The sequence below is a fragment of the Methylomonas sp. HYX-M1 genome (assembly GCF_040741385.1).
GTDB classification, from domain to species: domain Bacteria; phylum Pseudomonadota; class Gammaproteobacteria; order Methylococcales; family Methylomonadaceae; genus Methylomonas; species Methylomonas rhizoryzae.
On the sequence record NZ_CP160405.1, the window covers coordinates 57,188 to 114,858 of the forward strand.

At 52.9% G+C, this 57,671-nt stretch carries 48 protein-coding genes, 3 tRNA genes, 3 rRNA genes and 3 pseudogenes (2 of these 57 running past the window's edge); 25 read left to right on the plus strand and 32 right to left on the minus strand.

The window, feature by feature from the left end; genetic code table 11:
- Positions 1–168, plus strand: partial view of a hypothetical protein gene (locus tag AB0A83_RS00265; RefSeq protein ID WP_367155085.1) — the end only. It extends 2,442 nt beyond the left edge of the window; only the last 168 of its 2,610 coding nucleotides appear in the window; the start codon falls outside the window, past its left edge; the stop codon is at positions 166–168.
- Between the two features lie 19 nt (positions 169–187).
- On the opposite strand, the gene tadA is transcribed toward AB0A83_RS00265, so the two are convergent.
- The 4 genes from tadA to AB0A83_RS00285 form a co-directional block, all read right to left on the minus strand.
- Entirely contained in the window at positions 188–670 is a 483-nt protein-coding gene (gene tadA / locus AB0A83_RS00270; RefSeq protein WP_269473516.1) for a tRNA adenosine(34) deaminase TadA, read from the minus strand.
- 32 nt (positions 671–702) lie between these two features.
- Entirely contained in the window at positions 703–1,683 is a 981-nt protein-coding gene (locus AB0A83_RS00275; protein WP_367155087.1) for an L-threonylcarbamoyladenylate synthase, read from the minus strand.
- A gap of 64 nt (positions 1,684–1,747) precedes the next feature.
- Entirely contained in the window at positions 1,748–2,875 is a 1,128-nt protein-coding gene (locus AB0A83_RS00280) for an anhydro-N-acetylmuramic acid kinase (protein WP_232056725.1), read from the minus strand.
- A complete protein-coding gene (locus tag AB0A83_RS00285) occupies positions 2,862–4,109 on the minus strand; it encodes a peptidoglycan DD-metalloendopeptidase family protein (protein WP_232056726.1) in 1,248 nt (415 codons plus the stop codon). The genes AB0A83_RS00280 and AB0A83_RS00285 overlap by 14 nt, the downstream gene beginning before the upstream one ends.
- Before the next feature lie 187 nt (positions 4,110–4,296).
- On the opposite strand from AB0A83_RS00285, the gene tyrS reads away from it, so the two are divergent.
- From tyrS to AB0A83_RS00305, 4 genes are all read left to right on the plus strand, one after another.
- Positions 4,297–5,496, plus strand: coding sequence for a tyrosine--tRNA ligase (tyrS, locus tag AB0A83_RS00290; protein WP_232056727.1), 1,200 nt, complete (start codon positions 4,297–4,299; stop codon positions 5,494–5,496).
- Positions 5,497–5,555: 59 nt separating this feature from the next.
- A complete protein-coding gene (gene ileS, locus AB0A83_RS00295; RefSeq protein ID WP_367155088.1) occupies positions 5,556–8,387 on the plus strand; it encodes an isoleucine--tRNA ligase in 2,832 nt (943 codons plus the stop codon).
- Entirely contained in the window at positions 8,380–8,871 is a 492-nt protein-coding gene (gene lspA, locus AB0A83_RS00300) for a signal peptidase II (protein WP_367155090.1), read from the plus strand. The genes ileS and lspA overlap by 8 nt, the downstream gene beginning before the upstream one ends.
- Positions 8,872–9,236: 365 nt before the next feature.
- Positions 9,237–10,538, plus strand: a complete 1,302-nt coding sequence (locus AB0A83_RS00305; protein ID WP_367155091.1) for a lipopolysaccharide biosynthesis protein — start codon at positions 9,237–9,239, stop codon at positions 10,536–10,538.
- Here the strand turns inward: AB0A83_RS00305 and AB0A83_RS00310 are convergent.
- On the minus strand, positions 10,525–12,003 hold the full coding sequence (locus AB0A83_RS00310; protein ID WP_150046020.1) for a hypothetical protein: 1,479 nt from the start codon (positions 12,001–12,003) through the stop codon (positions 10,525–10,527). The genes AB0A83_RS00305 and AB0A83_RS00310 overlap by 14 nt on opposite strands.
- Before the next feature lie 171 nt (positions 12,004–12,174).
- Positions 12,175–13,650, minus strand: a complete 1,476-nt coding sequence (locus AB0A83_RS00315) for an OprO/OprP family phosphate-selective porin (protein ID WP_367155093.1) — start codon at positions 13,648–13,650, stop codon at positions 12,175–12,177.
- A gap of 593 nt (positions 13,651–14,243) precedes the next feature.
- Here AB0A83_RS00315 and AB0A83_RS00320 point away from each other — a divergent pair.
- Positions 14,244–14,759 (plus strand): hypothetical protein, encoded by a 516-nt coding sequence (locus tag AB0A83_RS00320; protein WP_367155094.1) that lies wholly within the window; start codon positions 14,244–14,246, stop codon positions 14,757–14,759.
- A 329-nt stretch (positions 14,760–15,088) separates the two neighbouring features.
- Here the strand turns inward: AB0A83_RS00320 and AB0A83_RS00325 are convergent.
- The 15 genes and pseudogenes from AB0A83_RS00325 to nhaD all read right to left on the minus strand — a co-directional run.
- Positions 15,089–15,226 (minus strand): annotated as a pseudogene (locus tag AB0A83_RS00325) (IS3 family transposase); the annotation flags it as partial.
- 34 nt (positions 15,227–15,260) lie between these two features.
- Positions 15,261–15,413 (minus strand): annotated as a pseudogene (locus tag AB0A83_RS00330) (integrase arm-type DNA-binding domain-containing protein); the annotation flags it as partial.
- Positions 15,414–15,586: 173 nt separating this feature from the next.
- Positions 15,587–15,673 (minus strand) — tRNA-Leu (locus AB0A83_RS00335).
- A 162-nt stretch (positions 15,674–15,835) separates the two neighbouring features.
- Positions 15,836–15,951 (minus strand): 5S ribosomal RNA (rrf, locus tag AB0A83_RS00340).
- A gap of 244 nt (positions 15,952–16,195) precedes the next feature.
- Positions 16,196–19,090 (minus strand): 23S ribosomal RNA (locus AB0A83_RS00345).
- Positions 19,091–19,400: 310 nt separating this feature from the next.
- Positions 19,401–19,476, minus strand: a tRNA-Ala gene (locus AB0A83_RS00350).
- A 43-nt stretch (positions 19,477–19,519) separates the two neighbouring features.
- Positions 19,520–19,596 (minus strand) — tRNA-Ile (locus AB0A83_RS00355).
- A gap of 61 nt (positions 19,597–19,657) precedes the next feature.
- Positions 19,658–21,192, minus strand: a 16S ribosomal RNA gene (locus AB0A83_RS00360).
- Together the 16S, 23S and 5S rRNA genes with 3 tRNA genes alongside form the textbook arrangement of a ribosomal RNA operon.
- Positions 21,193–21,735: 543 nt before the next feature.
- A complete protein-coding gene (gene motB, locus AB0A83_RS00365) occupies positions 21,736–22,641 on the minus strand; it encodes a flagellar motor protein MotB (RefSeq protein ID WP_150046024.1) in 906 nt (301 codons plus the stop codon).
- A gap of 11 nt (positions 22,642–22,652) precedes the next feature.
- The gene (motA, locus tag AB0A83_RS00370; RefSeq protein ID WP_150046025.1) at positions 22,653–23,498 is read right to left on the minus strand and encodes a flagellar motor stator protein MotA; all 846 of its coding nucleotides are present in this window, start codon (positions 23,496–23,498) and stop codon (positions 22,653–22,655) included.
- Positions 23,499–23,522: 24 nt separating this feature from the next.
- Entirely contained in the window at positions 23,523–24,449 is a 927-nt protein-coding gene (gene secF, locus AB0A83_RS00375; protein WP_150046026.1) for a protein translocase subunit SecF, read from the minus strand.
- Positions 24,450–24,503: 54 nt separating this feature from the next.
- Positions 24,504–25,961 carry a TrkH family potassium uptake protein gene (locus tag AB0A83_RS00380; protein ID WP_150046027.1) on the minus strand — a complete coding sequence of 486 codons (1,458 nt, stop codon included), beginning with the start codon at positions 25,959–25,961 and terminating at the stop codon, positions 24,504–24,506.
- Positions 25,962–26,000: 39 nt separating this feature from the next.
- On the minus strand, positions 26,001–26,561 hold the full coding sequence (locus tag AB0A83_RS00385) for a DedA family protein (RefSeq protein WP_150046028.1): 561 nt from the start codon (positions 26,559–26,561) through the stop codon (positions 26,001–26,003).
- A 17-nt stretch (positions 26,562–26,578) separates the two neighbouring features.
- Positions 26,579–26,761 carry a Sec-independent protein translocase subunit TatA gene (locus AB0A83_RS00390; protein ID WP_150046029.1) on the minus strand — a complete coding sequence of 61 codons (183 nt, stop codon included), beginning with the start codon at positions 26,759–26,761 and terminating at the stop codon, positions 26,579–26,581.
- Between the two features lie 23 nt (positions 26,762–26,784).
- Positions 26,785–28,227, minus strand: coding sequence for a sodium:proton antiporter NhaD (gene nhaD, locus AB0A83_RS00395; protein WP_150046030.1), 1,443 nt, complete (start codon positions 28,225–28,227; stop codon positions 26,785–26,787).
- Between the two features lie 659 nt (positions 28,228–28,886).
- Here nhaD and pgaB point away from each other — a divergent pair.
- The 16 genes from pgaB to AB0A83_RS00475 all read left to right on the plus strand — a co-directional run bounded on the left by pgaB (position 28,887) and on the right by AB0A83_RS00475 (position 44,289).
- Positions 28,887–30,794 (plus strand): poly-beta-1,6-N-acetyl-D-glucosamine N-deacetylase PgaB, encoded by a 1,908-nt coding sequence (gene pgaB / locus AB0A83_RS00400; RefSeq protein ID WP_150046031.1) that lies wholly within the window; start codon positions 28,887–28,889, stop codon positions 30,792–30,794.
- A 5-nt stretch (positions 30,795–30,799) separates the two neighbouring features.
- Positions 30,800–32,149 carry a poly-beta-1,6-N-acetyl-D-glucosamine synthase gene (gene pgaC, locus AB0A83_RS00405; protein ID WP_367155095.1) on the plus strand — a complete coding sequence of 450 codons (1,350 nt, stop codon included), beginning with the start codon at positions 30,800–30,802 and terminating at the stop codon, positions 32,147–32,149.
- The gene (gene pgaD / locus AB0A83_RS00410; protein WP_150046033.1) at positions 32,146–32,613 is read left to right on the plus strand and encodes a poly-beta-1,6-N-acetyl-D-glucosamine biosynthesis protein PgaD; all 468 of its coding nucleotides are present in this window, start codon (positions 32,146–32,148) and stop codon (positions 32,611–32,613) included. The genes pgaC and pgaD overlap by 4 nt, the downstream gene beginning before the upstream one ends.
- 347 nt (positions 32,614–32,960) lie before the next feature.
- Entirely contained in the window at positions 32,961–34,412 is a 1,452-nt protein-coding gene (locus tag AB0A83_RS00415; RefSeq protein ID WP_150046034.1) for an ATP-binding protein, read from the plus strand.
- Positions 34,409–35,110 carry a response regulator gene (locus AB0A83_RS00420; protein ID WP_367155098.1) on the plus strand — a complete coding sequence of 234 codons (702 nt, stop codon included), beginning with the start codon at positions 34,409–34,411 and terminating at the stop codon, positions 35,108–35,110. Before AB0A83_RS00415 ends, AB0A83_RS00420 begins: the two co-directional genes overlap by 4 nt.
- A gap of 121 nt (positions 35,111–35,231) precedes the next feature.
- Positions 35,232–35,582, plus strand: coding sequence for a Spy/CpxP family protein refolding chaperone (locus AB0A83_RS00425; RefSeq protein WP_367155099.1), 351 nt, complete (start codon positions 35,232–35,234; stop codon positions 35,580–35,582).
- A 298-nt stretch (positions 35,583–35,880) separates the two neighbouring features.
- On the plus strand, positions 35,881–36,018 hold the full coding sequence (locus AB0A83_RS00430) for a hypothetical protein (RefSeq protein WP_190303210.1): 138 nt from the start codon (positions 35,881–35,883) through the stop codon (positions 36,016–36,018).
- Positions 36,019–36,196: 178 nt separating this feature from the next.
- Complete coding sequence (locus tag AB0A83_RS00435) at positions 36,197–36,856, plus strand: response regulator transcription factor (RefSeq protein ID WP_150046037.1); 660 nt, start codon at positions 36,197–36,199, stop codon at positions 36,854–36,856.
- Between the two features lie 9 nt (positions 36,857–36,865).
- Entirely contained in the window at positions 36,866–38,260 is a 1,395-nt protein-coding gene (locus AB0A83_RS00440; RefSeq protein ID WP_150046038.1) for an ATP-binding protein, read from the plus strand.
- Positions 38,261–38,358: 98 nt separating this feature from the next.
- The gene (locus AB0A83_RS00445) at positions 38,359–39,573 is read left to right on the plus strand and encodes a sialidase family protein (protein WP_190303211.1); all 1,215 of its coding nucleotides are present in this window, start codon (positions 38,359–38,361) and stop codon (positions 39,571–39,573) included.
- A gap of 24 nt (positions 39,574–39,597) precedes the next feature.
- Positions 39,598–39,969 carry a copper resistance CopC family protein gene (locus tag AB0A83_RS00450; RefSeq protein WP_150046040.1) on the plus strand — a complete coding sequence of 124 codons (372 nt, stop codon included), beginning with the start codon at positions 39,598–39,600 and terminating at the stop codon, positions 39,967–39,969.
- A gap of 24 nt (positions 39,970–39,993) precedes the next feature.
- Positions 39,994–40,653, plus strand: a complete 660-nt coding sequence (locus tag AB0A83_RS00455) for a hypothetical protein (RefSeq protein WP_367155100.1) — start codon at positions 39,994–39,996, stop codon at positions 40,651–40,653.
- Positions 40,650–41,753, plus strand: coding sequence for a HupE/UreJ family protein (locus AB0A83_RS00460; protein ID WP_367155101.1), 1,104 nt, complete (start codon positions 40,650–40,652; stop codon positions 41,751–41,753). Before AB0A83_RS00455 ends, AB0A83_RS00460 begins: the two co-directional genes overlap by 4 nt.
- 113 nt (positions 41,754–41,866) lie before the next feature.
- Positions 41,867–42,601, plus strand: coding sequence for a ribonuclease PH (rph, locus tag AB0A83_RS00465; protein ID WP_150046042.1), 735 nt, complete (start codon positions 41,867–41,869; stop codon positions 42,599–42,601).
- A gap of 12 nt (positions 42,602–42,613) precedes the next feature.
- Complete coding sequence (gene rdgB / locus AB0A83_RS00470; RefSeq protein WP_367155103.1) at positions 42,614–43,201, plus strand: RdgB/HAM1 family non-canonical purine NTP pyrophosphatase; 588 nt, start codon at positions 42,614–42,616, stop codon at positions 43,199–43,201.
- Positions 43,198–44,289 carry a phosphotransferase enzyme family protein gene (locus AB0A83_RS00475; RefSeq protein ID WP_367155104.1) on the plus strand — a complete coding sequence of 364 codons (1,092 nt, stop codon included), beginning with the start codon at positions 43,198–43,200 and terminating at the stop codon, positions 44,287–44,289. The genes rdgB and AB0A83_RS00475 overlap by 4 nt, the downstream gene beginning before the upstream one ends.
- A 254-nt stretch (positions 44,290–44,543) precedes the next feature.
- Here the strand turns inward: AB0A83_RS00475 and AB0A83_RS00480 are convergent, their stop codons facing one another.
- On the minus strand, positions 44,544–45,806 hold the full coding sequence (locus AB0A83_RS00480) for a type II toxin-antitoxin system HipA family toxin (RefSeq protein WP_367155105.1): 1,263 nt from the start codon (positions 45,804–45,806) through the stop codon (positions 44,544–44,546).
- On the minus strand, positions 45,803–46,042 hold the full coding sequence (locus AB0A83_RS00485) for a helix-turn-helix transcriptional regulator (protein ID WP_150046046.1): 240 nt from the start codon (positions 46,040–46,042) through the stop codon (positions 45,803–45,805). The genes AB0A83_RS00480 and AB0A83_RS00485 overlap by 4 nt, the downstream gene beginning before the upstream one ends.
- A 245-nt stretch (positions 46,043–46,287) precedes the next feature.
- Between AB0A83_RS00485 and AB0A83_RS00490 the strand changes: the two genes are divergently transcribed.
- Positions 46,288–46,551, plus strand: coding sequence for a hypothetical protein (locus AB0A83_RS00490; protein WP_367155106.1), 264 nt, complete (start codon positions 46,288–46,290; stop codon positions 46,549–46,551).
- A 192-nt stretch (positions 46,552–46,743) separates the two neighbouring features.
- Here AB0A83_RS00490 and AB0A83_RS00495 read toward each other — a convergent pair whose 3' ends face one another.
- Entirely contained in the window at positions 46,744–47,148 is a 405-nt protein-coding gene (locus AB0A83_RS00495) for a helix-turn-helix domain-containing protein (RefSeq protein WP_367155107.1), read from the minus strand.
- 464 nt (positions 47,149–47,612) lie between these two features.
- On the opposite strand from AB0A83_RS00495, the gene AB0A83_RS00500 reads away from it, so the two are divergent.
- The gene (locus tag AB0A83_RS00500; RefSeq protein WP_367155108.1) at positions 47,613–47,762 is read left to right on the plus strand and encodes a hypothetical protein; all 150 of its coding nucleotides are present in this window, start codon (positions 47,613–47,615) and stop codon (positions 47,760–47,762) included.
- 69 nt (positions 47,763–47,831) lie between these two features.
- Here the strand turns inward: AB0A83_RS00500 and AB0A83_RS00505 are convergent, their stop codons facing one another.
- The 5 genes from AB0A83_RS00505 to AB0A83_RS00525 all read right to left on the minus strand — a co-directional run bounded on the left by AB0A83_RS00505 (position 47,832) and on the right by AB0A83_RS00525 (position 52,803).
- Positions 47,832–48,542: a M48 family metallopeptidase gene (locus tag AB0A83_RS00505; RefSeq protein WP_367155109.1), complete on the minus strand. Its 711-nt coding sequence runs from the start codon at positions 48,540–48,542 to the stop codon at positions 47,832–47,834.
- Position 48,543: 1 nt separating this feature from the next.
- Positions 48,544–49,878, minus strand: coding sequence for a hypothetical protein (locus AB0A83_RS00510; protein ID WP_367155110.1), 1,335 nt, complete (start codon positions 49,876–49,878; stop codon positions 48,544–48,546).
- Positions 49,782–51,866 (minus strand): type I restriction endonuclease subunit R, encoded by a 2,085-nt coding sequence (locus tag AB0A83_RS00515; RefSeq protein ID WP_367155111.1) that lies wholly within the window; start codon positions 51,864–51,866, stop codon positions 49,782–49,784. The genes AB0A83_RS00510 and AB0A83_RS00515 overlap by 97 nt, the downstream gene beginning before the upstream one ends.
- Positions 51,867–52,235: 369 nt before the next feature.
- Positions 52,236–52,493: a type II toxin-antitoxin system MqsA family antitoxin gene (locus AB0A83_RS00520; protein ID WP_256603437.1), complete on the minus strand. Its 258-nt coding sequence runs from the start codon at positions 52,491–52,493 to the stop codon at positions 52,236–52,238.
- Between the two features lie 4 nt (positions 52,494–52,497).
- Positions 52,498–52,803 carry a DUF4258 domain-containing protein gene (locus tag AB0A83_RS00525; protein ID WP_367155112.1) on the minus strand — a complete coding sequence of 102 codons (306 nt, stop codon included), beginning with the start codon at positions 52,801–52,803 and terminating at the stop codon, positions 52,498–52,500.
- A 657-nt stretch (positions 52,804–53,460) separates the two neighbouring features.
- Here AB0A83_RS00525 and AB0A83_RS00530 point away from each other — a divergent pair.
- A pseudogene (locus tag AB0A83_RS00530) lies at positions 53,461–54,548 on the plus strand (IS5 family transposase).
- 65 nt (positions 54,549–54,613) lie between these two features.
- On the opposite strand, the gene AB0A83_RS00535 reads toward AB0A83_RS00530, so the two are convergent.
- The 3 genes from AB0A83_RS00535 to AB0A83_RS00545 all read right to left on the minus strand — a co-directional run.
- The gene (locus tag AB0A83_RS00535) at positions 54,614–55,921 is read right to left on the minus strand and encodes a restriction endonuclease subunit S (protein ID WP_367155113.1); all 1,308 of its coding nucleotides are present in this window, start codon (positions 55,919–55,921) and stop codon (positions 54,614–54,616) included.
- 288 nt (positions 55,922–56,209) lie between these two features.
- Positions 56,210–56,503, minus strand: a complete 294-nt coding sequence (locus AB0A83_RS00540) for a GIY-YIG nuclease family protein (RefSeq protein WP_256603444.1) — start codon at positions 56,501–56,503, stop codon at positions 56,210–56,212.
- Between the two features lie 97 nt (positions 56,504–56,600).
- Positions 56,601–57,671 carry the 3' portion of an N-6 DNA methylase gene (locus tag AB0A83_RS00545; RefSeq protein WP_367155114.1) on the minus strand. Its footprint extends 1,290 nt past the window's final position, so 1,071 of the gene's 2,361 nt are visible here — the last part of the coding sequence; its start codon lies off the right edge, out of view; it ends in the stop codon at positions 56,601–56,603.

Below are 57,671 nucleotides of genomic sequence, written 5' to 3' on the forward strand. Positions count from 1 at the left end.
ATGGCCAAGGACATGCAGAGAATTTACGCTTATTGCATCAATGCCGCAGCTCAGCAATCCGCAGCGGCCGAGCCTACCGCTACTCCACAAGCCGGATCGGCGAAATCGGTTGGGACCGGACCGAAAAAGCCGGCGAAATCCGCCCCGGTGTTACGGCGGACCCGATAGGTTCGATAAATCTTTGCGGTTAGCGGCGGGCTTTGAAAAACTCGATCAACAGCTCGCCGCAGCCAGCCGCTAACACTCCGCCTGTCCAATTTAACTGATGATTTAAAAACGGCGCGTCACTCAGTTGCAGCGGCCCACAAACTGCACCGCGTTTGGGATCGAACGCGCCGAACACCAAACGTCTAACCCTGGCGTGCATGATGGCGCCCATGCACATCACGCAGGGTTCCAAGGTGACGTATAGAGTACTATCGACTAGGCGGTAATTGTCCAAACGTTGCCCGGCTTGTCGCAAGGCCATAATCTCGGCGTGCGCGGTCGGGTCGCAGGTTTGAATCGGCTGGTTCCAGCCCTCCGCTACGCACTGGTTTGCCAAAACCAGCACGGCACCGACCGGAACCTCGCCGCGTTGTTCGGCCCGTTGTGCCAAACGGATGGCATGGCGCATCCAAGCTTCATCGTCGCTATTCGGGTCCGGTGACGCTGTGAGCGATTGAACTATTTTTGGTCCGGCGCAACGTGTTAAATCGGCCGTCATACCGGGGAAACCGCCGTGGCTTTGCTCAAGCGGTCCAACACCGCGTGCCAGGTTTCGTCGTCCGGCGGGCTTTCGATCAAAATGAGGTCGCAAGCTGAATTGTCCAACTCGCGCAATGCGCCGTATAAAGCCTGCTCGTAGCGATCGGACACTTTAGGCAGGCGCAGAATTTGTGCGTCGCAGGCTTGGTAGGGATTGTTTTCGAACAATAGTAGGGCCAATTTATTGCCGGCCTTGCTCAGTGCTTGCGCGCTGGCCGGCAATTGTTCCGTGGCGCACAGATAAGCCAGGGTATTGGGGGCGTAATGCACGGCCAACATGCCCGGAGCTCTGACCGCATGCTGGGATTTTAGCGTTACCGGTTGTTGCAGCACGGTTTCGAGTTCGCTGCGAGTAATGCGTCCCGGCCGCAACAAAACCGGTTGGGAAGCACTTAAGTCGATGATGGTGGATTCCACCCCAACGCTGCAAGGGCCGCCGTCCAAGATGCAATCGACCGCGTCGCCGAGTTCTTCGGCCACGTGAGCGGCAGTAGTAGGGCTAACCCGGCCGAAACGGTTAGCCGAAGGCGCGGCGATGCCGCCGCCGAATACGCGCAGCAACCAAGCGGCAACCGGGCTGCCCGGTACTCGCAACGCTACCGTGTCCTGGCCGCCGGTTACCTCCATGGGAACCGAGGCTTTTCCGGGCAAGATCATGGTTAAAGGTCCGGGCCAGAATTCGGCAGCCAAACGCCGGGCGCTATCCGGAATTTCCCGCGCCCAGTCCTGCATTTGCGTGGCGTAGGCGATGTGCACTATCAAGGGGTGGTTGGCCGGTCGGCCTTTTACCTCGAATATTTTGGCGACTGCGGCAGGATTGGCTGCGTCCGCCCCCAGACCGTAAACGGTTTCGGTCGGCACTGCGACTAATTTTCCCTGGCGCAAGAGTTCTGCGGCGGCTTGGATTGAGTTGGAATCAACAGGAATCGGTTTCAAAGCGGTACGGTTTCTAGCTAAAACCTTATTTTAAAACGATAACGCGAAATCGCCGTACAGAAATCTACGATGCTGGAAAGGCCGGGTAAATTCCGCCCAAAACGGTCGGCGCGGCGGCACCGGTCACGCTGCACAGATTGCCCGGCAAGCCGTGCAGGGTTTGTCTGGCTAACCAGGCGAACGTCATGGCTTCGACATAATCCGGGTCTACCCCGAACTCGGCGGTCGATACAACCGGCATCGCTAATTGTTCGGTCAACATAGAGACCAACAACGGGTTATGCACGCCGCCACCGCATAGCAGAATATAAGCGCTGGCCGGTGCGTACTCGACAATCGCCCGGCTTATGCTGGCGGCGGTCAATTTGCACAACGTGGCTTGAACGTGTTCCGGCTTAAGGTTGGAGAATGCGGCGATTTTGGTTTGCAGCCAATCGCCGGAAAAATACTCGGGCCCGGTGCTTTTGGGCGGGGCCAGGTCGAAGTAAGGATCGTCGAGCAAATGTTGCAATAACCGGCTATCGACGCCACCCTGCGCGCCCCATTGGCCGCCGGCGTCGAATGCTTGTCCTTGATGCTTGCGACACCAGTAGTCCATCAGGGTATTGCCGGGGCCGGTATCGAAGCCGATCACGCCGTCGGGCCGCAAGATGCTGAGGTTGGCAATGCCGCCGATGTTCAGCACTGTGATGGTTTGGTCCGGTTTGGCAAACATGGCACTATGAAAAGCAGGCACCAAAGGTGCGCCTTGTCCGCCGGCGGCAATGTCCCTGCGCCTGAAGTCGGCGACCGTGGTGATACCGGTTATTTGCGCTACACGGTTGGGGTCGCCGATTTGCAGGGTAAACCCGTATTCGCCGTCAGGGGCATGATAAATGGTTTGCCCGTGGCTGCCGATCGCGGCAACCGCGCCGGCCGCAACATCGGCTTTGTCCAGCAAGGCCAATGCGGCTTGCCCGAACAATTCGCCCAATTGCGCATCCAGCGTGCCGTATTCTTGCAACGACACGCTACCATTAGGTTGGCAAAACCGGTGTAATTGCTGTTGTAACTGTACGGTAAAAGGTTGATAGAAGCTGGCCAGCAAGCGCGGGATGCCGCTGCTAAAGTCGACCAGACCGGCATCGACACCGTCGATGCTGGTCCCGGAAATCAAGCCGATATACAGTTCGGAACGCTTAGTTGCGGGCAAGCTGAGCTTCGCCTTTAGCTGCTTGCAATTGCGCCAATAATGGTTGGGCCTGCGATTTGAATTTAGCCAGCAAGCTGCTATCCATCGGTAGGTTTCTCGGCAATTTGGCGGTGACCGGATTAACATGCTGGCCGCCGATCCGAAATTCGTAATGTAAATGCGGGCCGGTCGCCAACCCGGTTTTGCCGACGTAACCTATGACCTCGCCTTGGCTGACCTTACCGCCCAATTTTTGTCCGGAATGAAAGCGGGACAGATGAGCGTACAAGGTCGAATAGTTTTGCCCGTGCTGAATTTCCACCACGTTGCCGTAACCGTTTCTAACCCCGCGAAACACGATCTTGCCGTCGCCCGTGGTTTTGACCGGTGTGCCCACCGCCGCAGAATAATCCACGCCTTTGTGCGCCCGTATCGTGTTCAGAATGGGATGTTTGCGGTGCAGATTGAAATGCGAGCTGATTTTGGCAAAGTCCATGGGATTTTGCAGAAACGCCTTGCGCAAACTGTTGCCCTCCGGCGTGTAATACCCGGTGTGGCCGTGGTTGTCGGTAAAGCGCAACGCGGTATAGGTTTTGCCTTGATTGGTAAACTCGGCGGCCAAAATGTCGCCGGTATCAAATTCCTGACCGTCTACGTACAGTTTTTCGTAAACCACGCTGAAGCGGTCGCCGTCTTGCAAATTCAGAGCGAAGTCAATGTCCCAGGCAAAAATATCGGCCAGTTTCAGGATGATTTTTTCGGAAAGCCCTGCGCCTAAACCGTCTTCGAATAACGAAGAATGGACTTCGGCGGCCGCGCTGCTGATTTGATGATCGACTTTCTTGCTGAACAGCTTTACGTCGAAGCCGTCTTCCATGCGGGTGGCGACCAGGGTTTCGAACGGGTTCTTCGCGTAGGTCAATTGCTCCAGCTGACCGTCGGCGTCGACCGTGGCGACGACGTCTTGTCCGGGTAGCACATCGGCAAATTGTTTGCCGGCCGCGTTGCTGTGGACGATTTTATGCAAATCTTCCGAACTTAAATTCAATGTGGAAAAAATCGTGGAAAGATTTTCCCCCGCTCTGACCGTATGCTCCATGTCTTGAGAAAATTCGGCCGCCTGACCGGGTGCCGGCGGACTGACGATATTGGCGTATTGGTTGACCTTGGCCGAGATCAGTCGCTCTTGTTCGAGCGCTTTAGAGTTATCGAAAGACTTGTAAGGGATGAGTCCGTAACTTGCACTCGCGGCCACAACAGTGCAAGTGCTCAATAGCACTGTTTTGAGAATTCTGTTCTGCACAGCAATCACACTTCAATGTTAGTTCGATTCCATTGTAGGCAATTTTGTCGCGCATGGCGAATGCGGCGGGGAAATTTGTGCTAAATCGGTAAACTGTTACTTTATAATGCAGACAAGAAATTTGTTTGGGGAGAAGACCTTGTCACAAGAAATCTTGGCGCAGCTGCGTTACGGCGCTGACGAGCTGTTGCTGGAAGCCGAATTGATCAAGAAACTGGAAGAAAATCGGCCTTTGATCGTCAAAGCGGGGTTCGATCCTACCGCGCCGGATTTGCATTTCGGCCACACCGTGCTGATCAACAAGCTCAAACAATTCCAAGACGCCGGCCACAAGGTGCAGTTTCTGATCGGCGATTTCACCGCGATGATAGGCGATCCGACCGGTAAAAACGTCACCCGCAAACCCTTGAGCCGGGACGAAGTGGCGGAAAACGCCAAGACCTACCAGGAACAGGTATTCAAAATCCTGGACCCGGATAAAACCGAAATCCGCTTCAATTCGGAATGGATGGGCAAACTATCCAGTGCCGAGATGATACAACTGGCGGCCAAACATACCGTCGCGCGCATGCTGGAGCGCGACGACTTTCACAAACGCTACAAAAGCGGTCAGCCTATCGCGATCCACGAATTTTTGTACCCTTTGATACAAGGCTACGATTCCGTGGTAATGAAAGCGGACGTAGAACTCGGTGGTACCGATCAAAAATTCAACTTGTTGATGGGCCGCCACTTACAGGAATCGGAGGGGCAAAGACCGCAAGTAGTGTTGACCATGCCGATTCTGGAAGGTCTGGACGGCGTGCAAAAAATGTCCAAGTCCTTGAACAATTACATCGGCATTTCCGATCCGCCTGACGATATGTTCGGCAAAATCATGTCGATATCCGACGAATTGATGTGGCGTTATTACCAGTTGCTCAGTTTCGAAGCGATGGCGGACATCGAATCTTGGCGTAAGGCTTGCGATGGCGGCGAAAATCCGCGCAATTTTAAAGTCAGATTGGGCCAGGAATTGGTGGCTCGTTTTCATGGCCACGCCGCCGCGCAAAAGGCCTTGGAACATTTCGAGGCGCGGTTTCAGCGCGGGGCTATTCCGGACGAGATGCCGCATATAGAGCTACAGACCGGCGAAACCGGCATGGCAATCGCCAACTTGCTCAAAGAAGCCGGCTTAGTAGCCAGCACGTCGGAAGCCATTCGCTTAATCAAGCAAAATGCGGTGAAAATCGACGGCGAAAAGGTGGAAGACGGCAAATTGGCAATCTCGACGGCAACCACCCACGTTTACCAAGTCGGTAAACGTAAATTTGCCCGGATTGCGCTGATCGGAAATTAGTTTTCGAATGCTTTTCTCATCCTGCTTCAGGCCGTAAAAGGCGGCATAGAAAGAACACAATGACCATGGATTACAAACAGACTTTGCATCTCCCCAAAACCGAGTTCGCGATGAAGGCCAATCTGGCCCAGCGCGAACCGGACATGCTCAAGCAATGGACGGAAAAACAGCTTTACCAAAAAATTCGAGAGATTTGTGCCGGCCGGCCTAAATTCGTCTTGCACGACGGCCCTCCTTACGCCAACGGCGCGATCCACATCGGCCATGCGGTCAACAAAGTGCTGAAGGACATCATCGTCAAATCCAAAACCTTGGCCGGTTTCGACGCACCCTACGTACCGGGCTGGGATTGCCACGGCTTGCCTATCGAGTTGCAAGTGGAAAAAACCGTCGGCAAGGCCGGGGTTAAGGTATCGGCCGCCGAGTTTCGCAAACATTGCCGCAGCTACGCGGCCAAGCAAGTCGGCATACAGAAAGAAGAATTCATCCGCCTCGGCGTATTGGGCGATTGGGATAATCCGTATCTGACGATGGATTTCGTGTTCGAGGCCGACATCGTTCGCGCCTTGGGTCGCATCGCCGCCAAAGGCCACTTGAGCAAGGGCTTCAAGCCGGTGCATTGGTGTACCGATTGCGGATCGGCGTTGGCCGAGGCCGAAGTCGAATACGAAGACAAGCACTCGCCCGCCATCGACGTGCGGTTTGCCGTACTCGACGAGCATGCTTTGATGGCCCGCTGTCACCACGCCGGCGACCGCGAAGGCCACGGGCCGCTATCGGTGGTGATTTGGACCACCACGCCTTGGACCCTGCCCGCCAACCAAGCGGTCGCGCTGAATCCGGAATTGGAATACGCGGTGGTGCAATGCGAAATAGACGGTCAAGCCGAGCGCTTGCTGATAGCCGAAGCCTTGTTAAAAGACGCGGCCGTGCGCTACGGTATTGCTGAGCATCACGTAGTCGGCTATTGCAAGGGTAGCGCACTGGAAGGCTTGCTGCTGCAACATCCGTTTTATGACCGCCAGGTGCCTATCATCCTGGGCGAACACGTCACCACCGACGCCGGCACCGGCGCGGTGCACACTGCGCCGGGCCACGGCCAGGAAGACTACGTGGTTGGCATGAAATACGGTTTGCCGGTCGACAATCCGGTCGGCAGCAACGGCGTGTTCCTGCCCAATACCGAATTGTTCGCCGGACTGCACGTGTTTACTGCCAACGATAAAGTGCTGGAGGTACTGCGCGAGCGCGGCAAACTGTTGCACCATCACGCCCTGTTGCACAGTTATCCGCATTGCTGGCGCCACAAAACCCCGATCATTTTCCGCGCCACGCCGCAATGGTTCATCGCGATGGATCAAAACGGTCTGCGCGACACCGCGCTGGACGAAGTCAAGCGGGTCGATTGGGTGCCGGATTGGGGGCAGGCGCGCATTGAAGCAATGATTTCCAATCGTCCGGACTGGTGCATCTCGCGCCAACGCACCTGGGGCGTGCCGATTGCGTTGTTCGTCCACAAAGAGAGCGGCGAACTGCATCCGCGTAGCGCCGAACTGATCGAACAGGTAGCGCAACGCATCGAAGGGCAAGGCATAGAAGCCTGGTTCGAGCTGGATTCCGCCGAACTGTTGGGCGCGGAAGCCGAGCAGTACGAAAAGGTGAACGACACGCTGGACGTTTGGTTCGATTCCGGCGTCACCCATGCCGCCGTGCTGGAACGGCGCGAGCAATTGCGCTTCCCGGCCGATTTGTATCTGGAAGGCTCGGACCAGCACCGCGGCTGGTTTCAGTCGTCGTTGATGGCCTCGGTCGCGATGAGCGAGGTCGCGCCGTACAAACAAGTGTTGACCCACGGCTTCACCGTCGATGCCGAAGGCAAGAAGATGTCCAAGTCCAAGGGCAACGTGGTATTGCCGCAGACGGTGATGAAGTCCTTGGGCGCCGACGTGTTGCGCTTGTGGGTAGCCGGCACCGACTACCGCTACGAAATGTCGGTGTCCGACGAAATCCTGAAACGCACCTCGGACGCCTACCGGCGCTTGCGCAACACCGCGCGCTTCTTACTGGCGAATCTGGACGGCTTCGATCCTGCGCACCATTCGGTCGGCAAGGACGATTTGCTGGCGCTGGATCGTTGGGTGGTCGATAAAGCCTGGCAACTGCAGGAAGAGGTCAAGGCTGCTTACGATAGTTATCAATTTCAGGTGATTTATCAGAAAGTTTTGAACTTCTGCAGCATCGACCTGGGCGGTTTCTATCTGGACATCGTCAAGGACCGCCAATATACCGCCAAGGCGGATTGTCTGGCGCGCCGCTCCGGCCAGACCGCAATGTACCACGTCATCGAAGCGCTGGTGCGCTGGCTGGCGCCGATTACCAGTTACACCGCTGACGAAATCTGGCACTTCATTCCCGGCCAACGCAGCGAGTCGGTATTTTTGGAAACCTGGTACCAAGGCCTGTTCCCGCTGACAGCTAACGCAGAAATCAGCCGCGACACGTGGGACAAAGTCATGACGGTGCGGGCGGTAGTGGCAAAAGAACTGGAAGCGCTGCGTAAAGACGGCAAAATCGGCGCCTCGCTGAATGCGGAAGTCGAGTTATATTGCGACGAAAGTTATGCCGATGAACTGAACAAATTGGGCAAGGAACTGCATTTTGTGTTCATCACGTCCAATGCCGGGGTGTCGGCGATGCAGTTTTGCCCGGACGATGCGGTGTCAACCGATATTGAGGGTATCAAACTCAAAGTCAGCGTGTCCGAACACCCCAAATGTGTACGCTGCTGGCACCAGCGCTACGACGTCGGCGAACACGCCGAACATCCCGAGCTGTGCGGACGCTGCGTCGAAAACGTGGCCGGTGCCGGCGAGGCGCGCCATTATGCTTAAATGGTTATGGTTGTCGGCGCTGATCGTGCTGCTGGATCAAGCCAGCAAATTGGCGATCGATGCCAACATGCAGCTTTACCAATCCATACCGCTGCTGCCCTATTTCAACTTGACTTATGCCCGCAATACCGGCGCGGCCTTTAGTTTGCTGGCTCATGCCGGCGGCTGGCAGCGTTGGCTGTTCGCCGGTTTGGCGCTAGGCATCAGCTCGGTGATTGCGGTCTGGCTGAAACGCTTGCAACGGCACGAAACCCTGATGGCCGTCTCGTTATCCCTGATTCTGGGCGGGGCAATCGGCAACCTGATAGACCGGGTGGCTTACGGTTACGTCATCGATTTTCTGCACGTGTATTACCAGGATTGGCATTGGCCGGCGTTCAACGTAGCCGATTCGGCGATTTGTATCGGGGTGGGATTGATGTTGCTGGAAAATCTTACCAGCAAAACCGCCACACATTCCAAGACGGATCGTATTGAGTCGTAACGGATCGAGCGCCGCATTCAAATTGATTTGTCAGCAACCGCGTTGAATATTGCGCAGCCCCCCATCTCTGAATTACGCTCGTATTGCTGCTATTTTCTTGTCTAATTGCAACTGTATCTATCACTAGAAGTTAAACGCAACCGAATGGCCGCATTAGCCGGTTTGCGTTTTGGACTGAATCGCGCCTATCACGCGCAACTTTTTCCCGTTTAAACAATCCGTATAGCTGGTACAAACCGCGAAAGCATACACAAGGCTGCTCAAGCATGGCGGCTATCCAGCTTGCACTTTTTATAGCCCGGCTCCCCTACCCGATCACGATTCGGGGAGAATCCTTAAAACGCCAATTAACAGGGTAGGATAAATTGAACCAGGATTTTTCCATTCAACCGCAAAATTACGATTCTGCGGTGTTGTTTGGGTTGAGTCTGAGTAATTTCGGCTTGATGTATTTCGCCCACATTTACCTAGCCACTCATCTGACTCTTGATGCGTTCGAAGATTACAGCGTGGCCATTTCCCTAGTGAATATTCTTTCTACCCTTGCCACACTGGGTTTGGAAAAGAGCGCTTTACGCTTGGTTGCTTTATATATCGAACGAGAGAACTGGCCGCGCTTACGTGGCTATTGGTTATTTTCGTTGCGAGCGATTTTCTTGTTCAGCATTGTATTAATGGGGTTTGTCAGCGCAGGCTTGACTACCTGGCTGACCTGGCTGGCTATCGACTTCCATATTGGCCTGATTATCTATACCGGATTCTTACCGATTATTGCCTTGTGTCTGTTTGCGTTAGAAGTCGCGACCGTTTACGGCAGACAGGTTTGGGCATTATTTCTCTATCGCTTTTTGCTACCGGCCAGTTATTTACTAATGCTATTTGCGGTCGGCAATTCACCGTTAACTTTAAACGACAATACGGCTCTGATTTGTTTAGGCTCAGCATGGAGCTTGACCCTTTGTTTGTTAGGCGCAACTATCCGTTCGGCTCGTCCGGTTGCGGCTTGGCCGGCCAAGGCCGACACAGCCAGACGATTTGGATGGTTAAAGCGATCTTTGCCGTTATTGCTCAGCAGTTTGCTAATGACCGTGTTAGTGAGTGCCGGCACGCTGATTTTAAAAATTTTACATCCCTCGGAAGCCATGGTGGGCACTTATGCCGTAGCCATTCAAACCAGTAGCTTAATCGGGTTAATCGGTACATCCACCAACCGCTATTACTTGCCGATGTTGGTGGTGTTGATGGAGAGGCAACGATATGCCGAAGCGCTTGCCTTGTTAGGTAAGCGCATGCGTTTGATAGCCTGCCTTAGCGTCATCTTTTTTGGCATTGTGGTCCTTTACGGACCATCGATATTGCATTTGTTCGGCGCCAAATTCGATTTCGGATACCCTACCCTGTTAGTCTGTGCGGCCGGTGCGGTTTTTCATTCGCTGTTTTCGGATGCGCCCTACTACTTACAGTTTATGGGAATGAACCGGTTGGTTCTCAGTTTGATGGGGACTGGAGTAATAATGCTGATAGTATTGGCTAGTTGGCTGGGAAGCCGTTACGGCATGTTAGGCGTTGCGGTAAGCTACGCCGGTTCTACCGTGTTGGTATTCGTCGGATTGAAAGTGGTTGCCTCTCGGCACTTACGCAGTTTGGTTAGCCTTAATGCTCGATAGGCGTAACGCTGTGCACCACTTCGAAACAAGCCACGGTACCATTCATCTCGTTTGCCGCCAGCAAATAATGCGCGCCTTCGATTTGGAAGTGAGCAAGCCCCTCAGGCGAACTAATTTCATCGCCCGGAATTTTTCCTAAGGCAACGACTCGCGGCTGTTTGGGATTTTGCAAAGCAATCAATGCTAGGGAATCCGCCCGTTCCAAACCCACCACGGCCCAAGCTTTGCCGTTCATCTCGAATGCCACCAAACCTTCCGGTTCCGCGCCCTTTTTCTGGCTGCGCCTGTCCGGATATACTTGATGGGTGAAAGTGATTTCGTCGATTTGATTACCGGTATCGGCAACAAAATCCCCGGTGGCAGCATCGAACACACTCACGGTGCGTCCGCCGCTTTGCAGAGGTTCTTCGCCATCTTGGGCCTCGATATCCGTATCGCCTTCGTCGGCAGTCACGAAATATCGCCCGTCGGGAGTTAGCGCAATACCGTCCGGCTCTCTTAATGCCATCACCGATTGGTTAAACTCGATCCAGCCGTCCGATTTGCGGTCAGCCTCGTGTTCGGCAATGCCCATATTGAAATAACCCAGTACTTTACTGTTTTCCACGTCGACTTCCGCTACCTCGTTGGTTTCTTGCAAAGTCACGTAAGCCCGCTTACCGTCAGGTGCAACTGCGATATATTCAGGCTCCAGCAAGGTTTTCGAATTGGCGGTGATCGGAATCAGAATTTTAGCTTCACCCTTCTTTTCATTGCCGTAGACGTCGGCACCGTCGAACTGCCCCAACTTGACGTGTTTACTGTCGAATTTACCGTCTCCGTCGAAATCGACTTTCTTAGCGATTTTGCCGTCCCGATTCCAATCGATTTCGCGTTCTAAATAATGGCCTTTTTCAGCGATGACGAAGCCTTCCCGATGGGCGACATCGGCAAGCTCGATATTGGCATTGGCTTTGATTCGCCCTTTATCGTCCAGACGCACGATCGAAATACTGCCTTCGGCAGAAAAAAATTCTTGCGTATGCGGATCGAAGGAAAACTCTTCGCCCTCGTTGGCCACTAAAATCACTTTGCCGTCGTTTGAAAATATCACTGAGTCGGAGCCGTAACCAGTTTCGACGTGGTCCAATAAAGCCCCGGTTAGGGCGGAACGAATTTCCAGTCGGCCGCGCCATTCTCCCGCGTCGATCACGGCGGCGAAAACATCCAAACTCGGATGAAACGCTACGGAGGTTAATTCTTCACCTTGGTGTAAACCAAGGTTAAAGCGCCGGATTCGCGCAATTTTCGCGGGATGGTTCAAATCAAGGATGTCTGCTTCGCCGGTTTTAAAATTACTCAAGACCGCGCGCAGAGTGGACTGCTGGACGCTGATGATTTCAGTGCCGGCGTCGTAGCCCGAGTAATAGATGCAATGTGGTTGCAGCTGCGGATAATTTTCGCTCCGCAATACCGGAGATTGCATGCTACAGCCGGACAACAGAAGGAATGATAAGGCACAAAGGGCTTTCAACTACGTTCCTCGACAGACAAAAGATTCAGAGCGGGATCATATCGTAAAACAGTGCATATTAAAAAAGCCGCGCCGAATTTCCGGCGCGGCTTTTTGTGCGAGCGATAAGGCGTATAGGATAGATTAGAACGCCAACTGGCCGCGTAACATAAAGGTGTCTACATTAGGCTCCCCACCATCCGTAGTGGTCACTTTTGGATTATTCATATCCAGAGTTTTGTTGTAGTTAGCCATAAAGCGGATGTTGTTGTTCATGTACCAGTTCAGCGCTACGGTTAACAAAGACATCTGGCCTCCTTTGACTACGCCGCTATTCAAGTCGGCTTCGGAATACCGTGCTGCAAGCTCCCACGCCCCCCAAGTACCGTTCTTCAAACTAAAGTTGCTTTTGGGTTCAACTTTATAGAATTTACCTTTCTTGTATTTACGCGATTCGCCTGTCAGTGTGTAAGACGCTTCCGTGTACCAGCCGTTAAATTCGGCGTCGTCGTTGCCGTTTTTACGCTCCAACCACATTTGCGTATACTCGCCGCCCAAAGTAAAAGGTCCGTATAAGCCGTTGGCTTCTAAACCTACCATTTTGATGGCGTCGATATTGCTTATAGAACCGGTATCGATCAAATGCAGGTTAGACATATGAGAGGTTTCGGAACGCAGCCTCAAACTGCTGGTAGGTCCTTGAACGGCATCTGCAGCATTCGGATCTCTATAGTTACCGGCTATGCCCAAATGAATCAGTTTGGTCTTTTCGTTAATCGGCGCGTACGTCCAACGGGTGTTGATCGCCCAGCCTTCATCGGCTTTATCGTTTTGTGCATTAGGATCAACGGTCTCACCGTAAATACCGACTTGTCCCGTCCAGTCATTTTGGAAGCTGCCTACGTTCAAGCCGATGGCCCGGTCAACCGTAGGTTCGTTGAGCGCGTTCATCAGCGAGCGTTCCATGAACATCATATCGTTGGAGCTTTCTTGCAACTCCCGGCTAAATGCTTGTTTTTGTTGGCCGGCAGTGATTTCCATATCTTTTAAGCCGGTGTACTGGATGAACAAGTCTTTAGTCGATACCTTGTTATCCGCGAAATCCCACTGACTTTTGAAATCCCAGTCTTTGTAAAACGTTCCCAGCATTTCGATCCGCGCGCGACGAACTTCCGTGCCATCGTTTGCTTCGATACGATCCCCGTCTTCGGCCAAGTTATCATCGCCGCTGGTGTACGAAGCGTCCGCGTGGATACGGCCGCCCATTCTGAATTTAAAGTCTTTATCTTTGGACTCGAATTCAACACCTTTCTGACCCATTTTAACCTTAACCTCCTCCGTGGCTTTTACATGTTCGTCCAACGCTTTCAACTCGTTGTTTTTGAGCGCCAAGTCCTCTTTAATTTGCTCGATTTCCGCTTTTTGAGCTTCCAGCGCGGCTTTTTCTGAAGTTGAATCCTCTACCCTTTCAAATGAGCCCAGTTTTACTCGACCTTTACCGGGTTCGGCAAAGATTTGTTGAGTTTTTGAATCCACATACAAGTCCAAAGCCATGGCGTCGGTGCCTATGCTCGCGCCGATTATCGATGCCACCGCCAAGCCTAATTTCGAAAGCTTCATCCCGCAATTCTCCAAAAGATCTATTTATATTCAAATATTTATGTTTGAACAGTCGGCGCTTGACCGACTAGCCTGCGGCGATTGTAGGGATTGAATATGACAGTTTTATGACATAGGGCTTTGCAGCAGGTAAATCCGTTGCAAATTTGCCACAAAGCAAACTTTTAGAACTACTTTGAATTTTAAAAGCTTACGTGACGAACGTCGTTTTAAAACGGGGCTTGCGTTGAATTTCTACAACAAAAGCTCAGCGGACTAATCGCCTGCTGTTACCTGAGCCAACGGATTTTATTTAACGAGCGGAAAAGGCTTAGTTTTACCGAGTGAGCGGGTTTGTCGTTGTTGCCGATACCTTTGACGGTTAAGCGACGATGTTGACGAGTTTGCAACAAATCAGTGCAACTTTGCGCCAAACCAGTTTGTTTTGCAGGATGCAGAACTTAGGTAATCCATTTAATTCAAGTATTTTCAATACTTTAACTATAATGGTGTGCTTTATGCTTTGAATTGCTTGTGGGTGAAACAAGAGGCAGCAAACGGTTTCACTGAGATGATAAACGTAATGTAGTTTCAGCCTTCAAGGGAGAGTTGCCATGCAAATCATCAAGCATATTGTATTTTTCGTTTTTTTATGTTCTGGCAATTTGGTCCACGCCGGAGTCTGGACACCCGTAGCTACTCACGGCGACCTGTTAAACGGGGTGATGTCGTTCGTCGAAGCGGATAGTGCAGATTTTCAACTTTTCGATACGCCGAATTTTTCTTTCAGCCTACCGGCGTCTACGTTTATCCATGCCGATTCCGCAGCAAACCCGGATAGTTTTATTAGCCGGCCGGCGTTAACCGAGTTGGCTTTTACTGATTTCGCCATGGCCAAGCACGGAATATTATTTCGCGGAGCGCAAACCGGCGTCGAACCATTGATAGCCCATTTCTCTATCCCGGTTTTCTCGGACAATTCGGCATCAAAGTCGGCTCTGCTCGTCAACAACCCTATCGGCAATATTAGCAACAAGGCGTTGCCACAGTTAGCTTGGATGATGTGCGGTGCGATGATGTGTTTTTTGTTTCTGGAACGGCCTAAAAAAACCGATACTCTGGCAGCCTAATCCACCGCGTTTGTTTTCCCTCCGATGGCTTACCGGTCTACATCCGGGCGTTCGTATCATCGGAAGCAAGGCAATTGCAGCAAATAGTCTATTCCCATCCGGCGAGCATACTTGACTTGACCCGAATTTATCCTCGATTGGCGACGCTATAGCCTTGCTCGGGGTTGTGATTCTATTCGACAAGATTGTAAGCGCCCTTTAAATCACGCCATTGGTGGAGCTGTTCCGCAACTGCCTCCGGCAAAAACCGTCGAAGATTTCAAGGCATTGCTGCCTTGGCAACTCGTCGAGTCAAAACCACACAATAAACTGTTACAACGTAAGCGCCCAGCCGTACAGCCAAACTTGGCCGAAATCGATTGAATCACTGCCCATTCCGACGGGTATTCGTCTTGATGCTCTCGCACCATACGAACTGCTCGTTCTCGAATTTCCGATGAATAGTGTTTTGTAGTTTTCTCTTTCATGGCTCCATTCTCTCAAAAGTTGGAGCCTACGAGAAAACCAGGGCGATTCAGTATATACAAATTGCCAAAGTTTGGAGCCGCCAGACTTAACCCACAGATAAAGTCCGCCGCCATCATTGATGAAATAATCTTTTTCTTCTGGCTTGGCAGCCTTGTAGACCGCGTCCTTATTGAGTTTTTCAGACATCTTGCACGCCCCAGTGTGTACTTTTTCCGGAAGGTATCAGTGAGTACACGAAAAATACACGATTTGGTGTGTACTTGGCTAGTTTTCGTTGGATTGCGTCGGACAGTAAAAAACCCGCGAAGCCAGTAAACTTGCGGGTTTTGGATTGGGTTGCACCCAATTGGATGCATAAATGGTGCCTCAGACCGGAATCGAACCGGTACGACCTTGCGGTCGCGAGATTTTAAGTCTCGTGCGTCTACCTATTTCGCCACCGAGGCATGTTCTTATAGTATAAAATTTATCCCGAATATAATAGCCGCAAGCTATTGGAATACGCCACATCAGCGACAATGCCTTATAAACTCGATCTATTCAGCCATTGCCTCAAAGGTCTAAATTCAATTAAAAAAGCCCATCGAGGGATGGGCTTAAGAATAAGAGCTTGGCGATGACCTACTTTCACATGGCAAACTGCCACACTATCATCGGCGCGAAGCGGTTTCACTTCCGAGTTCGGGATGGGATCGGGTGGTTCACGCTTGCTATGGTCACCAAGCAAACTGGTTTGAAGGGGTTAGGCGCAAGGTAAAAAGTTCAGGGTTCAAAACAGCGGCGCTTCGCCGTGTAGCGTCTATCCTACTTTACCTTTCGTTTCCCTTCGTCATGAGCAGTATTGATAAAGGCTTCCGGTTTTTTGAACCTTGTACCTTGCTTCTTGTACCTGCCCTATGGAAATCTGTAGTTGCGATTGTTCTCTTACTTTTCAGCTACTGTCGCTGACCAAACGCATTGGGCGTTATATGGTCAAGCCTCACGGGCAATTAGTACACGTTAGCTACGCCCGTTACCGGACTTCCACACCGTGCCTATCAACGTTGTCGTCTCCAACGGCCCTTCAGGGGACTCAAGGTCCCAGTGAGATCTCATCTTGGGAGGGGCTTCCCGCTTAGATGCTTTCAGCGGTTATCCTGTCCGAACGTGGCTACCCGGCAATGCTCTTGGCAAAACAACCGGAACACCAGAGGTTCGTCCACTTCGGTCCTCTCGTACTAGAAGCAGCTTCCCTCAAATCTCAAACGCCCACGGCAGATAGGGACCGAACTGTCTCACGACGTTCTGAACCCAGCTCGCGTACCACTTTAAATGGCGAACAGCCATACCCTTGGGACCTGCTTCAGCCCCAGGATGTGATGAGCCGACATCGAGGTGCCAAACACCGCCGTCGATATGAACTCTTGGGCGGTATCAGCCTGTTATCCCCGGCGTACCTTTTATCCGTTGAGCGATGGCCCTTCCATACAGAACCACCGGATCACTAAGACCTACTTTCGTACCTGCTCGACTTGTCCGTCTCGCAGTCAAGCACCCTTATGCCTTTGCACTCATTGCCTGATTTCCGACCAGGCTGAGGGTACCTTCGTGCTCCTCCGTTACTCTTTAGGAGGAGACCGCCCCAGTCAAACTACCCACCAGACACTGTCCCTAACCCGGATCACGGGTCGAGGTTAGAACTCCAAACATACCAGGGTGGTATTTCAAGGATGGCTCCACAAGAACTAGCGTTCCTGCTTCACAGCCTCCCACCTATCCTACACAAGTAGGTTCAAAGTCCAGTGTCAAGCTATAGTAAAGGTGCACGGGGTCTTTCCGTCTAGCCGCGGGTACACTGCATCTTCACAGCGATTTCAATTTCACTGAGTCCCAGGTGGAGACAGTGTGGCCATCATTACGCCATTCGTGCAGGTCGGAACTTACCCGACAAGGAATTTCGCTACCTTAGGACCGTTATAGTTACGGCCGCCGTTTACTGGGGCTTCGATCAAGAGCTTCTCCTTACGGATAACCCCATCAATTAACCTTCCAGCACCGGGCAGGCGTCACACCCTATACGTCCACTTTCGTGTTTGCAGAGTGCTATGTTTTTGCTAAACAGTTGCAGCCACCGATTTTTTGCAACCCCCTTCCGCTTCAGCCGCGAGGGCTTACACGTACCAAGGGCATACCTTCTCCCGAAGTTACGGTATCATTTTGCCTAGTTCCTTCACCTGGGTTCTCTCAAGCGCCTTAGAATTTTCATCCCACCCACCTGTGTCGGTTTAGGGTACGGCCACCGATCACCTGAAGCTTAGAGGCTTTTCTTGGAAGCTTGGCATCTATCACTTCGCGGTTCCGAGGAACCACTCGTCATCACGTCTCAGCATATAGCCTCCCGGATTTGCCTAAGAGACCTGCCTACTTGCTTAAACTGCCACTTCCAACCGACAGCTGATATAGCCTTCTCCGTCACCCCATCGCAGTGATCACTGGTACAGGAATATTAACCTGTTTTCCATCGACTACGCCTTTCGGCCTCGCCTTAGGTGCCGACTAACCCTGCGTCGATTAACGTTGCGCAGGAAACCTTGGGTTTACGGCGAGGGGGTTTTTCACCCCCTTTATCGTTACTTATGTCAGCATTCGCACTTCTGATACCTCCAGCCGACTTTTCAATCGACCTTCGCAGGCGTACAGAACGCTCCTCTACCGCTCATCTTTCGATGAACCCGTAGCTTCGGTACTATGCTTAGCCCCGGTGAATCTTCCGCGCAGACCGACTCGACCAGTGAGCTATTACGCTTTCTTTAAAGGGTGGCTGCTTCTAAGCCAACCTCCTGGCTGTCTGGGCCTTTCCACATCGTTTCCCACTGAGCATAGATTTGGGGACCTTAGCTGACGGTCTGGGCTGTTTCCCTTTTCACGACGGACCTTATCACCCGCCGTGTGTCTCCCGTGCTCGCACTTCTCGGTATTCGGAGTTTGCATCGGTTTGGTAAGTCGGGATGACCCCCTAGCCGAAACAGTGCTCTACCCCCGAGAGTGATACACGAGGCGCTACCTAAATAGCTTTCGAGGAGAACCAGCTATCTCCGAGCTTGATTAGCCTTTCACTCCGATCCACAACTCATCCCCTACCTTTTCAACGGGAGTGGGTTCGGTCCTCCAGTGTGTGTTACCACACCTTCAACCTGGTCATGGATAGATCGCCCGGTTTCGGGTCTACACCTTGCGACTGAACGCCCTATTAAGACTCGGTTTCCCTACGCCTCCCCTATTCGGTTAAGCTTGCCACAAAATGTAAGTCGCTGACCCATTATACAAAAGGTACGCAGTCACCCCACGAAGGGGCTCCCACTGCTTGTACGCATACGGTTTCAGGTTCTATTTCACTCCCCTCTCCGGGGTTCTTTTCGCCTTTCCCTCACGGTACTGGTTCACTATCGGTCAGTCAGGAGTATTTAGCCTTGGAGGATGGTCCCCCCATATTCAGTCAACGTTTCACGTGCGCCGACCTACTCGATTTCATGATCAATGAGTTTTCGTGTACGGGGCTATCACCCTGTATCGCCGGACTTTCCAGACCGTTCCACTAACTCGTCAACCACTTAAGGGCTGGTCCCCGTTCGCTCGCCACTACTAAGGGAATCTCGGTTGATTTCTTTTCCTCCGGGTACTTAGATGTTTCAGTTCTCCGGGTTCGCTTCAGTGAGCTATGTATTCACTCAAAGATGACGAGGTTATCCTCGCCGGGTTTCCCCATTCAGACATCGCCGGATCACAGGTTGTTTGCCACCTCCCCGACGCTTTTCGCAGGCTACCACGTCTTTCATCGCCTCTGACTGCCAAGGCATCCACCGTATGCGCTTATTCACTTGACCATATAACCCGAATGCGTCTGTGTTTGAGCACAGTCGATGGTGTTATTCTAGTCAGCTGACATGTTCGCTGATGTTGCTTGAGAACGATTTGCTGTTTTCACCGTCCTCTTTCGAGACCGATTAAACGGCAATTCGCATCAGTTTTGATCGTTTCCGATCAAGACTTGTTTACAGATTTCCATATTGTTAAAGAGCACTTGATACAAATATCAAGTCTATAAAGTCTTAAGGCCAACGACGCAAGGTCTCTTGACCGTAAAAGTTTATAGAGTTGATGCCGGCATCTTGACTTCAGATCGACGTCACAGAATGGTGGAGCCAGGGAGGATCGAACTCCCGACCTCCTGCGTGCAAGGCAGGCGCTCTCCCAGCTGAGCTATGGCCCCGAATACGATTCACTACACGCTTATTCGTGCTTTGTGTATGCGTTGGTGGGTCTGGGAGGATTTGAACCTCCGACCTCACCCTTATCAGGGGTGCGCTCTAACCAACTGAGCTACAGACCCAGGTGTGTCGTGTGGTATCGAAATAATGTGTTGTGAGCACGTAGAGCCGTTTCTGTCTTTGTAAGGAGGTGATCCAGCCCCAGGTTCCCCTAGGGCTACCTTGTTACGACTTCACCCCAGTCATGAATCACAAAGTGGTAAGCGCCCTCCCGAAGGTTAAACTACCTACTTCTTTTGCAACCCACTCCCATGGTGTGACGGGCGGTGTGTACAAGGCCCGGGAACGTATTCACCGCAGCATTCTGATCTGCGATTACTAGCGATTCCGACTTCATGCAGTCGAGTTGCAGACTGCAATCCGGACTAAGACCGGCTTTTTGGGATTAGCTTGCTCTCGCGAGATCGCAACCCTCTGTACCGGCCATTGTAGCACGTGTGTAGCCCTACCCATAAGGGCCATGATGACTTGACGTCGTCCCCACCTTCCTCCGGTTTATCACCGGCAGTCTCCCTAGAGTTCCCGGCCGAACCGCTGGCAACTAAGGATAAGGGTTGCGCTCGTTACGGGACTTAACCCAACATCTCACGACACGAGCTGACGACAGCCATGCAGCACCTGTCTCAGAGTTCCCGAAGGCACTCCGCTATCTCTAACAGATTCTCTGGATGTCAAGGGTAGGTAAGGTTCTTCGCGTTGCATCGAATTAAACCACATGCTCCACCGCTTGTGCGGGCCCCCGTCAATTCATTTGAGTTTTAGCCTTGCGGCCGTACTCCCCAGGCGGTCAACTTAATACGTTAGCTCCACCACTAAGCACTTAAAGCGCCCAACGGTTAGTTGACATCGTTTACGGCGTGGACTACCAGGGTATCTAATCCTGTTTGCTACCCACGCTTTCGTACCTCAGCGTCAGTTTGAGTCCAGAGAGCCGCCTTCGCCACTGGTGTTCCTTCAGATCTCTACGCATTTCACCGCTACACCTGAAATTCCACTCTCCTCTACTCAACTCTAGTTTTCCAGTATCAAATGCAGTTCCCAGGTTAAGCCCAGGGCTTTCACATCTGACTTAAAAAACCGCCTACGCACGCTTTACGCCCAGTAATTCCGATTAACGCTTGCACCCTCCGTATTACCGCGGCTGCTGGCACGGAGTTAGCCGGTGCTTCTTGTATGGGTAATGTCAGTCTACCGGGTATTAACCGATAGGTATTCCTTCCCATTGAAAGTGCTTTACAACCCTCAGGCCTTCTTCACACACGCGGTATTGCTGGATCAGGCTTGCGCCCATTGTCCAATATTCCCCACTGCTGCCTCCCGTAGGAGTCTGGGCCGTGTCTCAGTCCCAGTGTGGCTGATCATCCTCTCAGACCAGCTACGGATCGTCGCCTTGGTAGGCCTTTACCCTACCAACTAGCTAATCCGACATAGGCTCATCTATTAGCGCAAGGCCAAAAGGTCCCCTGCTTTCATCCGTAGATCGTATGCGGTATTAGCGTGAGTTTCCCCACGTTATCCCCCACTAATAGGCAGATTCCTATGCATTACTCACCCGTCCGCCACTCATCAAAGGTGCAAGCACCTTATCAGCGTTCGACTTGCATGTGTTAAGCATACCGCCAGCGTTCAATCTGAGCCATGATCAAACTCTTCAGTTTAAATCTAAAGCGATACTAAGAAAGATTAGTATCCAATCTTGACTCGACTACAGAACGTGCATTACATTAATTGACGTGGTCTGTATGTCGACTATTTCTTAACAGAAATTCGTCGCCCTACATGCCCACACACATTATTTCGATTTTCTTGTTAAAGAGCCGGCGGCTTAGCGCCCCGTTGAGCCTGTGCATTCTACAGCATTTCACAGACTTGTCAAACTTATTTTTTCCACCTTCCCGAGCTTCGCACACCCTGCGCAATCCCCTCACATCCCTACAATCTTCCACTCTCTCGAAAGGAGCCGACTATTCTAACTCATACTCGTCTTATGTCAACACATTTTTATCCCATTCAAGGTGAGCTCGAAGTTAGAGACGCATAACTTTGCTCGTTCCTCCGATTCTACAGCCTAGGCAAGACTTTCCCGCTGCTACTCAACCCGGTAAACCGGCGCACTGTGCATCAGCTTGTTTTCGTTGTAATTTGCCTCAAACTCTGCCTTTTTCAGGCTTTGCAACAAAGCCAACCAAAAACATATCCCGCTATTGCCGCAAATTATCCTGAATTTGTTGCTTGTTCTGCTCAGTCAGATTGCCGCGTATCACTTGGTTTTCGGTTTTTTTATTCATCACGATGATGGAGATGCGCCGGTTCATCGGATCATTTGGCGCTTGGACGTTGTAAGGAATGCTGGACGCCAAACCGACCACCCGCAACATCTTATCCGCCGCCAACCCACCTTGAACCAATTCCCGCCGCGCGATGTTGGCTCTATCACTGGATAATTCCCAATTGGAATAACCGGCGTCGTTATCCGGGAAAGGCAAGGCGTCGGTATGGCCGTTGATGGTAATTTTATTCGGCAATTCGTTGATAACTTTGGCGATCTCTTGCAGGATCAGGCGCGCGTAGTCCTCAATGCGCGAGCTGGCCAATTTGAACATCGGCCTGTTCTTGGCGTCGATGATCTGAATTTTCAAACCTTCAGGCGTTTGTTCCAACTGAATTTGATCCCGGTACTCGGCCAATTGTGCATTTGCATCCAACATCGACTCTATTTTGTGCTGCAATTGCTCCAATTTGACCTGTTCCTGCTCTTCTGCGAGTTTTTCGATTTGCTCCTGAGTAGGTTCACTGGGAGGTTTGTCCTCACCCATGTGCACTTGTCCGGCTTCTTTGGCGGAAAGATCTTGGCCGCCGCCGGGGATAATCGCGGTACGGTCGCCTACACCTTGGCCGCCGTTTAACGATACCGAGAACGGATTTTGAAAATATTCGGAGATTCCTTGCAGCGATTTTTCATCCATTGTACCCAACAGCCACATCAATAAAAAAAATGCCATCATCGCCGTCACGAAATCGGCATAGGCGATTTTCCAAGCGCCGCCATGGTGGCCGTGTCCTGCTTTCTTTTTGATTTTTTTGATGATAATAGGATTTTCGGACATGCGCCTGAGCCTTATTTACCCGATTTCAGAAAACTTTCCATTTCGCTAAAGCTAGGGCGAACGTGATGCGGGATACTGCAGCGCATGAATTCCACCGTCATCGGCGGCGAAGTGCCTTTGGCGCAATTCAGTAGACCTTTTTGCGCACAGCGGTAAGCGTGGGCTTCCTCTTCCAACCGGTCTTCCATCACCGCGGCAACCGGACCGACAAAACCGTACGAAATTAAAATACCCAAGAAGGTACCAACCAGTGCCGCCGCAATCAATTTGCCCAATTCGGCGGGTGGAATCCCCACCGATTCCATGGTGTGGACCACGCCCATCACCGCTGCGACGATACCGAAAGCCGGCATACCGTCTCCGACCCGCTGCACAGCTTTGATAGGGGCATGACCGGTTTCATGGTGTACTTCGATTTCCGCGTCAATCAAATCCTCCAATTGATTCAAATCGACCCCGGTCAATACCATCCGTAACTTATCGCATACGAATTCCATCAAATGATGGTCGTCGGCCACCTTGCCGCCAAACACCGAACTGCCCACCGGGTCGTCCACCACTTTTTCCAACGACAGCAAGCCCTCCTTGCGGGCCTTTTGCGCCAAAGCGCTAAAACTCATCAATAAGTCCAGATAATATTCTTTGCTATAGCGGCTACCTTTCAGCGTTCCCATGCCGCCGCCGATCGCGTCCTTAATCGTGCTCATCGAGTTACTGGCGACGAATGCGCCGAAGGCCGAACCGCCGATAATCAGCAGTTCGACAGGTTGTACCAGAACCCCTAAATGGCCGCCGGCCATTAAAAAGCCGCCGAGCACGCAACCTAAAATGATCACATAACCGATGATGACAAACATATTCGCCTTTAAGGTTGATAGATGTTAAGGAAGGTCGTCCAGCGTTGCTTCCTGCGCTTTAGGCAGTAAATCTTCGCGGCTCAATCCCATGCTCAACGCAAGGGAGCTGGCAATGTATATAGACGAATATGTGCCTTTTATCACGCCGATCAGCATGGCAATTGCGAATCCATGTATGGTTTTTCCGCCGAGCAATGCTAATGCCAGCAAGGTCAGAAATACGGTGAACGAAGTTAGAATGGTTCGACTCAAGGTGTCGTTCAAAGCCCGGTTGGCGATGTCGGAGATCGACTCTTGCCGACTGCTGCGCACGGTTTCGCGTATCCTGTCATAAACCACGATAGTGTCGTTGATGGAGTATCCCACCAAGGCCAGAATCGCGGATAGTACGGTCATATCGAATTCCCAGCCGAACACCGAGAAAAATCCCATGGTAATGATGGTATCGTGAAACAGAGCCGCTATCGCTCCGATCGACAATTTCCACTCGAATCGAACACTGACGTAAATCATAACGCCGATAAACGACAGTAGAATCGCGATACCACCGTCATTGAACAGATCTTCGCCGACTTGCGGCCCGACAAATTCCACCCGGCGCATATCGCCAGCTTCGGTTTGGCTGCTGTTCGCAACGTTCAAAATGCGTTCGGTCAGTTGCTTCTGCTCGATATCCGCCACCGGTTTCAGGCGAATCAATACGTCTTGCGAACTGCCGTAATGTTGAAGGTTGGCGTCTTCGAATCCTTGGCCTTCCAAAGTAGCGCGCATTTTCTCCAAATCCACCGATTGCGGATAATGTAGTTCGTAAACGCTGCCGCCGGTAAAATCGATGCCAAGGTGCATGCCGTTGACGAAAAACGAGGCAATGGAAATTAAAAATAAGGTTCCGGAGAAAAAGAACGCTAGTTTGCGTTTGCCTAGAAAATCGATGGGGGTGGAAGGTTTCATGAGTAAGTTTTCGAGTAAAAGTAATGACAAAGTTCGAGCAAAGTAAACGCCGCTTCAGCTTTTCCAAAAAGTCGGGTTGAACAACATTATCAGGGTAATGACTTCCAAACGCCCCAGAAGCATGGCAATTGAGCAAATCCAGGTTTGAAAATCGCTGAGGCTAGCGTAGTTGGTTGCGGGCCCGACTTGATGCAAACCGGGGCCGGCGTTGTTGATACAAGCGAGAATGGCGCTAAGCGCGGAAATCGGCTCCATCCCGGCGAACATCAGCGTGAACGTCAGCACAACGATGGATATGAAATACAAAAAAATGAAAGCCAATACCGCGAAGATGATTTTATTGGCGACGATGGTATTGCCGATGCGGATCGGATTGATGGCGCGCGGGTGCAAAATTCTGAACATTTCCCGCCCGGCTTGTTTAATCAACAGCAAAGCGCGAAACATTTTGATGCCTCCGCCAGTCGAGCCGGTACAAGCCGTCAGACAACTCAGATACAGCATCCACCAGGGAACAAATGCCGGCCATTGATCGTAATCGACGCTGACGAAACCGCAGTCGGTCGCAATGGACACTAAATTGAAAGTAACGTGGCGTAGACTAACCAGAAACTCCGGATAAGTCTGCATCTGATACAAATACGCGCTACACAGCAAAATACTACAGGCCAAAAGTCCCAGCATGGGGAGCGCTTCCGGATCGGCAAAATAAGGCGCAACGCTACGGCGATGGAAGGCGTCGTAATGAATGGCGAAATTCATCGCCGAAATCAACATGAACACGGTCAACACCCATTCGATGGCCGGCGAATCGTAAAACCCGATACTGGCATCGTGAGTGGAAAGACCGCCTAAAGACAAGGTCGCGAACGCATGACAGATTGCGTCGAACCAACCCATACCGGCCAGTTTCAGACAAAGTATGCACAGCACAGTGATACCGGCGTAAACGAACCACAACAATCGGGCGGTTTCGGTGATACGCGGCGTCATTTTGCCGTCTTTGACAGGACCGGCGATTTCGGCTTTGTAAAGCTGCATGCCGCCGACACCCAGCAAGGGTAAAACGGCGACGGCCAATACGATAATGCCCAATCCGCCTATCCAATTCAATTCGTGGCGCCACAGGTTCAATGCCGGCGCCAATTGATCCAGTCCGCTCAATATCGTTGCGCCGGTAGTGGTAAAGCCGGATACCGTTTCGAAAAATGCGTCGGTAAACGACAAACCCGGAATGCCCCACATCAGCGGCAAGGCGGCTACCGAAGACATCAATATCCAAAAAAACGCTACCAATAAGTAGCCGTCGCGGTTCTTCAATTCACCGCGAAAGCGCATGGTCGCCAGGGATAACAAGCAACCGCTGCCGATATTCAACAACATGCCGTCCACAAAAAACGCTTCGGTACCGTCCTTGTAAATCAACGCGGCAGTAATCGGCAACAAGTACGTTAGGCCGAATACCATCAGGATCAGCCCAAGCACGAAAATTAAGTTATAAAAGCGATTCATTAGGGGGGATGGACCTGCCCTTAACAAGCGGAACGAGCTTTATTCGGTTTTTTCGGAGTTGCGGGAAGAACGCCAAAACAGAAATGCGCCGAGCACAAGCAAGCCAATGAGCAAGTGGCGCTCGTATTGTTTGATGTCGCCAAGAAAAGTATGAGCAATATCGCCGAATTCGTACCCCAGATAGCCTACGGCGATTGCCCACAACAGAGCACCTAAGCCGTTGAGTGCGAAAAATTTACCCGAATGCAAACCGCTTGCGCCGATAACGAACGGGGTTACGTTGCGTATACCGTATAAAAAACGAAAACCCAACACGATTTTAAGTGGATGCCGGTGCAGCAATTTGAATACCTTGTCGGCTTTACGGTGCCAAAGCGGGCGTTTTTCCAGAAAAGCGATACCTTTGTGGCGGCCAAGATGAAAAAATAGCTGATCGCCGGCAAAAGTACCCGCAAAAGCGGTACACACCACCCAAGGCAACTGCAGATAACCTAAATGCGCAAAAAGGCCGGCGATCACCAAGATGGTTTCGCCCTCCAGAAAAGTACCCACCAAAAGCGCCCAATAACCGTAATCGATGATCAGTTGTTGAAAATCCATATTTACAATCTATTCCTTCAATCCGATTCGTCCGGAGACCGACCGGCCTCGCTTTGCTTGGCTTCGCCTTCTTTGAGAGCTTGCCTGAAACCTTTGATTGCCCCACCTAAATCCTCTCCCAAATTTCTTAGGCGCTTACCGCCGAAAACTACCAGTGCGATAGCTAAAACGACCAATAAATGCGGAATGCTGAAACCCATGACAACTCCTGCGCCGATAGCGCTCAAAAATACCGTTGGTTGAGCAAAAAATGCACGGCAATGCTGCCGGCAAATCCCAAAAGAATGGCCGGCATCCAACGCAAATGCCGGCTAAAGCTGTAAGCGCCTTTCATCTGCCCCAATAAACCGACGCCGGCGGCGGAACCTATTGCCAATAAGCTACCGCCGACGCCGGCCGTCAAAGTCACCAACAACCATTGGCCTTCGGAAATATCGGGATGCATGGTCAATACCGCAAACATGATGGTGCCGTTATCGATGAAGGCCGACAAAATCCCGACCAGTATATTAGCGTAAGTCGGATCCATGCCCGCGTAAAGCACATCGGACATCAAAGTTAAATAGCCGATGAAGCTCAAGCCGCCGACGCTAACCATAACACCGTAAAAAAACAATAGTGTGTCCCATTCCAAATCCGCCACACTTTTAAAAACGTCGAACCGCTCGGGTTTGGCCGGTTTCGGCAATTCGACGTCGAAAAACTTGTACACGTACTCGAAGCGGTTTTGTTCGGACTTCGGCTCGGTTTTCTGCAGGTAAAAACCTAGAAATTTCAGATAAGTCAGGCCGGCCAGCATGCCGGCGACCGGCGGCAAATCCAGAAAATTCTCAAAGCACACCGCCGTAACGATGGTCAATAAAAACAGAACGACCATAGACAGAGCGCCGCGTTTCATCGGTTGGGCCACGCCGATTGCGGCCGGCTGCTGCGCCGGTATCCAAAAATGCATGATCGCGGCCGGAATCGCGAAGTTGACCACGGCGGGAATGAATAGGCTGTAAAAATCGGCAAACGGCACCACTCCGCTTTGCCAAACCAACAAGGTGGTAATGTCGCCGAACGGGCTGAACGAACCACCGGCGTTGGCGGCGACCACGATATTGATGCAGGCGATGCCTAAGAAACGCGGATTGTCTTTGCCCATGGCCATGATAACCGCACCCATCAACAAGGCGGTCGTTAAATTGTTGCACACCGACGACAGTGCAAACGACATCACCCCGGTAATCCAGAACAATTGTCGGTAACTGAAGCCCTTGCTCAACAGCCATATCCGCAAACTGTCGAATACCCCGCGGTCTTGCATGGCGTTCAAATAAGCCATGGATACCATGATGAACAAGAACAATTCAGCATAGCCTTCCAGTACCGCTCTAAAGGCTACGCCTACTTGGGTATCGAAACCGCTGTAAACGTAATAGCCGGCTATCAGTCCCCAAATCAAACTAGCGGCCAACACCATCGGTTTGGATTTATGCAGTTCGATGACTTCTTCGATCATGGCCAGCACGTAGGCGATGGCAAATATCGCAACGGCGGCGAAGCCAATCCAATGGCCGGTTAAATCGACTCGGGATGCCGACTCTACCGAGCCCCCCGCCCAGGAAGCCACGGGAGCGGTCAAAAGTAATACAAGTGCTGAGATCAGTTGATACGGGGCCATGCCTACCCTATGCTTACGCCGTAAATATGCGGTCAAACCGATGCGATCCCGTCCATCCTTGGCCCTCGGTTTGCGAGGCGACAGTCGAGATTGCGGTTAGTCCAAATTGGAGGAGCGGGAACCCGGACTATTTCGAGTTCCCTTCGTTAACTTTTGAATTCTATCTTAAGGGCGCAGGAACGGCCAGATACTTTAAGATGAGCAACTAAATATTTGTAAAAAGAGACTGCGCCGCTGAAAAAATATAAAATTCGCCGTCCGAATGAGGCAGGAGACAATCGGCAGATGGAATGCTACCCATAATCTATCAGCAGGCTCCCTGTGTTCTTTCCACTTAACACCAATTGATTATTGACCGAGCCGCTTCGATAAGCCCTTTGCATCCAGCCGACTCCGTGTGGCCGACGTATATAACCGGGAAATACATTTACTGCCGATTCATTAGCGTTTGCCGGCAGGGTTGCTCAAGTATACCGACAAAGTGCGACGCGCTAAGTTAGACACCACTACGACCCGGTTTTCCGCTGAACGAATCCGCCGCGGATATAACTTCAATTGAAGTAGAACGTCTTCGCCGGGCAGCTTGACGATTAGCCTCCCTGCTACCTCCCGACTCACTACACTATAACGAGTTAATTGCCTTCCGACTAAACCAGGTTATGTTACGAATATTGATTGCTGTCTTTTTGTTATTGGCTACCGGCGTATCTTACCCGCGTGCTAACGAAGTTCCCGGATTTTTAGTACTGAATTACCACGACATATTGGAAGAGGAAGAACGCGTACCGCCGTTCGACCGCATCGCCGTCAATAAAGACCATTTAGAACAACATTTTGCCTGGCTGAAGAAAAACGATTACCGGGTAGTTAGCATTCAAGACTTGTTGGACGCCGCCAAAGGCGAGAAATCCTTACCCCCACGCGCCGTTCTGCTGACGTTCGACGACGGTTATCTGAGTTTTTACAACCGGGCCATGCCCTTGCTGAAAAAATACCGCTATCCGGCCACGCTGGCGGTGGTCGGCACTTGGCTGGAAGGGCAAGATACCGCAGGAGTCAAACCCTTGATGAGCGCGGCGCAAATCCGCGAGGTGATGGCGTCAGGCCTGGTCGAAATCGCCAGTCACAGCCACGACCTGCACCACGGCATTCCGATGAATCCGCTAGGCGACAAACACAGCGCGGTCACTTCGCGTTTGTACAATAGCGAATACGAAGAATACGAAAAAGACGAAGATTACCGAAAGCGCATATTCCAGGAAGTCGAAAAAAGCTCGGAACGCTTGTTCCAACTGGTAGGCGTACGGCCGCGGGTCATGGTGTGGCCGTATGGCGAATACAACGCCATCGCGCTGGAAGCGGCCAAACAATACGGCATAACCTTAACCATGGGGCTTAACGACGGCAGCAATACCCTAGCCGACCTCGGCGTCATGAAGCGGCTGATGATCACCGACGACGTCAACGGCGAGCAATTCGGCCGTATCGTTACCTCCCAACGTCAGCATTTGCCGCTACGGGTCGCGCACGTGGATTTGGATTACATTTACGACGACGATAACGTGCAAACCGAGCGTAATTTGAAGGCCCTGGTGGAAAGAATCAAAGCCAGCGGCGCCAACACCGTATACTTGCAGGCGTTTTCCGACCCGGACGGCGACGGCAATGCCGACGCTTTGTACTTTAACAACCGCCATTTGCCGGTCAGGCAGGATTTGTTCAGCCACGCCGCCTTGCTACTGCGCACCAAGGCCAACGTCAAAGTCTATGCTTGGCTGCCCATCATGGCTTACAAGGCCGACGTGCCGTTGAAATGGTACGTCAAGGAATGGCGCGACGGTGGTCCGCAGTTTTCCCGCCACATCTACACCCGGCTATCGCCGTTCAATCCGGAAGCGCGGCAGTTCATCGGCGATATTTACGAAGACTTGGCCAAATATTGCGATTTTAACGGCATACTGTTTCACGACGACGGCATTTTGTCGGATTTCGAAGACGTGTCGGCGCCGGCCATGGAAGTCGCGCATACTCTGTGGGGATTGCCGGATAATTTCGATGCCTTGCACGCCACACCGGCCTCGCGCATGGCTTGGGCGCAACATAAAACCGAATGGATCGGTCAATTCACCGATTATTTGACCGACCGGGTACGTTATTACCGGCCTTACGTCAAAACCGCGCGCAATTTCTACGCCTTGCCGTTACTAAAGCCCTACAGCGAAGAATGGTATGCCCAATCGTTACCGTCATTCATGAAACATTACGACTACATCGCCATCGAGGCCATGCCGTTTATGGAAGAAGCCGACAATCCCAAGCAGTGGCTGAGCGAATTGGTCAAAAAAACCGCCGAATACCCGGGCGCTATCGACAAGATGGTATTCGAGCTGCAAGCGGTGGACTGGAAAAAACAACGAGACCTGCCGATGCCGACCTTCATCGAGCAATTCGAGTTACTGAAAAAACTCGGTGCCAAGCACATCGGTTATTACCCGGACAACGTGCATCACGACCACCCCAAGCTGAGCGATTTGCAGCGTTTCTTTTCGGTCGCTAACCCGGATTGATAGTGATGAACGAATTTCTGGCGCAAGCCTGGGTGCAAAAACTGATCGACTGGTGGTTCATGAGTCGGGAGCGCTTGGAGGATATGCCTTGGCCGCTTTGGGAAGAGTGGCTGTCGCGCTTCGTATTTTATTACCCCTTGCTGATGGCCTATGTATGGATGATAGGCGGCATAATCTACTACTTACGTTGGGAAAGGCGGCCGCACAATCTGTTCAGCGACTTGCCTGAGCTGAGCGAGTTTCCGATGGTATCCATTCTGGTGCCTTGCTACAACGAGGGAGAAAACGTCAGAGAAACCATAGATTATTTGTTGCAACAGGACTACCCGAACTACGAAATCATCGCCGTCAACGACGGCAGCAAAGATAACACGTTAGCCATTTTGTGCGAATTGGCTAAACAACACGAGCGCTTGCGGGTAGTCAATCTGGCCAGCAACCAAGGCAAGGCCGTCGGCTTGCGCACCGCCGCACTGTTGGCCAACAGCGAATACTTGATCGGCATAGACGGCGATGCCTTGTTGGCGCCCAACGCCACGGCCTGGATGGTCAAACATTTTCTGGACGATCCGCACGTCGGTGCCGTCACCGGCAATCCGCGCATCCGCAACCGTTCCACCCTGCTGGGCAAAATTCAGGTCGGCGAATTTTCCGCCATCGTCGGCATGATCAAACGCGCGCAACGCGCTTACGGCCATGTATTTACCGTCTCGGGCGTGATTGCCGGTTTTCGCAAAACCGCGCTGCACGAAGTCGGCTATTGGAGCCCGGACATGGTGACCGAGGACATCGACATCAGCTGGAAAATGCAACTGGCCGGCTGGCGCATCCGTTTCGAACCCAATGCTTTGTGCTGGGTGTTGATGCCGGAGACCGTCAAAGGCTTATGGAAACAGCGCAGCCGCTGGGCGCAAGGCGGCGTTGAAGTGTTGCTGCGCTATTTTACGCGTTTGTGGCGTTGGCGCGCGCGCGGCATGTGGCCATTATATTTGGAATGTCTGGTCAGCTTGAGTTGGGCGTTTTTAGTGGTTGGCATGTTAGCGTCTGCGCCGCTGGAATGGCTGGCGGCCAAACAACCCGCGGAAGCCTTGGAAGATTTGTCGCCGCATTGGACCAGCATGTTGCTGTGCGTCACCTGTTTGATTCAGTTTTGGGTCAGTCTGGCCATCGATTCGATATATGAAAAGCGCAGCGGCAGTAACGCGCAACATTATTACTGGATGATCTGGTATCCGGTCGTGTATTGGCTGATCAACGTAGGCACCACCATCAACGGCTGCATCAAAGCCTTGCGCAAGAAAAAAGGTCAGCGCGCGGTCTGGGTTACATTGGATAGAGGTTTACGGCAAAAATGAAGCACGTCATCATCGACCAACCGCATTTGCAAAGCGCACAACAAAAACTGGGCTCGAAGCTGTTGGCACTAACGAGCTGGCTGTTGTGGCTGTATTTTTTGTTGCCGCTGTTTACTTTAGGCGGCTGGCTACTGGGCGTCAAAAGTTTATCCGACGAAATCCGCTGGTTCGGCGGCTACAAAACCTTGCTGGAACTTTTGGGCATGTATTGCGCCATCATCGTAGCGATCGGTTTGGCTTGGCTGCTGTGGTCGTTTTTTTTATCCTGGCTGCATGCCTCCATCAGGCCGCAGCCACATACCCAAGTCAGCGACGCGGATTTGTCGGCGCGCTTTCGCGTCGCGGATGCCGAACTCAAACAAGCCCGGCAGGCCGAGCTGGTTACCGTGCACTTCAACGAATACGCCGAAATCGCCCGCTTGGAATGCCAAAAAGCTGCAGCGAACCGCACCCAGGTTACTTGACTTTTCCGTTAGCCGATTCACCGGCTAGCTTATCCGAAGCGTCAAGAGCCCCCGGCCCATAATCGTTTGCCGCCGCTTCGAGTTTTGCCGTCCCGGGCTATAGGAGCAACGCGACTCGCGCCTCTCCTACCCAAGGTGTACTCAGCCGGATAATCGTTCGACCGGCAACGCTGAATAGTTTCAATCGGATCAGCATGCTCAGCCTTGTTCATGCGATTTCGTCGACGAACATAACGGCATGGTTCGACCCGGGCAAAACGCTTTTTCCGCGCCGCGATTCAAGCGTTAAAATCCCAAATTTTTGCACATTTGCCGTGCAAACTAGCTAAAAGCCTTGCGAGTCATCCGTGCGCAAATCCTTACGCCTAAAATTATTTCTAACCTTTTTACTAACCACATTGTTTGTCGTGGCCGGCATGTACCTGTTTATGCGCTGGTCGTTGCAACGCGGTTTCGAAGAATTAATCGAATCCCGTCAACGCGAGCGGGTGGAAAATTTAATCGACTCGTTAAGCGAAACCTACGCCGAAACCGACAGCTGGGAAGCGTTGGGCCAAAACAAACCGCAATGGATCCATCTGCTGATGCAATCCGACCCGCGCCGCAACAGGCCGCCGCGCCCCTGGATGGCTAGAGCCTTGCTGGAACCCGGCAACCAGTGGCCGCCGCACATCGACTCCGATCACGATCGTCCGCGTCATTACATTCCTTTGGAATTACGCGCCATGTTGCTGCGAGCCGACAAAAGCTTGGTATTCGGCCGGCCGGAATTGCAGGCGCAACTAGGCCTACATCCTATCGAGTCGCACGGCCGCACCGTCGGCTATTTGGGGCTATTGCCGGGCAGACCGGACAACCACTTAAACGATATTCGTTTTATAGAGCATCAAGCACAAGCTTTCGCTTGGATTGCGCTATTGATGGTCGCTTTATCCGCCGGTCTGGCGCTGTTGCTGGCTTACGTTTTAGGCAAACCGATCAAACGTATAGCCGCGGCTGCCAAACAATTGGCGGTGGGAGCTTATTCCATCCGCTTACCGGTCGAGTCGGCCGACGAATTAGGCCAGTTAGCCCGCGACTTTAACGACATGGCCGCCGCCTTGGAACAATCCGAACTGACCAGAAGACGCTGGGTAGCCGATATTTCTCATGAATTGCGAACCCCCCTGGCCGTGCTGCAAGGCGAATTGGAAGCCTTGCAGGACGGCATTCGCCCGTTGGATGCCCAAGCGCTGGAATCGTTACTCGCCGACGTATTGCGGCTGAACCGGCTGACCGACGATTTATACCAGCTGGCATTATCCGATCAAGGTGCCTTGAGTTACCGTAAAAACGACATCGATCCCCTGCAAGTTTTGACCGGCGACCTAGCGGCTTTATTACCGGCGTTCCAGCAAAAACACATTAGCGTCGAACTGCACGATAAAACGCAACGCAATCTGCTGTTACACGCCGATCCCGACCGGCTTTCGCAACTCTTCCGTAATATATTGAATAACAGCGTCAATTACACCGATCCGGACGGCAAACTGGAAATCGGCGTTACCATCCGGGGCGAAAAACACCTGTTGATCGAATTCTCGGACAGCGCCCCCGGGGTATCCGAAGCGGATAGGCTGCATTTATTCGAACGCTTTTACCGGGTGGAAGGGTCACGCAGCAGATATTACGGCGGGGCAGGTTTGGGCTTGGCTATTTGCAGCAACATTGTAGCCGCGCATAACGGCTCTATCAGCGCTCATCCCTCTTCGTTAGGCGGTTTGGCTATCCGCATCGAACTCCCCATACAACCGCAATGAACGACACGCCCCGAATTTTAATCGTAGAAGACGAACTCAAACTGGCTCAACTAGCCGCCGATTATTTGCATAACGCAGGTTTTGACAGCCAAATTCTTACGGCCGGAGATTTGGTGTTGCCCTGGCTGCGGCAGCAGCATGCCGATTTGATCTTACTGGATCTGATGTTGCCGCGGGTAGACGGCTTAACGCTTTGCCGAGAAATTCGCAGCTTCAGCCAAGTACCCATCATCATGGTAACGGCACGGGTAGAGGAAATCGATCGCTTGCTGGGGCTGGAATTAGGGGCGGACGACTATATTTGCAAACCTTACAGCCCGCGGGAAATGGTTGCCCGGGTTAAAGCGGTGCTGCGGCGTTTGCCGCACCCGGACACCCCAGTAGCGCCACCTTTATCGGCAACTCTGCTGCGCTTGAACGCCGATCGTTTAAGCGTGGCGGCGGCAGCCAAAGAAATCGAATTGACCGCGGTGGAATTCCAGCTGTTGCAGACCTTACAACGGCGGCCGGGACATATATTCTCCAGAGCGGTACTGATGGAGCTGATTTATCAAGATCAACGCATCGTCTCCGACCGAACCATAGACAGCCACATCAAAAAACTACGCAAAAAGCTGCAAGACCTGCTGCCGGGGCAAGAGCTGATACATTCGGTTTACGGTGCCGGCTACCGTTTCGATCCACCCGAGGCGGATTAAGCGGGCAAAATTTGCACAATCTTTCCTCAATTGCTACCAATTATTTGCGATTTTCCTCGTTAAAGTAATCACTGAAAACGGTGCTAAACCGTTGGACGTGAACTAAACCCGGAGAACCAACATGAACAAAACCATAATTGCAATCGCCTTAGCCGTTACTGTGCCGTTCGCAGTGATTGCCGCCACTCAAACGGAGGGCGAACCCAATCAATACCACAGAGGCGATCGTATCGAACGGATGACCAAAGAACTAAACTTATCCGACCAGCAAAAAACCCAATTGAAGGACATTTTTCAGCAACATCACCAAAAGCACGAAGCGTTACGGCAGGAATTGCGCCAACAGCTACAAACCGTATTGAGTGCCGAGCAATTGGCTAAATTCGACGAAAAACGTAAAAATCGCCACGAGAAATGGCGCCACAGACCGGAAGAGCAAGACGCTCCCAAAGAGCGCGACGCGGATAACTAAGTCAATGTCCTAACGATCATGAAACGGCTGCATCGCCCCCGGCAATTCAGAGCCGGTTAGCGTTAACGGGTCATCGTCGTGACGATGGCCCGTAAACAAAATGACTTTGATAGCAACGCACATGCAAGCACCCAATCGCCCCGGCCGAATAGGCTTTCAGAACTTGCAGGTTTTACGGAATCACCATTTGCTCAGGGTACGGTTAGCGCTTGATGCGGTTCGTCCGACCGCACCCTACCGGACTCTTCGTTGAATCATGGGTAATACGTCCACATCCTGATGCGCGCTTATATCGAGGGTGCAGCGCGAGCAGCTGGATGCGGCAGGATTCAACAGCGGGCGCTTGTTGGACAGTGTCGTGGAAACGCCTGCGGCCGCCGGAATTTTGGCCGGATTCGGCGCATGGCTGGTCGATAGGATGACCGGACCGGATTGAGCGTACACGCTTTACCGCGATGAAATACCGCGCACGGTTAAATTCTCTATGCTCCGGCTGCATACGGAAACCAAATCCGATCCATTCGCCGTAGTTGAACAAGCGCAATGCCGCTCTCGGCAGTCAAGGATTAATTGTTACAATGCGCCTCTGATCAATCAAAAACTAGTGATAAATCATGCGACTGCTATTGGTAGAAGACGATGCCATTCTCGGCGACGGCTTGAAAGCCGGTTTAACCTTGGAAGGTTACGCGGTGGACTGGTTGACGGACGGCAAACAAGCCGACGAAGCGTTACGCCTGAACCATTACGACTTGGTGGTGCTGGACCTGAATCTGCCGCGCATGGACGGCCTCAGCATTCTGAAAACCCTGCGCAAACGCAAGGACAACACCCCGGTGTTGGTGTTGACCGCGCGCGACGGCGTATCCGAACGAATCGCCGGACTGGACAGCGGCGCGGACGATTTCGTCTGCAAGCCGTTCGATTTGGCCGAAGTCTGCGCCCGCTTACGGGCTCTGGCCCGCCGCAACGAAGGCCACGCGTCGCCGCTGCTGGAGCACAAAGGCGTGGTGATAGATCCGGCCGCTCACCAGGTCACCTATAACGGCGCGGCGGTGGAGTTGTCGCAAAAAGAATACGAAATTCTGAATTATCTAATGAGCCACATCGGCCACGTCACCTCGCGAGCCCGCTTGGAAGAAGCTTTATACGCCTGGGGTTCGGAGGTGGAAAGCAATGCGGTGGAAGTGCATATCCACCATTTGCGCAAGAAGTTGGAGGCCGGTTTAATCCGCACCATACGCGGCGTGGGTTACGTCATAGACCACGATTAGGGCACGGCGTTGAGATTGCGCCCGCGCTCGCTTCGCAAGCAGCTGTTGCTGTCGCTGCTGTCGTCGCTATTGCTGGTTTGGGGAGGCACTGTTTATGTCAGTTACCAGCAAACCCGCGACGAAATCACCCAATTGTTCAACGCCGACTTGGCCCAATCGGCCCGGGTAGTGCACGCCTTCGTGGAAAACTTGCTGCAACAACGGCGCCTGACCAAATTGTGGGACCAGGACAAATCGCCCGATTTGTTCTACATGCCGATCTTGGGGCATAAATACGAACGCAAGATCGCCTTTCAATTGCGCTCTGTCAAAGAAGGCGTGGTGCTGCGCTCCGAAAGCGCGCCGGAGTTTGCACTGTCACTAACCCGTAACGGCTACAGCGAAACCACCATCGACGGCCAATTGTGGCACGTGTTCAGCATCAGCACGGAAAACGGCGACTACGTGATCCACACCAGCCAGCGCGACGACATTCGCCGCGAATTGGTCAAATCGTTGGCCAACCAGCAAATCCTGGCCATGTTGTTGGCCTTACCGGTGTTGGGCCTGGTCATCTGGTGGAGCATTCGCTTAACCCTAAGACCGGTCAACCGGCTCAAGGAGCAACTGGCGGCCCGCGAGGTCAACAATCTGCAGCCCTTGCCTTTACAGGGTCTGCCCGACGAGGTGATCCCCATCGTCCAACAGTTGAACGACTTGTTCGAATTGTTGCACCGTGCTTTCGCCAATGAGCGCAATTTCACCTCCGACGCTTCGCACGAATTGAAAACCCCGCTGGCCGGGCTGATGACCCAGTTGCAAGTGGCGCAAAAAGCCCCGGACGACCGGATGCGCGCCCAAGCCTTGCAAAAATGTCAGCAAGCGGTTACCCGGATGACCCATATGGTGCAGCAATTATTGACCTTATCGCGCGTGCAGCATCAAAACCTGCAACTCGGCCGGCAGCGGGTAGACTTGAATCAAGCCATCATCAACGCCATCGCCGAATTGGAATTTTCCGCGCACGCCAAGCAGATCGAAATCGAGCTGGCGAGTCCCGGGAAGATCGAAATCGAGGCCGACGCCCAATTGCTGGGAATTTTATTGCGCAATTTATTGGACAACGCGATCAAATATACCCCGGCCGGCGGCCGAGTGTTGGCCGAACTGGTGCTGGAAAACCGACGCGTAACGCTGCACGTCCAAGACAGCGGCCCCGGCGTGGCCGACCAAGATTACGAACGCATCAGCCAGCGTTTTTACCGTTGCGTGGAAACCGCGCAAAGTGCGGAAGGCAGCGGCTTGGGCCTGTCCATCGTGCAGCGCATCATCCGCCTGCACGGCGCGGATATCGGCTTTTCCAAGGCCGAACTCGGCGGCTTGAAAGCATCTTTGAGTTTCGATGTAGCGGCAAAGACGGGCTGACCTGCATTTGCCGGTTCTGCTTTGAGCGCCGATATGGTCTAATCACGGGCCGATTTTTTGCTGTTGTGTGTACTATGCCGACTTTGATAGTTAACCGAATGCGTCGTTTTATCCCGCTGGCGCTGTTGTGTTGGATCAGTGCGTGTTCCGAACAACCCGAATTTCAAAAGAGCAACGCCGAAACCAAGCTGGAAACGGTCGAAGTGTTCGATCCCGCCGCCCTGAATCTCGGCAGCTTAATCAGCTACGATCTCTACGCCGAAGCCAACAAGCTGCATCTATTATTTGCCGCCAACAGCGCCGCCGGAGCCGCGCAGCCGGTTTACATCGGCTACAGCTATTCCGAAGACGGCGGCCATCACTGGTCGCCGGCGCAGCAGCTGGAGCAACCGAGCGTCGGGCGTTTGGAGTCGCACAACGGCAACGATCTGCAAATCGCCGCCAGCGGCGCGAATCTGCTGGCGGTATGGCAGAAAACCGGCGAGATCCCCGGCATGGGGCCGTTACAAGCGCAGTATTCCTTAGACGGCGGTAAAACCTGGGCGGCGGGCGCCAATCCGACCGGGGCGGAAACCGACCAATCGCACGCGGATTTGCTGGCCGATAAAGTCGGCCGCTTTCATTTGGTTTGGCTGGACGATAGGGACGAAAACGGTTACCAAGGCTTGCGTTACGCCCGCTCCAGCGATACCGGCCGGCGTTGGGAATATGCGCAAACCATAGACGAATCCAGTTGCTCTTGCTGTTGGAACCGATTGGCGCCGGGGCCGGCTTATCAAATCTACACCTTGTACCGCGACATGGAACCGCGCGACATGGCCTTGGTGAAATCGTCGGATAACGGCCAAACCTGGCGGCGTTTAAACCGGGTAGGAGCTTTCGACTGGATTTTCGACGGCTGCCCGCATAACGGCGGGGCGTTCAGCATTGCCGGGGACAAGGCCCACGCCTTGGTTTGGACCGGAGCGGAGCAGCGCATCGGCTTGTATTATCTCAGCTCCTCCAACGGCGGCGTCTCCTGGAGCGAACCTCTAGCTATGGGCAAACCGCAAGCCGCGTTTCATAGCGATTTGGCCCACCGCGACGAGCGCTTGTTGGCGGTTTGGGACGAGCTAGGGGAACAAGGCTCGGAAATCAAGGCCGCACTGTCTACGACCGGCGGCCGGCAATGGCTGCCGCTAAATACGTTGTCCGCGCCGGAGCATAAGGCCGGCTTCCCGCGCGCCGTGGCCACCGCAAGCGGCTTTTTCGCCGTTTGGACCGACCAGGCGCCCGGCGGCGACAAGCGACTGGCAGCCTTAATCATCCAATAACTACAACTAAAACGAGAGAGTGATATGCGTATTTCAAGTTCTATTGCGGCCGGATTGCTAGGTTTGGCCGGCTTGTGCGGCTCGCTGGCCGCCGAAGCTCACGCGATTTTGGTCAAATCGCAGCCGGCCAAAGACGAAACCGTCAGCGCGGCGCCCAAACAAATCGATTTATGGTTTAACGATCCGGTCAGAAGCCAATACAAAGCGCTGGCGGTTATCGATGCCGAAGGCAAGCGGGTCGATAACCACGACGTGGAGCAAAGTTTGACCGACGGCTCGCACATTCATGCCACGGTCGGCGATTTGCCGGCAGGTACCTACACCGTACGCTACCGGGTGGTATCCGAAGATACCCACATCGTGACCGGCAAATTTCAATTTACCGTCAAACCTTAACCTTCATACCCTCCCTTTATTCAAATGAATCGTCGTATCGCTTTTTCATTGCGCGTGCTGGTGTTAGCCGCGTTCGGGCTATTGTTGCCGGGTTGCGAACAGCTGGGCATAGGCGCTAAACAATCCAACGCTCTCGGCAACCGGCCCGATTTGGATTGCATCATCGCCAACGATTTTTACGCCGTGCATTTCAGCGCCTATCTGCAGCCCGGCAAAGAAGATTTGGCCAGCGGCAACAAGGCGGCTTTCGTGCCGTTTTGCCAGCAAATTCCGCGTACCGGCAAAATGTTCTTTACTGCGGATTTGATCGACCGCGACATTCGGGAAACGCCTATCGGCATTCGCTTGGTGGAAGTGGAAAAAACCGGGCAGCCTGCGCCGGACGATGTCCGCGAGGTACGCACCCTGGTGGAGATTCCGGCCAAACTTTATCCCCGCGGTGCGGTAGAGGCGCAAGCGGAAATCGACCGAAACGGCGATTATCTGCTGTACTTCTTGATAGGCGACGCTATCGAAGAAGACGACAAATTCAAAGTGCCGTTGCAGGTTGGAACCGGCCCGGCTCAGATCCAGTGGCTGATGATAACTTCTCTGGCCGCGGCCGGCTTGTCGATCCTCGGCTTGTTGATTTGGCTGGTGCTGCGCAGCAAACGGCGCTCGGTCACGCTGGAAGGCGGCGAATGATGCAGACCGGCCAGTTTACTGCGCGGCTATTGCCGCGCTACGTTTTATTGTGGTGTACGGTATTCCTGGCGCCGGCTTGGGCCCATCCGCCCGGCTTGAGCTCGCTGGAGCTGAGCCTGCAAGCCGGACAACTGGCGGTGAAAGCCACGTTTGCCTTGCAAGACATCGAAGCGTTCGCGCCGATGGACAGCGACTTGGACGCCGAAGTCAGCGATGCGGAACGCGACGCCGCCAAACCGGCAGTCGCCGCGTTCGTCGCCGGCAAGCTGGCCATCGCGGCGGACGGCGTACAACTGGCGCCCGAAGAGCCCGGCAGCGTGGATTACGACGCGCAGAACAACGCCCACGTGCAGTTGCGCTATCAACCGGCACCCAAGCAAACGCTGGCGCTCGAGTCGAAGTTTTTAGCCGAGCTGCCGGAAGGGCATCAGCAGTTTTTACAAATTCGCAGCGCCGACGGCCGCATCCTGCAGGAAAAGATGCTAAGCCGGACCGACGATAAACTGCAAATGTCCGTGTCCGACGGCGGCGATAGCGGCTGGGCCACAGTATTTTCGGCCTTTTTCAAGCTCGGGGTGGAACACATCGTCACCGGTTACGACCACTTGTTGTTCTTGTTCGCGTTATTGGCGGTTACCCATAGCTTTTGGCCGGCGATTAAAATCATTACCTTTTTCACCGTCGCCCATTCGCTTACCCTGGCGTTGGCCGGTTTGAATCTAATCACCTTGCCGAGCAGTTTCGTCGAGCCGTTTATCGCCGCGACCATCGTCTATGTGGCGCTGGAAAACCTGATCCGCGGCGACCAGCCCAAAGGCCGGCATTGGTTAACCTTCTCTTTCGGCTTGATCCACGGTTTCGGCTTCGCCAGCGTGCTGCAAGAACTGGAGATAGGCACGGCCTCCAGCGGCATCTTGTTACCCTTGCTGTCTTTCAACCTCGGCATAGAAACCGGCCAAATCGCCGTGGCCGCTACAGTCTTGCCCATCATTTGGCAGTTGAACGGCAAAACCGAACGGGCGCCGGTTTTTTTGAAAGCAGGTTCCATGCTGGTGGCCTTGCTGGGTGGGTATTGGTTTTTGGAGCGTACCGTGTTGTAAACCGCGCGTCTGACCGAGATTAGGATGCTTTCGATCAGCAGTGCCTCCGGTTACCGCCCCGAACCCGCTAACAATGTCGGTATAATGCGGCAATTTTTAATGTCGAGACCGTTATGAGACCCAGTGGACGCCAACCCGAACAACTACGCGAAATTCGCTTCACCTGCCATTACACCAAACATGCCGAAGGTTCGGTGTTGGTGGAATTCGGCGATACCCGCGTGTTGTGCACCGCCAGCGTGGACGCCTCGGTGCCGCGCTTTTTGAAAGGCAAGGGCGAGGGCTGGGTAACCGCCGAATACGGCATGCTGCCGCGTTCCACCCACAGCCGCATGGACAGAGAGGCCGGCCGCGGCAAGCAAGGCGGCCGCACCTTGGAAATTCAACGTCTAATCGGCCGCTCGCTACGGGCCGCCGTGGATTTGAAGGCGCTGGGCGAACACACCATCACCCTGGATTGCGACGTGATCCAGGCCGACGGCGGCACCCGCACCGCCTCCATTACCGGCGGCTTCGTCGCCTTGTCGATAGCCGTCGACCATTTGCTGAAAACTAAAAGAATCAAAACCAATCCGCTACACGGCCAAGTCGCTTCGGTGTCCGTGGGTATTTACAACGGCGTGGCGGTACTGGATTTGGACTACGCCGAAGACAGCCAGGCCGAAACCGATATGAACGTGGTGATGAACGAAGCCGGCCATTTCATCGAAGTACAAGGCACGGCGGAAGGGCACGCTTTCCGTAAAGACGAACTGAACGCCATGCTGGAATTAGCCGAGGCGGGCATCAACCAACTGCTGGAAAAGCAGCGCGCCGCCTTGCAACAGGCCAAACAAACCGCAGCCTAGCCTCGTAGCACTATGAGCAGCATTGTGTTGGCCAGCGGCAACGCCGGCAAAATCCGGGAGATTCAAGCCATCTTGCAAAACGAACGCATCGTCCCGCAGTCGCAATTCGCCGTACCGGAAGCCGACGAAACCGGTTCTACCTTCGTCGAAAACGCCATCATCAAGGCCCGCAACGCCGCCTTACATAGCAAATTACCGGCGATTGCCGACGATTCCGGTTTGGTAGTCGACGCGCTGGACGGTGCGCCCGGCGTGATTTCGGCCCGCTATGCCGGTATCGGTGCCTCCGACCAAGCCAATTTGGATAAATTATTGTTAGCCATGCAAAACGTACCGGCCGGGCGACGTAGCGCCCGTTTCGTTTGCGTGATGGTTTATTTACGCCGGGCCGACGACCCTATTCCAATAATCGCGCAAGGGGTTTGGGAAGGCAGCATTCTGACCGAAGCGGTCGGTGCAAACGGCTTCGGTTACGATCCGGTGTTTTGGGTCGAAGCCTACCGCTGCTCCTCGGCCCAATTGGCTCCGAAGTTGAAAAACAGCCTCAGCCACCGCGGCCAAGCCTTGAGTTTGCTAAGTCAACAACTGGCAGGCTCGTGAGCGTTTGTGCCGCCGAGATTGCCCGGCAATTTACCGGCGGCACTCCCGATGCGGTAGTACCGCTGGGCAGTGGTCTAATCAACGACACCTTTCTGGTAACCTGGCCCGGCGGCGATTTGGTGCTGCAACGTCTTAACAGCCGGGTATTCCCGCAGCCCGCCTTGGTGATGGACAATTTGGCTCAGTTAAACCGGCACGCGCAAACCAAACCGGCCGATCAAGTTCAATTGCGCATCCCGGCGATCATCGCTACCCTCAGCGGCCACCCGGTTTATCGGGACGGCGATGGCCACTACTGGCGCGCGCTGGAGCGAATTGCTCCGGCGCAAAGCCGGGATAACATGCAAAACGCGGCGCAAGCGCGAGCGGTCGGTCTGGCTTTGGCGCAATTTCATGCATTGTGCAGCGATTTGTCGCCGGATTTGTTGCACGACACCCTGCCCGGCTTCCACATTACCCCGGAATATTTTGCCGAATACCGGCAGTTGCGCCCGGAATTGCCTGCCGAACAAGCAGACCAAGTCCGCGCATGCTGCGCCTATATCGAATCGTGTAGCAATAAGCTGGACGTGCTGGAGCAGGCCAAGCAGCGCGGCGAGTTGCGCCAGCGAGTGATACACGGCGATCCGAAATTGAACAATTTTCTGTTCGAACCGGACGGCGACCGCATCGTCAGCCTGATCGACCTGGACACCGTCAAGCCCGGCTTGATCCATTACGACATCGGCGACTGCATACGCTCCTGTTGTCACGACAAAAGCGTTAACCGCTTCGATTTGCCGAGGGCGCGGCTCATCCTGCACAGCTATCTGCAAGCCGCCGGCGGCTTTTTAACCGCCGCCGACTTCGCCTATTTGTATCCGGCCATCTGGTTGATCCCGTTCGAACTAGGTTTACGATTTTTTACCGATTATTTACGCGGCAACCGCTATTTCAAAATCGAGCATCCCGAGCACAACTTACAACGTAGCCAAGCCTTATTTGCCTTGTGCGACGACATCGAAAGGCAAAAATCGGCGCTTTCAGATTGCATAGCCGCTATCGCGGCCGGTTTGGAACCGGCAATCGGTCATCGAGGAGTTTTTTAGTGAATGCGGGCAAGCCCCGACATCCTGCATTACGCCCTGCAGCTGGCCGAAGATATTCTGCGAATTCACCATGGCGATACAAGGGGATTCGTGCGCTGTGCCAGTTGTCGATTGCTGCAAGTGTCAGAACAACGATGCAGCCAATTCGGCTGGCGGATTGTGGTGGATAAATGGCGGCGATGTAAGAATTTTCTTCGCTGCAATGACAGAGTCATCGAAATGATGTAGCCAGCATCAACGCCAGCCGATTGGCTTTAGGCGTTATCAGTCAACCGCCTGACCGTTAGCGCCGCGCGTTGCTCGATCAGCTGTACGATGTGTTCAACCACCGGATTTCCGGCGAATTGATAGTTCGCCGATGTCTGCAACCTGCGAGCGACCACGGGTAGCCGTTGGCACAAGCCGAGGATACGTTTTCGGGTTTGTGCCACCGACAATCCCGCCGCTTGGGCAAAGCGCTCCCAGTGTCTTGCCTGTACTTCGCTGAATTTGTATTTGCCACCCAACTGCATCGCCATCTTTGGCGTCAGGCTGGGATAAACGGCGGTTGACAAGACGTCGTAGAGCGGCGCCAGAACTGCGCCCTTGTCGGCATACAAGATAGAAAAGTTCTTGGCATGGGCGTCGTGGTTGCCGATCAAAGCATTGAAAATGACCGCATCCAGCAGACGCAGTACCTGCGGCGCACTCGGTCGGGTCACGCGGCGGACCAAGTCAAAGCACTGTTCCAAACCCGGCCCACCCTCGTTCTGATATTTCAGTTCCGGTACCACGCCCAGTGCCTGACAGAAATCTTCCTGATGCAGCCGCAAGCGTTGGCCATTGGCAGCTTGAGTTCTGTCATAACGCTCGACCAGCAGAAATGAGCGGTCGCGAACGCTACAAATCCTCGACTGTGCGGTCTGAAAATGCATCGCATCGGCCAATGCCAGACAGAAACCTTCGTTGATCACGCTGTCTTCAACGGCGGCGATGGCCGGTTTGAGAATATGGCTACTGGGCGCGCCATTGCGGGGTAGACCGATTCGTTGACCATCAAACACCACCGGCAATTTATCCTGAGCGCCCGCCAACGATAAGCGCAAACCATCCTGACCGGCCAGCATCGGCCGCTGCGGCAATTCATCCAGCACGGCAAGCAGGTCATCGTCGGACAGCCAGTCAATATCGCTCGCTGAATTAGACACAGCGGGTAAACCGTCTGGCGGCAATAGCGAAACGGCACCGGCGCATTCGCCGCCAATATGATCGAGCAAGGCAAAGTCGTTTTGCTTCGAGACCTGAAACTGGCGTGCGACCAATTGGCGTAACTTGCCCTCCGGCAACAGTCCGGCAAAGAAAGGCCGCGCCTGCAAGTCGTTGAACGGTTCTACTTGCAACGGTAACGAACAGGACAGAGGGACTGCGTCGGATTGTTGCAGCCAGTCGGCGTCATAGCTAAATTGCAGTCTGCCTTCGACCAAGGCCAACTCTCCCACTCGACGATCAAATAAATAGACTGCCAGTAGATGGCTCATGGCATTTCGTCACCGGTTACGCTGGGCAGGCCATCAAGCATGACCTGCCCGCCCAGTGCTTCAATAACGCGCATCACCGTTTCCAGACGCACGGTCGGCTTGCCTGCTTCGAGGTCGACGATAAAGCGAACGCCAACACCTGCCGCCAACGCCAATTCGGATTGAGTTAATCCGAGCTGTTTGCGGGCGTTGCGTAGCGCTTGGCCAAGTTGTTGGGTGGAATGGATGTTGATCATAGTGTTTTTCCCGTTCGGGAAATTATTAGGCAAAACAATCAATATGCAAGTTTAATTTCCCGAACGGTAAATTTTATTAAAAATGTGCCATACATAAGTAACAGTATTCCCGTTCGGGAAAATTCGCCCTTTTCAGTGTCAGCGCTTCTCCCGCTCAGTGTTGCCGGGATGGATAGCATCACTAGCTGGTGATATAACTTGCAGTTACGGCGAGAACGAACAAAAAAGAAACCAATCGACAGCAAATGACTAGCAAACAGAAAAAATCCAAAGCAACCTGGAGCGACGTTAAATCCAAATTGGCTGACGTCGATCGTGTTGGCCTGATCGGGCTGATACTGGATCTATACGCAGCCAATAAAGATAATCAAACGTTTCTGCATGCACGATCGGGTTGGGCGAGGATATTCTCAAACCCTATAAGGACACGATTTCCCGCTGGATTTGCCCTGTTAACCGGCGTGCAAAACTTTCTGCATATTCTGGCCCAAGCTGAACACCCACTCTGATTTAATTTGAACACCGATTCTGAATCGAGTTGAACCTTACCGATTTCGGTAATAAAGTTTTACGTTAGTAGTAATTGATGCCAGGGCGGCTTGACGAGAACTTGGGCGAGAGGATACTGAGTTCTCCACGGGCGAGGTACCTACTTCGCTTGCAGTGCGGGGCAAGCCGTCTGGTTTGTTCCGTGCTGCACTTTACATCTCTGTTCTCCTAAAATTTGATTGTTTGTCTGAGGTTGTGCCTAGGGCCAGGACATCCAACATCAGTTTGATTTGTCCTTTGCTTAACCTTCCCAATTGTTTTCTTAACTCGTTTACCACGAGATATTCCTCAAGCGGCAAGCCATCAGGCAACTGAAAGTTTCTTTGAGATTGTTCTGCGCTATCCCACATTCCCGCTTGCTCTTCCTCGTCTAAATTCAGAACGTGTATCAACTTTTCTAAGACTTGTTTTGATGGAGGTACTTTGCGGCCTTTTTCCAGCAAGCTGAGGTAACTCGCCTGAATGCCAAGATCAGCTGCTAATTGCTTTTGTTGCAATTGGCGGCTACGCCTCACACGTTCCAAAAACAAACCAAAAGGACTCATCAACCAGTTCACAAAATCTAATAAATTTCATTTCGATACTAATATAATTTTTAATATATTACATTATGTCCTATATGTTTAGATTAACTAAATTCTTAGCGAAACATTTAGTTAAGCTAAACTATTAATTAAATAAAATTTCTATTATTCAAAGACAAAAAACAGCTTTGCACTTGATTGATTCGGCTTGCGCGTAATTTTAGCGGCTAAAAATTTATGAGCCCCTTGCCATAGAAATCTAAAAAGCAAATAACACGCCATTTATAAGCAATGACCTAGCTTTTTGCTAAAGCACTATTTCTTCGGTTTTTCGTATAATTTGAGATAGGTGTGTCCAATGCCGCGCTTGAACTTTGTTGACAGGGATCTTGCGGAATTGCGACAACACCTAGTACTGATTCATGACGGCTAAGTCCCTTAACTTCAATCCACGTCTAAACTTCGACGATTAACCGCATTGACTTTCGAGTGGACTCATGAAAGAAAAAACACAAAGCTTGATTGGTTTTCCCATCGACGAGAAATCTTATAAGGTTGAACTGGAATTACAGGATCGTTACACCGCTTATTCTTCGGAATCGGCAAGCGGCTTGTATTTCAACTTGCATTTGAATGGTGCTTTTTGACCACCAACTAGCCAGCGTAGTTTCCAGCCTCCGGCTACTGCTACATTGAGATAGTTTCGCGTTTTCATGTCAAAGCCCATCTACGCTGATGCCATTCTCGGCTAACCAAATCTTTCGTCTCTCGAAATCAGGTAACACCCGTTCAATTGACCGCCAAAACTCAGGCGTATGATGCGGTTGGCGCAGATGTGCTAATTCATGCACGACGACGTATTCTGCTATATGCGGAGGCAACAGAACGGTTTTCCAGTGAAAGTACAACCAGTCGCCTTTGCCGCATGAGCCCCAGCGGTAACCCAAATCCTGCACCTTGGCGCCGGCAGGTTTTACTTCCATGCGGCTCTGGAATTCCCTGGCTTTGGCCCACAACCAGCGGGTGGCGTGGATGGTATACCAATCGACAAAGGCTTCCCGCCCTCGTTCGACGTGGTCGCGCCGCAAACGAAACCGGCCGCTTACCAGCTTCAAGGCGATAGCCTGCACGTCGACTAATTGCAAACGATAGCTGCGTCCCAGGTATAAAAAGCCTTCGCCATCGACGAATTGCTTGATCGGCACCTGTTTTTGCAGACATTCTTTTTCCGCCAGCTTGGTGTAAATCCATTCGCGCTTTTCGATCACGAAATCGCGCAATACCGTCACATCGACTTCGGGCGGCGCTGACAACAACAAGCTGCCATCCCGCTCCACAGTGATCTGCAAGGTGCGGCGGCGTGCGCTACGTTTTACGGTAAAGCACAGGTCGTCAATCGTTAATTCGGAATTGCCGGTCGTTTCCACGTCAAACCTGGAGCAACTTATCGTGACTGGCTCTGGCTTGTTCCATCAGTTTATCTGCCAACACCCCGGCACCATTGCCATCAATCAAGGCCGGACGTAAACGCATCAGATAATCGAACAAGCGACCGTTCAGCGCATCCTGGTCGGCAGCCTTACGCGGCGCCCAAATTTCCGGATTGCCCTTCAACTCGTCGATCAGCAAATCAACCAACTCGACAGTTACATCGGTTAAACGCACGACTTCAACAGGAATCGGCACTTCACCACCCTTAACCACATCGACCACGGTGCGCAGAAACGGCAAATAATGTTCCGGCAGCTCGCTGGATGTTTCATCATTGGCGACGTGACCACTGCGCAGTTCGGCAATGATTTTTTGCAATTGCGCGATCAATTCGTCCCATTGCTGATCCAGGCTTTTTAGAATCTCACTAAGACGCTCGGACAGTTTGCGGTAACCGACCGGGTCTTCATCGAGGTGCTTTCTAATATGCGAGCGAATCGCGTGTTCCATTTCCGAGGCCTTGGCCCGGTCGTTGGCGGCACGACCGACGTGTCGCTCGAAATCGGCATCGGTTAGCTGGATCGGCGGAATTTTCGGATTCACACCCAAGGAAATCACATGCTCGTCGATCAGCTTGCGCACCTTGGCGCCGACATCCTTGCCCAACACTGGCGTGTCTTTGTAGCGGTTACGAGCGCGGGCATAGATATAGGCCAACTGCTTGGCATCTTTGATGAATGGCAAACCTTCCGGGCGGGGCAACACGGTATCCAGCGACGCCAAAAACGCCTTCAACTTAACCGCAAACTCGGCATGTATTTTTTCGCTGGCCAGTGCCTCGATACAGGCTTCGGTTTCCGCCAACGATTCCACGCCGCACTGGCGAAACACATCCACCACCCGCACATGCCGGTCGCGCAGTATCGGAATTTCATCCTGTAGACTGGTCAACGCGCCTTCAATGTCCTCGTCGGCATAGGCCGCCAGCGCTTCCTGCAAATGCCTCGCCACGCCGTAGTAATCGACCACAATCCCGCAACGCTTACCAAAGCCGGTGCGATTGACCCGAGCAATAGCTTGCAGCAATTCCGCTTCGCGGATCGGCCTATCCAGGTACATCACGCCTTCGATCGGCGCATCGAAACCGGTGAGCAACATGGATTTCACCACCAAAAACCCCAGTGGGTCGGTCTTGGTCGGATCGGCATGCAACAGCGGCTTTTTGAAACGCTTGATCAATTGCTCGTGTGCCGAACCGTCGGTCCACGGCTTCCAGCCTGGATCGTCGTTGTTGCTGCCGGAAATGATCGGTGCAAATTGCAGCGAGCGCAAAGTATCTCGATACCGCCAGGCTTGCACCACGGCCTGCACCTTTGGCGGCCTTTGGCATAAAGCTTCATCGTCCAACATCTTGTCGTCCGCCGATAAAGCTTCGGGGCATCGCGCAACAACTCGTCGCGGGCAAGCTGCAAGGCCTCGAAATAACGGACTGCCGCCAAGCGGCTATAAGCCACCACCTGCGCCTTGTAACCATTCGGCAGGATGAAAGTGACGTAGTGACGCAGCATGTCGCGGGCTTTGTCGGCAATCAGTGCCGGTGCGTCGAACAACTGACCTTTGGTGGCGTATTTTTGTTTGATCAGCTCCAGCTCTTGCGGACTGTGCTGCCGAAACAAGTCCTCGAACAACTCATCCAGGCTGGCACCATCCTTCACCGCGCCCTTGGCGGTGCGACCTTCATACAATACCGGCACCGTGGCCCCGTCCGCTTCGGCTTGCTTGATGGTGTAACGGTCGATGAACTCGCCGAAAATTTCGTGGGTGCGCTTTTTCTCGCCCATGATGATAGGCGTGCCGGTAAAGCCGATGCGGGCACTGTTCGGCAAACCGGCCAGCAGATTGGCGTGTAAATCGCCGGCCTGGGTGCGGTGCGCTTCGTCCACCAACACTAAAATGGCTTCGTCGTCGTTCAACACCTCGAAGGTGGCTTGGGCTTTGTAAGTGGATTTTGGCGTGGAGATACCCGCTTGTTTCGGCAAATCGGCGGCAGTCAACGGTGCGTCGTCAACCAGCTCCGCATCGCGATATTTTTGGATGGTGGCAAAAATCAGCCCCGGCCCCTTACGCTTGGCTAAATTCTTGATGCCGGTGGTATTGCTGGCGACTTCCACCGTCTCGCCTGTCAGCGTCGCAGTCGCCGATAGTTGCCGCTGCAAATCGTTGCGGTCGGTAACAACGATCACTTTGAATCGGCGTAGCAAGGGTTCCGCATGCAGTTTTCGCACCAAAAACACCATGGTCAAACTCTTGCCAGAACCCTGCGTGTGCCAAATGATGCCACCGCGCTGATCCGATTCGCCATGCTGCTTGCGGGTTTTTCCGGTTTTCAGCTTGTTCAGTGCCTTGTTCACCGCCCGATATTGTTGGTAGCGGCACACGGTTTTAATGGTCTGACCTTCTGCCTGCATGAACAGCATGAAATGCCGGATGACATCCAGTAAATGCGCTGGCGTTAAAAGGCCCGCAATCAGACGCTGTTGTTCGGATACTATCGTCTTGCCTAACCGGTCGGCCACCTCGGCTTCGTTGCCCGAACCGTCCGGCCCGACCACCGTTTTCCACTGCGCAAAATGTTCGAACCCGCCGCCGATGCAACCGACCCGCGCTTCGTCGAAGGAACTGGCAATCAACAATTGCACCGTGGCAAATAAAGTTTCGTTGCCCTCGTTGTCGTCTACTTCCAACGCTGCGTGGCGTTGATTAGCGTAGCGGCGCAATTGATCGACCGCCTCGGCCAAGGGTTCCGGTATCGACGGACTTTTGCATTCCACCACGACGATGGGCAAACCGTTCACCAGCAACACCAAATCCGGCACGATAAAAGCCTTGGCGCCATTAAAGCCCGGCGGGCAATCGACACGGTACTGGTTAACCACCGTGAAGCGGTTATTACCGTGCGTTTCCCAATCAATATAACGGATGGTCTGGCCGCGCCCGCCGTCCCAACCCGGCAAGCCCTCCACGGTAATACCGTCTATCAACAAGCGGGTGACCTTTTCGTTGGCTTCCATCAACCGGCCACTCAAGCGGCTAATCGCCGCTACCGCTTCGGCAATCCTCTCGTCATCCAACCAGGGCAGGCCATCGTGCAAATTCAATGCGCGCAACCGCTCACGTAAAACCGCTTCCTGAATCACCTCGGCAAAACTGCCACGCCCGGTGACAGCGGGATCGTCCAAACTGCCTTCGACTGGCGACCACCCGAGTTGCGTTAACTGCGCGATAAATGGTATTTCAACGTCTTCCAGTTCCCGGCCCATGATCTATTCCGTGTTTGATTAACTCATTTCAAGTTGCGATTGTCCTATAGCCGCTCATAGAGGCTCATAGAAACCTCATAGCGGCTCATAGCCAGCTTTATAGACCAATGGGTAAACGGCCCAAGCTTCCCATCCGACGGGTAAAAAATAGTTATGTTGCCCCTGACAATCAAATAGCCGTCAAATAATAACAATCCAATTAAATCAATGCCTTGGACCAAAAATCCTTCTTCCGTAATATCGTCCAAGGCTCGGCAATCAAATAGCCATCCAATAGCTGCTCATAACATGTAACAGCCACCTATAGTGGCGTATAGAAATCTGATAGCAAACGCTCTAACAAAAACTATCGTCAGGCGAACTTCAAATTCACCGACTCAAAGCAGCGAATGACTCGACCGCTACCGGTTTGATCCAAGTCGGCTTTTTTTGGTGATTGATAATCGCCAAGTGCTCGGCTTCGATGGCTTTCAACACGGCAGCCTCAAAATATTGTTCCCCGCAGAAGTCGCATTCCAGGCAGGGAACATCATCGATAATCAACAACTCGTCGCCTTGTTGATGCAGATAACGCGTTAGCTTATGGCTTAAATGCTTGTGGCCGCAGAAGCTACATTGTTCAGTCATGGTTTTATCCTCGCTCATAAGGATTCTTAAATTTAGGTGGTGTGGGAATATACACTGTAATAATCACCAACCATTCACCTAGTGTGCCGCAGACCGCATGGATCGGCTTGCCGGCATCGGTAAAACCCACCAACAAACAGCTTTCGCCGCGGCCGGTATCTGGATACTGCTCGATAACGCGCCCAGAACGCAAGGCCTGTTCCACTTCCGCCAGCGATAAAGCGTCATTCTGCCGTTCACGGTCGGCGTGGCGAGAATAGCGGTACTGATTGTTTCCCGCACACGCCTTGATCCAGCTTTCATCAATCACTTAATCTACTTTGTCAGATTTAACAACGCCGTCATGCCCGCCGGGAAGTGGGCATCCAGTGCCATGGATGGCAAGTTTCGATCCGTCCGTGGAGTCTGGATTCCGGCAATCCATGCCGGAATGACAGTTATCAAACATAGATATGTATAACGATGAGAGCTCAAGATTGGGAACCAGGAACATAATCGGTTTTGGCAGCGTCTTCCTGAGCAGTTAACGCGAATTTACCCAACCATCGCTTAGAAAAGCTCGCTGCGGCGACGGGCAACCCGTCTGACGGCCCCGAAATATCGGCATCGGATTTTTGCGACAAAGGCAACACGATGAACTCGGCTTCCGCGCAGTCCGCAAACTACTCGGGTAATTCCAACTGCACGGTCAAGCCGTTCAACTTGCGGGTGGTTCGATGGGCATACATGGTTAAGCTCGGAATCTGGCGAAGAATGCTCAGGATAACTCAAGCAAGGGCGAGACGCGAACGCGGCCGGTGAGGAGGTCGTTCATTAAGCCAGACTTATGAGATTTGAGCTTAGCAGGCTGTTGATTTTATCTCCCCTGTAACCCGCATTGGCTGGTTGAATCAGATGTGTTGGTAAATCATAAAGTATTGTTCTAAATGATAAAATAGTTCTATCTCCAATCTATTGCATTGACCCCATGCGCGGCGCCGACATCACCCAAGAACCACTGTTCAGTTACCGAACCCTGGAAAGCCGGATTCCGAAGAAGCACCCATTGCGCAAGCTGCGTCAAGTGGTCGACTTGTTGCTCGCCACGCTAAACGACGAGTTCGACGCGCTCTACGCTCGTCGCGGTCGAGATTCCATTCCGCCGGAACGCTTGTTGCGCGCCAGTTTGTTGCAAGTGCTATTTTCCATCCGTTCGGAACGGCAACTGGTGGAGCATATCGACTTCAACCTCTTGTACCGCTGGTTTGTCGGCTTGACGATGGATGACGAGGTGTGGGATCACTCGACCTTCAGCGCCAACCGCGACCGTTTGCTCAACGAACGGATCAGTCGTTTGTTTTTCGAACGGGTACTGGCCTTGGCGGAGTGGAAACAGCTGATCTCTGACGAGCATTTCTCGGTGGACGGCACGCTGATTCAAGCTTGGGCCTCGCACAAAAGTTTCGTCAAAAAAGACGGCTCGACCCCGCCGCCGGAAGACGGCGGCCGCAATCCCACGGTCAACTTCAAGGGCGAGAAACGCAGTAACGAAACCCACGCATCACGCACCGATCCCGATGCCCGGTTGTACAAAAAGAGCGAGGGCGACAAGTCTCAGCTGGCTTTCCTCGGTCATGCCTTGATGGAGAACCGTAATGGCTTGGTCGTCGACGTCGAAGTCACCCAGGCCACCGGCACCGCAGAACGCGAGGCGGCTCACGCCATGGTCAAACGCACGATCCACAAACCGGGCGCGACCTTGGCCGCCGACAAAAATTACGATACGCAGGATTTTGTCGCCAAGTTACGCCAGCGCAAAGTCACGCCGCATGTCGCCAGCAAGGAAAAAGGTTCGGCCATCGACGGACGTACCACACGGCATGAGGGTTACCGGAAAAGCCTCAACGTCCGCAAGCGGATCGAAGAAGTCTTCGGTTGGGCCAAGACGGTCGGCCCGCTACGCCAAACCAAGTTCCGGGGTTAAAGAAGGTCGCCGCGCAAACGATTTTTACCTTTGCCGCCTATAACCTGACGCGCATGGGTACCATTTTCGGCTGGCGATACAGTACCGCCTAGGCGGTGGTGCGCCTGAAATCCGCCAAAAGGCGGAATTTAACGCCCTTCGGGGCGAATATAACCGGCTAAAACCGGTTTTTGAGGTGTGATCGGGCTTCCAGAAGCCCAACAAAACCAAAAAATGGTTTTGAAGCCGAAGGCATATAGGCAAATTTCAACACCCTGTTAGCAAGCAAATTCGATTCATTGGTTATACGTTCCGCGATAGACGCCATTCTTTCACAGATTGCAGATTGCTCGTATTCAGGAGGAACAGGAACGATTGGAGAGAGAATTTCACTCTTTGACAAATGAGGAATATCCATACCTTTCTGCTGTGCAAACAAATCTCTATGAAAATTAGGCCAGTTGGTCAAATAGCGAAGAAAGTCCATAGAGCAAAGTAATGGCACAAAGCGCCCCACTCGTTGGACAAGTAAGCAAGGCAAATCGCTTTGGTTAACAATAGAAAACTTCGCTCCCGTTTTTGTGAAAGTTCTATCCATACCTACCACAACATCACCCGCATTCAACAAGTAGTTTTCGAAAGATTTAACGGCTGTCTCATCCAAAAACTTTTGAACATCCCAATCAGGAGAGCCATACCCTACATTGTCTCCACGAAGTAACCTTGTTTTACCGGTATCAAGAAACCAATCTGATTTGAAAGCAAAACCGACTTGAAGATCAGCGACATGTTCCAGAGGTGTAGCATTCCAATCCTTCGGAATCCAGCCCAGCCGCGAGCGTTTGTAGAGGTGCGGGGCTTCGGGTTGGGGCGGGCGGAGTTCGCCGTTGGCGTCGATGCCGCGCGTCAGTAGGTCGTGCAGCAAACCCAGCTTGACAGCCTTGAGCTTGGCAATGATCGCCTCGGTTTCGCGGATGGCGGTGTCGAGGATTTGGGCGATTTTTTGCTGTTCGGCATAAGGAATATCAGGAACATACCAGCCCAACGTTTCTTTCGGGGATGCTCGCGTATGGCTATTTGTCGAACCAACTGCGACGCGAGCGAGCCTACCAGAAAATTGCTCAGACGAAAAATAGGCAACCCAGAAATCAAGAACATCTTCCTGACGTTTTGGATAGTAGCAAATAAACTCTGTTGAACAGCATGTTCGCTCCATCGGATTGCTTACTGCAACAACTCTCGGTTTTCGCGGATTGAGTTTGGAAACCAAAACAGCAGGATTACCAATTGACGTTTTGTTGCTCTCTATGGCTTCTCCGTATTCAATTGAGGGCCCACCGGTTTCGTCGTAAGCTGGGATGCTGTAATGAACAAACTCCAATTTTGGCTGCCTTAATGGTGCGACTTGGTCGCCATTGATCCGGAAAATATCTCCGAGAGGACTTTGTTTCCAAGGTTGGCTGCATGAATTTCCGTCTTCAGACATAACCCAATCCTTTCGAATACCCCTGTAATCTTCCAATCGTCATTCCCGCGAAGGCGGGAATCCAGCGAGGGCTGAGGGTGCTTGCTGGGTCCCCGTGTTCACGGGGACGACGGGAATAGCAAAACATACCTGACTCCTGCCAACCGTTTTGCATTGCTCCATTTGTCATTCCCGTGAATGGCCTGTCCCCGGCTTGAACGGGGACGGGAATCCAGCTAGGGCTGATGGCGCTTGCTGGATCCCCGCCCCCGATCAGAGTCGTGGACAAGCATTCACGGGGACGACGGATTAGGGGGTTTTGATGTCGTCCCACAGATCGCGCCAGTTTGGGTTTTGTTGCTCGATTAAATCCAGCTTCCATTTGCGGTTCCATTTCTTCAACTGCTTTTCGCGGGCAATCGCGGCGTTCATGTCGGCATGCAGTTCGTAATAAACCAAAGTATGCACCCGGTATTGTTTGGTAAAACCTTCGACCAGGTCTTCTTTGTGTTGCCAAATTCGTTGCAATAAATTACTGGTAACGCCGATGTACAAGGTGCCGTTGCGTTGGCTGGCGAGGATGTAGACGGCGGGTTGTTTCATTGAATTGCGAACGCCAACGATTTTAAGTCATTCCCGCGAATAGCCTTTACCATCCATGGCTTCTGGGTTCCGGCAATCCCTGCCGGAACGACGGACATTAAACATACCTCAACCCCTTCAAATACCCTTGCAACGCTTTGGAAGCCGAATCGCGCCGGCTTTCAATTTCCGTCAAGGTCACCCGGTATTTATCCCACCAGTTTTCAAAGCTGGCGACGATTTGCTTGCGCTGGGCGGCGATGTAGCGTTCCAGGATGGCTTGCATGTCGTGATGCAGGATTTTCAGCAGCAGCTCGGCCGCTTGTTCCGGCGTCAAGGCGTCGACTGCACGGTTCAAATGCTGGGTAAAGCCGTCCTGCTGGGTTTTGAGTTGCTTCTTGACGTCGGCCAGTTGTTTTTTCCAGGCCTTGATTTGCGCTTCGTCGACCGGGTTGTCGTCGTCCTCAGTTTCGCTGACCTCTTCGTCGTCATCGCTTTTGGAAGGGGCGGAGGCTTTGAGCTGGCTTTCCAGTTCGGCTTTTTGCGCTTCCAGTTCGCTTAAGGCGCTGACGAAGTCACCGAGCAGGAATTTGACCAGCTTATGTTCCAGCGGACTGTCCTTGCCGGCCTTGTCTTCCAAGGCGGTAACAATGCCGGTTCGCCAGGCGTCGACCACGCCCTTGCTGTCGCGGGCCATCAGGGTCAGGAAGTCGTATTTGCTTTGATACCAAAAGCCGGCAACGATGCCGCGCACTTGAAACGGGTCGAGCAGGCCGATGCGTTCCAGGTTGTCAGAAAAGCTGTGCAGCAGTTCAGTGCGCAAGGCCACCAGACTGGCAGCGTTGTCGCGTTGCCCGGCCAGCGCGGTGATGCGGGTACTGTGTTCCGTCCACCACTGCTCAAAGGCTACGCGGATCGCGGTTTCCTTGGCTTTCAAGCCGGGGTTGGCTTCGATGGCGGGCTTTAGCGACTGGCGGTTGTCCAGGTGGGGTTGGAAATCGTAATAGCTTGGGCTGTCTGGGCGTTGGACAAATACATCCAACGGATTCAAACCGTGTGCGTCGAACAATGCCATTTTGGCGTCGACTTCGACTTTGGGTACACCGCCGAGCAAATGGGCACGGACGTCGTGCGGCTCTGGCGGCGGCGCGTTGTCGGCGTAACGACGGATGTTGAGGTTGTAGTCGTT

Excerpts from the sequence above, each read along its gene's own strand:
- pgaD (WP_150046033.1), top strand. The coding sequence starts at position 32,146 with ATGAAGCACGTCATCATCGACCAACCGCATTTGCAAAGCGCACAACAA.
- AB0A83_RS00390 (WP_150046029.1), bottom strand. The coding sequence starts at position 26,761 with ATGGGTTTCAGCATTCCGCATTTATTGGTCGTTTTAGCTATCGCACTG.
- AB0A83_RS00380 (WP_150046027.1), bottom strand. The coding sequence starts at position 25,961 with ATGAATCGCTTTTATAACTTAATTTTCGTGCTTGGGCTGATCCTGATG.
- AB0A83_RS00520 (WP_256603437.1), bottom strand. The coding sequence starts at position 52,493 with ATGACTGAACAATGTAGCTTCTGCGGCCACAAGCATTTAAGCCATAAG.
- AB0A83_RS00435 (WP_150046037.1), top strand. The coding sequence starts at position 36,197 with ATGCGACTGCTATTGGTAGAAGACGATGCCATTCTCGGCGACGGCTTG.
- AB0A83_RS00535 (WP_367155113.1), bottom strand. The coding sequence starts at position 55,921 with ATGTCTGAAGACGGAAATTCATGCAGCCAACCTTGGAAACAAAGTCCT.
- AB0A83_RS00515 (WP_367155111.1), bottom strand. The coding sequence starts at position 51,866 with ATGGGCCGGGAACTGGAAGACGTTGAAATACCATTTATCGCGCAGTTA.
- AB0A83_RS00455 (WP_367155100.1), top strand. The coding sequence starts at position 39,994 with ATGAATCGTCGTATCGCTTTTTCATTGCGCGTGCTGGTGTTAGCCGCG.
- AB0A83_RS00490 (WP_367155106.1), top strand. The coding sequence starts at position 46,288 with ATGACTAGCAAACAGAAAAAATCCAAAGCAACCTGGAGCGACGTTAAA.
- lspA (WP_367155090.1), top strand. The coding sequence starts at position 8,380 with ATGCTTAAATGGTTATGGTTGTCGGCGCTGATCGTGCTGCTGGATCAA.
- AB0A83_RS00310 (WP_150046020.1), bottom strand. The coding sequence starts at position 12,003 with ATGCAATCTCCGGTATTGCGGAGCGAAAATTATCCGCAGCTGCAACCA.
- pgaC (WP_367155095.1), top strand. The coding sequence starts at position 30,800 with ATGAACGAATTTCTGGCGCAAGCCTGGGTGCAAAAACTGATCGACTGG.
- AB0A83_RS00540 (WP_256603444.1), bottom strand. The coding sequence starts at position 56,503 with ATGAAACAACCCGCCGTCTACATCCTCGCCAGCCAACGCAACGGCACC.
- AB0A83_RS00420 (WP_367155098.1), top strand. The coding sequence starts at position 34,409 with ATGAACGACACGCCCCGAATTTTAATCGTAGAAGACGAACTCAAACTG.
- AB0A83_RS00485 (WP_150046046.1), bottom strand. The coding sequence starts at position 46,042 with ATGATCAACATCCATTCCACCCAACAACTTGGCCAAGCGCTACGCAAC.
- motB (WP_150046024.1), bottom strand. The coding sequence starts at position 22,641 with ATGTCCGAAAATCCTATTATCATCAAAAAAATCAAAAAGAAAGCAGGA.
- AB0A83_RS00320 (WP_367155094.1), top strand. The coding sequence starts at position 14,244 with ATGCAAATCATCAAGCATATTGTATTTTTCGTTTTTTTATGTTCTGGC.
- AB0A83_RS00445 (WP_190303211.1), top strand. The coding sequence starts at position 38,359 with ATGCGTCGTTTTATCCCGCTGGCGCTGTTGTGTTGGATCAGTGCGTGT.
- ileS (WP_367155088.1), top strand. The coding sequence starts at position 5,556 with ATGACCATGGATTACAAACAGACTTTGCATCTCCCCAAAACCGAGTTC.
- AB0A83_RS00425 (WP_367155099.1), top strand. The coding sequence starts at position 35,232 with ATGAACAAAACCATAATTGCAATCGCCTTAGCCGTTACTGTGCCGTTC.
- rph (WP_150046042.1), top strand. The coding sequence starts at position 41,867 with ATGAGACCCAGTGGACGCCAACCCGAACAACTACGCGAAATTCGCTTC.
- AB0A83_RS00385 (WP_150046028.1), bottom strand. The coding sequence starts at position 26,561 with ATGGATTTTCAACAACTGATCATCGATTACGGTTATTGGGCGCTTTTG.
- AB0A83_RS00480 (WP_367155105.1), bottom strand. The coding sequence starts at position 45,806 with ATGAGCCATCTACTGGCAGTCTATTTATTTGATCGTCGAGTGGGAGAG.
- pgaB (WP_150046031.1), top strand. The coding sequence starts at position 28,887 with ATGTTACGAATATTGATTGCTGTCTTTTTGTTATTGGCTACCGGCGTA.
- AB0A83_RS00500 (WP_367155108.1), top strand. The coding sequence starts at position 47,613 with ATGAAAGAAAAAACACAAAGCTTGATTGGTTTTCCCATCGACGAGAAA.
- AB0A83_RS00460 (WP_367155101.1), top strand. The coding sequence starts at position 40,650 with ATGATGCAGACCGGCCAGTTTACTGCGCGGCTATTGCCGCGCTACGTT.
- motA (WP_150046025.1), bottom strand. The coding sequence starts at position 23,498 with ATGTTTGTCATCATCGGTTATGTGATCATTTTAGGTTGCGTGCTCGGC.
- AB0A83_RS00315 (WP_367155093.1), bottom strand. The coding sequence starts at position 13,650 with ATGAAGCTTTCGAAATTAGGCTTGGCGGTGGCATCGATAATCGGCGCG.
- secF (WP_150046026.1), bottom strand. The coding sequence starts at position 24,449 with ATGAAACCTTCCACCCCCATCGATTTTCTAGGCAAACGCAAACTAGCG.
- AB0A83_RS00450 (WP_150046040.1), top strand. The coding sequence starts at position 39,598 with ATGCGTATTTCAAGTTCTATTGCGGCCGGATTGCTAGGTTTGGCCGGC.
- nhaD (WP_150046030.1), bottom strand. The coding sequence starts at position 28,227 with ATGGCCCCGTATCAACTGATCTCAGCACTTGTATTACTTTTGACCGCT.
- rdgB (WP_367155103.1), top strand. The coding sequence starts at position 42,614 with ATGAGCAGCATTGTGTTGGCCAGCGGCAACGCCGGCAAAATCCGGGAG.